Consider the following 53879-nt stretch of genomic DNA (forward strand, 5'->3'; position numbering starts at 1 on the left):
CGACCTGTCCATGTGCTTCTGGCCCACCGTTTTCAAGCGCGGGGGGCTGAAGTTCTGGGTGACCTATGTGGAAAAGTATGGCACTCCATGGCTGGTGGCCAAGACGCCGCGCGGCACGCCCCAACACCAGAACGATGCACTGCTAGATCAGATGGAGTCCATGATCGCTGATGCCGTGGCGGTGATTCCCGATGATTCGTCCATCGATATCCTGGACGCCGATGGCAAGGGCGTCAATACCGACCTGTTCGAGCAACTGCTGATGTTCTGCCGCTCCGAGGTGGCAATCGCACTGCTCGGCCAGAACCAGAGCACCGAGGCGAGCAGCACCCACGCCAGCGCGGCGGCTGGTCTGGAAGTGGCCAGGGAAATCCGAGACGGAGACGCTCGCCTGGTGGAGGCCACTCTGAACCAGTTGTTGCGCTGGGTGGTGGATGTGAATGAGGGCACTGAAGCGCCGGCGCCCAAGGTGGAGCTGTACGAGGAGGAGCAGGTCAACAAGGACCAGGCCGACCGGGACGAATCGCTTACACGCTCGGGCGTCCGGCTCACGCGGCGCTACTGGAGGCGCACCTACAAGTTGGAGGAAGGCGACATCGAGGCGGCGCCTCAGCCTCCCGCGCCCACCGCGGTCGAATTTGCCGAGGCACCGCAAGCCGCCCAGGCGGCGGGCGTGCAGCAACTGGGCGACGGCTCCGCGCCCGTGATGACAGGCTGGCTGGCGCAAGTGCGCAACCTGGTGCAGGCGCACGACGATCCGCAGGCCCTGCAGGATGCGCTGCTGGATGCTTACAGCGATCTGCCCACCGCTGACCTGACCGAGCTGATGGCCCTGGCCTTCGAGCTTGCCCACCTGCAGGGCCGCGATCAGGTCGAACGGGAGGGCGGCCGTGCCTGATGCCAGCACGATAGACGGCGCGCGCCAGCAGTTTGCAGAGCAGATCGACTTCTTCCGGCGCAAGCTGAATCTGCCCAGCGAGACCTGGCGCGACATTCAGCGCGCGGCGCACGACCGGGCCTTCATGGTGGCGGGCGCGATGAAGGCCGACCTGCTGGCCGACCTGCGCAAAGCCGTTGACCAGGCGGTACAGGGCAGCTCCATCGGCGAGTTTCGCAAGCAGTTCTCGGAGATCGTGGCCAAGCACGGTTGGACCGGATGGACCGGCGAGGGCAGCGCCGCCGGAGAGGCCTGGCGCACGCGGGTGATCTACCAGACCAACATCGCCACGGCCTATGCGGCCGGCCGGCGCGCGCAGCTGCTGGACCCAGGCTTATTGCGGCGGCGCCCGTACTGGCGCTACGTGCACAACGATAGCGTGACGCACCCCCGCCCGCACCACAAGCGCTGGGGCGACATGCGGCTGACGCTGCGCCACGATCATCCGTTCTGGGAAACACACTTTCCGCCGAATGGCTGGGGGTGCAAATGCCGCGTGGTGGCCGTAGCCGCACCTAGCGAGGGGGACGCGAGCGCGCCGCCGGATGGGTGGAACGACACCGATCTGCGCACGGGTGTCGCCGTGGGACTCGATGAGGGCTGGGACTATGCGCCCGGTGCCAGGGCCGATGACGATTTGCGTTCCTTTGTGCAGGAGAAGTTGATCGAGTATCCGCCGGCGATCAGCACCGCGCTGTCGCGCGACGTGAATCGGTACATCAATGCCGAGCAGCGGGCGCCGGACTTCGTGCGTGGGGTGCTGGCCGATCGCCAGCGCAGCGACCCGCTGTGGCTGGGCTTTGTGGAGCGGCCGGACTGGATTTCCGAGGCCATCGGCGTGGACACCAAGGGCTATACGGTGCTCCTGCCTGCGGAGGCTCCGCGCCACGTGCGGACATCGCATGGCTTTGACGGTGCGGGTCAGCGGCCAGCGAACCCTGAGGACTTTGCAAAACTTGAAGCGGTGCTCAACGATCCAGATGCCCTACGTGCGGGCGGCAAATCGCGCACCGGCAACGCCACGCTGGTGGCCACCAAGGCGATCGACGGGGAGGTGTTTCGTGCGGTGTGGGAGGTGCTGCCAGGTAAGCGCAATCGTGCGCTTTCGCTCACCAGCCTGGTGATCAAGACCGCCAAATGAAAAAGCCTTGCACCCCCCAACCTAGAACGTCTGCAGACGGGACCGGGTTTGAACACCCGGGGGTTGATGCTGTGCAAGGCGGTTTGATTCTAGCTGGGGGGCCTGCATGCCGCAAATCATCGAGCTGACCGACCGCCGCGGCTTGGACTACCTGCATGGCCTGGTCAAGCGCGGCCAGAACCTGCGGCCCGTGCTCGCCGAGATCGGCGAAGATCAGGCCGAGGCGACGAAACAGCGGTTTGCCACAGCCACGGCACCCGATGGAACGGCCTGGGCGCCCAACAGCGCCGTGACGCTGGCGAATTACGGTGCGCTGTTCGCCCGCAAGAAGGATGGCACGCTGACCAAGCGCAGCGAGCAAAAGCTGGCAAGCAAGAAGCCAGGCACCGGCGAGACCCGGATGCTGGCCACCACGATCAACTACCAGGTGAACGGCGACGACGCCGTGGGCATCGGCAGCCCGATGGTCTACGCCAGCACCTTCCACTACGGCGCCAAGTCGGGGGAGTTCGGCTTTGGCGTGTATGCCACCAGGAACGGCAGCTTCCCGATTCCCTGGGGAGATATTCCGGCGCGGCCTTTCCTGGGAGTGTCGGCGGCCGACCAGGTCAACATCGCAGACCTGATCAGGTCATACTTGATGGAAGACTGAGAGCCCCGTGGTTTTCGCCACAAGAAAGTGATTTTTCTACGGCCATCCCGACTGTTCCCGGTACAGCCCCGAAAAACCCGATTTATCGCGCCTCTCATTCTTCCTTTATCTCACTCCCGTTCACCCTGAACCCGCCCGCCCCATGACCCTGCTCCCGCCCCTGCCCCAGCTGTCCCCCCTCCAGATCCGCCAGGCGCTGCTCGACGGCCGCGAGATCGCCCTGCTCGACGTGCGCGAGGAAGCGCCCTTTGCCCAGGGCCACCCGCTGTTTGCCGCCAACCTGCCCGCGGGCCGCATCGAGATCGAGGCCTGGCAGCGCATCCCGCGCCGCGACACGCTTGTGGCGGTGTACGACGACGGCGAGGGCCTGGCCGACGGCGCCGCGCGCACGCTGATCGCGCTGGGCTACTCGCAGGTCCACCTGCTCGCCGGCGGCCTGCGGGGCTGGCGCGAGGCGGGCTACGAGCTGTTCATCGACGTGAACGTGCCCAGCAAGGCCTTCGGAGAGTGGCTGGAGGCCGAGCGCCACACGCCCTCCCTGCCCGCCACCGAGGTCCAGGCCCTGCTCGACCAGGGCGCCGATGTGGTGGTGCTGGACGCGCGCCGCTGGGAGGAATACCGGACGATGAGCATTCCCACCGGCATCAACGTGCCCGGCGCCGAGCTGGTCCTGCGCGCCCAGGCGCTGGCGCCCGACCCGGCCACGCAAATCATCGTCAACTGCGCCGGCCGCACGCGCAGCCTCATCGGCGCCCAGTCGCTGGTGAACGCCGGCCTGCCCAACCGCGTGGCGGCGCTGCGCAACGGCACCATCGGCTGGCTGCTGGCGGGCCAGCGCCTCGACCATGGCGCCCACCTGCGCTTCACCCCGGTGGACGCGGCGCAGCGCGCGCAGGCCGCCGCCCGCGCCCGCGGCGTGGCCGACCGCGCCGGCGTGCGCCGCGCGGACGCCGGCGACCTGGCCCGCTTTGCCGCCGAGCCGCAGCGCACCACCTACCGCATCGACGTGCGCACGCCCGAGGAATACGCGGCCGGCCACCTGCCCGGCTTTCGCCACTACGCCGGCGGCCAGCTGGTGCAGGAGACCGACCACGCCGCCCCGGTGCGCGGCGCGCGCATCGTGCTGGCCGATGACGAGGACGGCGTGCGCGCCAACATGACGGCGTCGTGGCTCGCCCAGATGGGCTGGGAGGCCTGGGTGCTCGACGGCGGCACGGCGGCCGAGCGCACCGAGACCGGCGAGCCCGCCCTGGCCTACCCGCCCCCGCCGGGGCCGGCCACGGCGGTCACCGCACAGCAGCTGGCCCAGTGGCTGCAGCAGGACGCGCCCGGCGACACCGCCGTGCTGGACTTCACCAGCAGCGCCAGCCATGTGCAGCGCCACATCCCCGGCGCCTGGTGGCTGACGCGGCCGCTGCTCGCGCAGGCGCTGCAGCACATCCCGCCCGCCCGGCGCTACGTACTGACCTGCGGCAGCGGCCTGCTGGCGCGCTATGCGGCGCAGGAGGTGGCGCACCGCACCGGCGCGCCCGTGTTCGTGCTCGAAGGCGGCACCCAGGCCTGGGCCGACGCCGGGCTGCCGCTGGCCAGCGGCGAGGCGCACCTGGCCGCGCCGCGCACCGACCGCTACCGCCGCCCCTACGAGGGCACGGACGCCCCGCGCGCGGCCATGCAGGCCTATCTGGACTGGGAGTTCGGCCTGGTCGAGCAGCTGCGGCGCGACGGCACGCACGGCTTTCGGGTGCTGTAGCCGCAGCGCCGCGGCGGCGCGCGCCTAGGCGCCGCCGCCCGCGATGGCATGCGGCGTGCGCAGCGCCTCGCGCACCACCTCGGCCGTGAGCGTGGGCACGAAGCTCTCGATGAAGCGGTAGGCATAGCCGCGCAGCCAGGCCCCGCGCCGCAGCGCCAGGCGCGTGAGGTTGACCTCGAACAGGTGCCGCGCGTCGATGGCGTGCAGGTGCCGGTCGCGCTCGGCGTCGAAGGCGATGGAGGCGACGATGCCCACGCCCATGCCCAGCTCCACATAGGTCTTGATCACGTCCGCATCCATGGCAGTGAGCACGATGTCGGGCACCAGGCCCTCGCGCGCGAAGGCCTCGTCGATATGGGCGCGGCCGGTGTAGCCCTGCTCGTAGGTGATGACGGGGTGGCTCGCCAGGGCCTCCAGCGTCACCGGCTGGCCCGTGTCGAGCAGCGCATGCCCCGGCGGCACCACGATGCTGTGCGACCAGCGGTAGCACGGCAGGGTGGCCAGTTGGTCGTAGCCGGCCAGCGCCTCGGTGGCCACGCCGATGTCGGCCTCGCCCGACAGCAGCATCTCGGCCACCTGGCGCGGCGAGCCCTGGTGCAGGTGCAGCGAGACCTGCGGGTACAGCGCCCGGAAGTCGCGCACCACCTGCGGCAGGGCGTAGCGCGCCTGCGAATGCGTGGCCGCCACAGTAAGGCCGCCGCGCTCGCTGCCGGCGAAGTCCTGCCCCGCGCGCCGCAGGTTCTCCACATCGAGCAGCAGGCGTTCGACGATGGGCAACAGCGCCTCGCCCGGCGGCGTCAGGCCGGTCAGGCGCTTGCCCGCGCGCGCGAAGATCTCCACGCCCAGCTCCTCCTCCAGCTCGCGGATCTGCCGGCTCACCCCGGGCTGGGAGGTGTAGAGCGTGGCCGCGACCTCGGTCAGGTTGAAGCCGCGCCGGGCCGCCTCGCGCACGGAGCGCAGTTGCTGAAAATTCATGGGCCCTGGATTGCTATTGTTTTAATAGCTGTTTGCGCTTTATACATGGGCGCAACAGCCTGTTTCCATCATATTTTTTGCCGCAAAGTGCGCATCACAGCTTGGCGATGGACACCTCCGTGGACTTGACCAGCGCCACCACGTCGGAGCCGATGGCCAGGCCCAGATCGTCCACCGAGCGGGTGGTGATGACCGAGGTGACGATGCCCCAGGGCGTCTCGACGTCGACCTCGGAGACGACGTCGCCGCGGATGATCTCGCGCACCTTGCCCTTGAACTGGTTGCGCACGTTGATGGCTTGGATGGACATGGTTTTCTCCTGTGAAAAGTCCGGTGGATAAAGAAATCAGATGGCCCAGCGCAGCGCCAGGGCCGGCAGGCCGCGCCAGCTGGCGTCGTCCTGCGCCTCCTCGGTGCCGGGCTTTTGCAGCACGCGGTCGAGGATGCGTTTTTCGATGGCGGCGAACGCCGCGTCGCCCTGCGAGCGCGGGCGCGCGAGGGCGATGCGCTCGTCCAGCGCGATGCGCCCGTCCTCGATGAGCACCACGCGGTCGGCCAGGGCCACGGCCTCCTGCACGTCGTGCGTGACCAGCAGCGCCGTGAAGCGGTGCTGCTGCCACAGCCCCTCGATGAGGCGGTGCATCTCGATGCGCGTGAGGGCGTCCAGCGCGCCCAGCGGCTCGTCGAGCAGCAGCAGGCGCGGCCGGTGCACCAGCGCGCGCGCCAGGGCCACGCGCTGGCGCTGCCCGCCCGACAGGCGCGCGGGCCATTCCTGCGCCCGGTCGGCCAGGCCCACCTGGGCCAGCACCTCGCGCCCGCGCTCGCGCTGCGCCGGGGGCAGGCCCAGCAGCACGTTGTCGAGCACCCGGCGCCAGGGCAGCAGGCGCGCGTCCTGGAACATGATGCGCACGTCCGGGTTGGGGCCGTGGGGCTGCGGCGCGGCGTGACCGTCCACGGCCAGGCGGCCCTCGGTGGCGCTCTCCAGGCCCGCGACCAGGCGCAGCAAGGTGCTCTTGCCGCAGCCGCTGCGGCCCACGATGGCGATGAACTCGCCGGGCTCGACGGTGAGCTGCACGCGGTGCAGCACCTCGCGCGCGCCATAGCGCTTGGTCAGTTGGCGGACTTCGAGCCGCACGCCGCCGGCGGCGGAAGATGCGTCGGCCATGTCACACCCCCGGCTTGAAGAGCGCCGCGTCCAGCGCATCGACCCTGCGCGGCAGCAGCTTCTCGGACAGGAAGGCGTCGGCGATCTTTTGCTGCTCGGCCAGGCCGTCGGGCACCACGGCGCGCACGGCGTAGCTGCGCCGCCCGTTGGCCTGCTCGATGGTGGCCGCGTCCAGCCCCCAGACGGGCGCCAGCAGCTGCGCCGCCTCGCGCGGGTGCTGCTTGACCCATTGGCCGGCCTGCTGCAGTTCGGCATAGATCACGCGCAGCACGTCGGGCCGCGCCTGGGCATAGCGCGTGGCGGCCAGGTAGTAGCGCTGGTACGAGGCGATGCCCGTGCCGTCGGCCAGCACGCGGGCGCCGGCCTGGCGCTGCGCGGCGGACAGGAACGGGTCCCACACCACCCAGGCGTCGATGGCGCCGCGCTCGAAGGCCGCGCGGCCGTCGGCGGGCGTGAGGTAGGCGGGCTGGATGTCGGCGAACGACAGGCCCGCCCTGTCCAGCGCGGCGATCAGCAGGTAGTGGGCCCCGGCGGCCTTGGCGAAGCCCACCTTCTTGCCCTTCAGGTCGGCCACGCGGGTGAGCGGCGAGTCCGCGCGCACCAGAATGGCCTGCGCGGTGGGCGAAGGCGCCTCCTGCGCCACGAAGGTCAGCCGCGCGCCCGCCGCCTGCGCGAACACGGGGACGGTGTCGGCCACGTCGGCGCTGAAGTCCAGGTTGTCGAGGTTCAGCGCCTCCAGCAGCGGCAGGCCGCTGGTGAACTCATGCCAGCTGGGCTTGACGCCCAGGGGCGCGAGCTGGCGCTCCAGCGTGCCCTGCGCCTTGAGCACGGCGATCAGGGTGGAAGACTTCTGGTAGCCGATGCGCACGGTGGCGGCAGCGCCCTGCTGGGCACGGGCGAGGCCTGCGGCGGTCAGTGCCAGCGCGGCGAGTGCGGCGCGGCGGTTCAAGGTGTCGGTCATGGCGAATGTCCTGGGGGTCATTTGGGGTGGTATCCGGGGTGCCAGCGCAGCCACCACTGTTCGAGCGCGCGGGCGAACACGTCGGCCAGCTTGCCCAGCAGGGCGTAGAGCAAGATGCCCACGAGCACGATGTCGGTCTGCAGGAACTCGCGCGCGTTCATGGTCAGGTAGCCGATGCCGGCCTGCGCGGAGATGGTCTCGGCCACGATCAGGATCACCCACATCAGACCCAGCGAGAAGCGCAGCCCCACGAGGATGGACGAGAGCGCGCCGGGCAAGACCACATCGCGGTAGAGCTGCCAGCGCGTCAGGCCGTAGGTGCGGCCCATCTCGATCAGGCCCGGATCGACGTTGCGAATGCCGTGGAAGGTGTTGAGGTAGATCGGGAAGAACACCGACACGGCGATGAGGAACAGCTTGGCCGACTCGTCGATGCCGAACCACAGGATGACGAGCGGAATGAGCGCCAGCGCCGGGATGTTGCGCACCATCTGGATGGTGGAGTCCAGCAGCGTCTCGGCCCAGCGCAGCGAGCCGGTGAGCAGGCCCAGCGCGAGCCCCAGGCCCCCACCGATGGCCAGCCCCAGCAGCGCCCGCCCCGCGCTGACCTGCACATGGGTCCACAGCTCTCCCGACGCGGTCAGCGTCCATGCGGCCCGGACCACCTCGATGGGCGCGGGCAGCACCCGGGTGGACAGCCACCCCAGCGACGAGGCCGCCTGCCACGCGGCGATGAGCGCCAGCGGCACGATCCAGGGCACCAGGCGGCGCCCCACGCCGGCGGCCAGCCGGCCCGCCAGGGCGGCCCAGCCGCCCGGCTCCCGCGGCGCACCGTCGAGCATGGCGGAGGTACTGAGTTCGCGAACGGCGTCGGTCATGGCGCGGCCCCCTGGTCAAGATGAATGAACTCGGCGTCGGGCTCCAGGAACTCGAGCTGGTTGCCCGCCGGGTCCTTCACGTAGAAGCGCAGATAGCCCGGCAGCGCGCTGTTCTCGACCAGCGGCAGCTCGGCCGCCAGCAGCCGGCTGCGCAGGGCGGGCAGGTCGTCCACCTCGAACGCCAGGTGCGACACGGCCGGCTGCGGCTGCCAGTGCTCCGCGGGCACCAGGTCGATGCGCTGGCGCCCGGCCGCGAAATGCAGGGCGCCCCGGTGCGGCGGACGCACCTCGCTCAGGCCCAGCAGGGCGCCGTAGAAATGCCGGATCGGCGCCTCGGCCCCCACGGGGAACGCGAGCTGCACATGGTTGATGGCATGAATGCCGGAATGCGTGCCCATGCGGGTCCCTTTCAGCCGTGCGCCGCGGTGCGCGGCACGTAGAGATTGGCCACGGCCTCGCCGGCCGGTGCGCCGAAGGGGCCGAGTGGCGCGCCGCCCGCCAGCTTTTCTCGCGTGCGCAGCGGCAGCAGCGGGAACACCAGTTCGGCGAAGCGGTAGGCCTCCTCCAGATGCGGGTAGCCCGAGAGCACGAACGTGTCGATGCCCAGCGCGGCGTATTCCTCGATGCGTGCCGCCACGGCCTGCGGGTCGCCCACCAGGGCCGTCCCCGCGCCGCCGCGCACCAGGCCCACGCCGGCCCAGAGGTTGGGGCTGATCTCCAGATCGGCGCGCGAGCGCCGGGTACCGCCCGCGTGCAGCGCGGCCATGCGGCGCTGTCCCTCCGAGTCCATGCGCGCAAACGCGGCCTGCGCCTGCGCCACGGTGTCCTGGTCCGCGTGGCTGATGAGCTCCTCGGCGGCCTGCCACGCCTGGGCGTCGGTTTCGCGCACGATGACATGCAGGCGGATGCCGAAGCGCACGCTGCGCCCATGCCTGGCCGCGCGCTCGCGCACGTCGGCGATCTTTCGGGCCACCTCGGCGGGTGGCTCGCCCCAGGTCAGGTAGGCGTCAACCTGCTCGGCGGCGAGGGCGTGCGCGGCCTCGGAGGAGCCGCCGAAATACACCGGCGGATAGGGTTTCTGCACCGGCGGGAACAGCAGCCGGGCCCCCTTCACGCGCAGGTAGTCGCCCTCGAAGTCGAGGCCTTCGCCCGCATGGCTGCGGGCCAGGATGTCGCGCCAGATGCGGATGAACTCGGCCGACTGGGCGTAGCGCTCGGCATGGTCCAGGAACACGCCATCGCCCTCCAGCTCGCCCTGGTCGCCCCCCGTGACCAGGTTGATGAGCAGGCGCCCCTCCGAGAGCCGGTCGAAGGTGGCGGCCAGGCGTGCGGCCAGGCTGGGCTGGTGCAGGCCGGGCCGCACCGCCACCAGGAACTTCAGCCGCTTGGTGCAGGCGATGAGGCTGGAGGCCACCACCCACGGGTCTTCGCAGGAGCGGCCGGTGGGAATGAGCACGCCTTCGTAGCCCAGGCTGTCGGCGGCGATGGCCACCTGCTTGACGTAGTCGTGGTTGACCTGCCGCCCGCCCCGTGCCGTTCCCAGGTAGCGGCTGTCGCCATGGGTGGGGATGAACCAGAAAATTTGCATGGATGTCGCTCCGTCGGAAAGGTGGCTGTGGGTCATGGCGCGGCCCTGACTCACGGCTGGGCGATGACAGCGGCGTCACTCACCCGGATGGGCCTGGGAATGAGCCGGAGTTCGTGGAAGGTGTCGGCGATCTTTTGCTGGTCGGCCACCACCTCGCGGGTGAGGGGCTGAACATTGAATTGGTAGCGGCGCAGCGCCAGCTCGACCACCTCCACCGGCAGGCCCTGCAGCGGAGCGATCAGTTCGGCCGCCTGGCGCAGGTTCTTCTTCAGCCAGATGCCGCGGTCGACCGAGTCCTCGAACAGCGCATCGATGACCTTCGGGTTGCGCAGCACGAAGCCGCGCTCGCCCAGGTAGTACTGGTAGTTGTTCACCACGCCCGGGGTGCCATCGGCCAGCACGCGGGCCCCCGTGGCCTTCTCGGCAGCCGCCTGGAAGGGGTCCCAGATCACCCAGGCATCGACGCTCTTGCTCTCGAAGGCGGCGCGGCCGTCGGCCGGCGCCAGGTACACGGGCTGGATGTCGGACAACCGCAGTCCATGCTTTTCCAGCTGCTTGACCAGCAGGTAATGGACATTGCTGCCCTTGTTGAGCGCGACCTTCTTGCCCCGCAGCTCCGCCACCGACCGTATGGGGGAATCCTGGGTCACCAGGATGGCCTCGGCGCGCGGCGCGGCCGGGTCGTACCCGAAGTAGACGAACTTGGCACCGGCCGCCTGCGCGAAGATGGGGGGCGCCTCGCCCACGTAGCCCACATCCACCGCACCGACGTTCAGCCCTTCGAGCAGTTGCGGCCCTGCGGGAAACTCCACCCACTTGACGCCAAAGCCCAGTGGCTGCAGCTTCTTCTCCAATGTCCCCTGGGCCTTTTGCAGCACGAACAGGCTGGCGGACTTCTGGTAGCCGATGCGCAGCAGCTTGCCGGAGCCCTGCGCCAGGACTGCGCCCGACGCGCCCAGGCCAATCAACAACGCCAACGCGGCACGGCGCGCGTAAGAAAACCCGTTCAACATGATGTGAATCCTTGTGTGCCAAACACCTGGAAAAGCCAGGCGACAGCCACCCCGCCTGCAGCCAGGCGCAGGGTGGCATTTCCGATCAAGACAGGGGCTGGCGGGACGCAGTACCGCCGCAAGACACGGCGGTGCTACCGCCTCAAACGCTACATCGCACCTGCGAGAAGTGCACGGGCACGAACTGGGTTGCCGGCACAGGCGCGGCGGGCCGCAAGGCCTCGTTGATGAGCAGGCTCACCGCATCGTCAATGCGGCCCGGCACGTCGCCGCCGACCTCATGGGCACCTTCCGGGGTCAGCACCACTTGCGCGTCGGTGGCATAGATGCCGGGCAGCACATGCTTCGCGCCCAGCGACTGCAGCACGGGACGCAGCGCGTAGTCGAGTGCCAGCATGTGATGCGGGCTGCCGCCGGTCGCCAAGGGCAGCACCGTCTTGCCCTTGAACGCGGTCTGCGGCAGCAGGTCCAGAAAGACCTTGAGCACGCCGCTATAGGCCGCCTTGTACACCGGGGTGGCGATGACTAGCACACGCGCTCTGTCCACCATGTCTGCCGCCTGCGCCACCGTGCGGTGCCCGGTGTCGGCCAGCAGCAAGGCCTGCGGATTCAGGTCGCGGATGTGCAGACGCTCGACCTGCGCGCCTTTGCCGGCCAAGCGGCGCCCCACGAACTCGAGCAACGCCGCGGAGCGCGAACGTTCGGAGGGGCTGCCGGCAATCAGAAGTGTGGACATGGGCGCTATTGCTTTCCAGAGACAGGGGAACCTATGGAACAGATTCTGGGATGCCGTCGATAAAACAACAAACAATAAGAATTCAGTTCCAAATACCCAAAACATCTGAATAGCAAGATGCCCAGTGCCTGCAGCAGCCCCGCATGCATGGCGCCCCGCGCAGAAGGCGTCAGCGGCGCTTGCGCATCAGCAGTTCCGCCAGGGCCTCGAATGCAGGCAAGGTGATGGGGTCGTTGGCGGAATTGCTCGCCACGGGATGCGAAGCGTAGCGGGCAATGACCATCTCGGCCGCCGGATCCACATAGATCCGCTGGCCATGGACGCCGCGGGCCATGAAGGCGCCATGGGCGTTGTGCGTGACCCACCACATGTTGCGGTAGCTCCAGCCCGGCAGCAGCTGGTAGCCCGCCTTGGCGAAGGCAGCCGTGTCACCGCCTCGGCGAATGTCATCCACGACCGCCTTCGGCACGATCTGCTGGCCACCGAAGCGCCCGTTCTGGCGCAGCATCTCGCCAAAGCGGGCCAGGTCGCGCAGCCCGGTGTTCAAGCCACCGCCGGCAAAAGGCGTGCCGCTGGAGTCCACCGTGAAGTAGGCGTCCTGCTCGGCGCCTATGCGGCTCCAGATGCGCTCCGACAACAGCTGCGCCACATGGCGGCCCGTGGCGCGCGCGATCACCCAGCCGAGGACATCGGAATTGACGGTTTTGTACGCAAATGCGTCGCCATGCACGCCTTCCGGCTGCACGGTTTGCAGATATTCGTAGTAGCTGCGCGGGCCGGTGTAGTCCGCAGGCTTGGGCAAGGGGCTGCCGGCCTGCGAATAGGCCCAGACCTCGGCCTTCGGATCGGCATAGTCCTCGCTGTACTTCAACCCCGTCGTCATGTCCAGGACCTGCCGCACGGTGGCATTGCCGAAAGCGGAGGCCGCCAGCTCTGGAACGTAGTCCGACACACGCTTGCGCGCATCCAGGCGACCCTCGGCCACCAGCATGGCGCCCAGCGTTCCCGTCACCGACTTTGTCACCGACATGGCCGCGTGCTGGCCGTCCGCCTGCAAGACACCGAAGTAGCGCTCATAGACGATGCGTCCACGGTGCAGCACCACGATGCCGTCGGTGTAGGTGGCCGCCAGCGATGATTGCCAGGTCATGGGTGCCTCTGCCCCCAGGGGCACGAAGCGCAGCGCATCAATGTCCGAACGCAATGCCCGTGGCAGCGGCACGGGCGCCGCAAGCCCGCGCGAGACATTGACCGTCGGCATGAGCTGCCGGAAGTTCGACACGCTCCAGCGCATCGCGGGAAACCGGAAATAGCTCCCGTCGTCGAAGCGCAGCCTGCGATCCGGCGGCGGTGGCGCGCCCACCATCCACCCCAGGCGGGCCGGATCGCTGGCCTCTGCATCCAGCGGCGCAGCGGCAGCGGACGCGGCGCCCCGGCTGGCCGGGCAAGCGCCTGCGGAGGCGCCCGCTCCTTCCCGCTCGCAACTGCCGTCGCTCGCCTGTGCGTAGGCATGCGCCCCCCAGCACAGCAGCCCGGGCAAGATGAGCCGCCATGTGACAAGGCCGCGCTGACGTGAACGTGGAGAACGAAAGAGGCGCATGGTCTTACTCACTGCAAACAGGAAGAAAGCGGCCGGGCCATATGTACCCGCCGTGCCCGGGTCGCTTGCGCATGGGGAGTGCCGCGCCCCAACGGAGGCTGTCACGATGCCATGCCGCGACTCGGAGAACGATACCGCCGGATGAAGACCGAGGGCAAGGCACGCGCGCGCCTCAGAAACGAAAAAGCCCGTGATCCTGAAAATCACGGGCTTCACGCAAGACTGGCGCGGCTGGCGGGGATCGAACCCACGACCCTTGGCTTCGGAGGCCAATACTCTATCCACTGAGCTACAGCCGCTTGGGAGGTCTGCGCTACGCACCAGGGGTATGGCGGGTGGCGCACAAAAGAAGGGCATTATCGCATGGCGGTTACGCGCGAAAGCCGAGTCCCTGCAGATAGGCATTCACCGTGGTGCGCCCCACCGCCACCAGATCGAAACGCTCACTGCCCAGGATCCATGCGTGCAAGAGCCCGCTGAACAGCGCGTGCAAACCGGTGGCCGCTGTCGCGGCGTCCATGGGCAGCGTGATGCCCTCCTCCGCGGCCGCCAGTCGCATGTCGCGCACCAGCAATTCCTGAAAGCGCGCCTGGGAGGCCAAATGCCGCTCGCGCACACCGATGAGCTCATCCACGTATTCCACGCGGTACATGGCGATCTCGAAGACGCGCCGCGTTTGTTCGTCGTTGACCACGCTGCACAGAACTCGCTCGACCACAGCAAGCAGCCGGTACAGCGGCGCAGCGTGGTTGGCGGCCTCGCCCGCGGCGCAGGCCTCTTCCAAGGGCAGGGTGATGCGGTCCAACATGGCGTTGAACAGATCCACCTTGTCCTTGAAGTGCCAGTAGATGGCTCCGCGGGTGGCTCCCGCGGCCAGCGCGATCTCGTTCAAGGACGAGCGCGCAACGCCTTTTGCATAGAACACACGCTCGGCAGCATCCAACAGGCTGTTGCGCGTAGCATCTGCATCTTCCTTGGTACGTCGTGCCACGGGTGATTGATCTCCGGAAAAAAGTAGCGTGGCAACCCGCCACAACATACGGCCAATTATACATTCATGTATGTATGTATGTACAATGCCGTCCACTTGAGCATTTGTCATTCGTCAATGCCAACATTCCCTGCTTGCCTGCACAGCACTTCATGCACCTTGCGTACCAAAGGAATCCCATGCCCCGTCTGAACAACGAGAACGCCCTCCATGCCCGCCAACCCCGGCGCCCTCCGACAGCGATCCTGTCGATCGCCCTGGCCGCCGCATTGGCCTTGAGCGCTTGTGGCAAGAAGGGGGACGCCCCCGCCGGTGCCGGCGCCCCCCCGCCGCCCGAAGTGGGCGTGGTCACGGTGCAGCCAGGCGACATTGGACTGGTCACCGAGCTGCCAGGCCGCCTGGAAGCCTCGCGCGTGGCCCAGGTGCGCGCTCGGGCCGCGGGCATTTTGCAAAAGCGTCTGTTCAGCGAAGGCAGCGACGTGAAGGCCGGCCAACAGCTGTTCCTCATCGACAGTGCGCCCTACCAGGCCAATCTGGCCAGCGCCGAGGCCAGCGTGGCACAGGCCGAGGCCAGCCTGGCCCAAAGCCGCGCGCTGGCCGAGCGCTACCGCCCCCTGGTGGCGGTCAATGCCATCAGCAAGCAGGAATACGACAACGCCGTTGCCGCGCAGAAGACGGCCGAGGCCAACCTTGCCGCAGCCAAGGCTGCCGTGACCACGGCCCGCATCAACCTGGGCTACGCCACGGTCACCGCTCCGATTTCCGGTCGCATCGGCCGCGCGCTCGTGACCGAAGGCGCACTGGTCGGCCAGGGTACGCCCACCGAGCTGGCCGTGATCCAGCAGATCAACCCGCTGTACATCAACTTCACACAGTCGGCGTCCGACGCCCTCAAGCTGCGGACCGCCATGGCCAGCGGCAAGTACAAGCAGGCGGGCGCCAATGCCGCCAATGTGCGCCTGGTGCTGGAAGATGGCAGCACCCACCCGCAAGCGGGCCGTCTTCTGTTCACCGATCTCACGGTGGACTCCACCAGCGGCCAGGTGACCATGCGCGCCGAAGTGCCCAACCCCGACCGCTCGCTGCTGCCAGGCCTGTACGTACGAGTGCAACTGGAGCAGGCGCAGGTGGACAACGGCATCTTGCTGCCCCAGCAGGCCGTCACCCGCACCGGCAAGGCCGACACCGTGATGGTGGTGGGCACCGACAACCATGTCGCACCGCGCCCGATCAAGCTTGGGCCGGCGCAGGGCTCCAACTGGGTGGTGCTCGACGGCCTGAAGTCGGGTGAGCAGGTCATGGTGGATGGTTTCCAGAAACTGCCCCGCGGCAAGCCCGGCGCCCCCGTCGTCGTCAAGCCCGTGCCTTGGCAACCGCAGGGCGCGCCCAAGGCTCCCGCCCCTGCGGCTCCGGCGGCGAGCCAGCCCGCTGCCACACCGGCCCAACAATAAGAATCAGGAGCGCGGCACATGGCCAAATTCTTTATCGAGCGCCCCATCTTCGCGTGGGTGATCGCCATCTTCATCATGGTGCTAGGCGCCGTGTCCATCACCCAACTGCCCGTGGCGCAGTATCCGGCGGTGGCCCCTCCCACCATCCAGGTGTCGGTGGCCTACCCCGGCGCCACGGCCCAAACCCTGGAGGACACCGTTCTCGCCGTCATTGAGCGCGAGATGAATGGCGCCACGGGTCTGGCCTACATGGAAACCACCAGCCAGGCCAATGGCACGGGCTCCATCGTGCTGAGCTTCGAGCCCGGCACCAATGACGACCTGGCACAGGTGGACGTGCAAAACCGCCTGTCGCGCGCGACCCCGCGCCTGCCGGCAGCCGTGACGCAGCAGGGCGTGCGCGTGGAGAAGTCGCGCGCGAACTTCCTGCTGTTCTCCATCCTCACCTCCGACAGCCCCAATGTGAGCATCGAGGCACTCAACGACTACGCTGCGCGCAACGTGGTGCCCGAGCTGCAGCGTATCCCCGGCGTGGGCGGTGTGACGCAATTCGGTGCCGAGCGTGCCATGCGCATCTGGGTCGACCCAGTCAAGCTCAAGGGATTCAATCTGCCCCTCAGCCAGGTCAACGCCGCGATCCGCGCCCAGAACGTGCAGGTGTCGGCGGGCAATCTGGGCGACCTGCCCAGCATGCAAGGGCAAACGACATCGGCCACGATCGTCGTGAAGGGGCAGCTGTCCACCGTCGAACAGTTTGGCGACATCGTCCTGCGCGCCAACACCGACGGCTCCACCGTGCGCCTGAAGGACGTGGCGCGCATCGAGCTGGGAGCACAAAGCTACAGCACCAGCGCGCGCCTCAACGGCTCTCCCGCTGTGGGCATGGGCGTGCAGCTCACCCCCACCGCCAATGCACTGGCCACGGCCGAGGCTGTGAAGGCCAAGCTGGCCGAACTGCAGAAGTACTTTCCCGAGGGCGTGGATTACGCCATCCCCTACGACACGTCCACCTTCATCTCGGTCTCCATCGAAAAGGTGGTCCACACGCTGCTGGAAGCCGTGGCGCTGGTGTTCCTGGTGATGTTCCTGTTCCTGCAGAACTTCCGCTACACCATCATCCCGACCATCGTGGTGCCGGTGGCGCTGCTGGGTACGTTCGGCGCCTTGCTGGCCATGGGTTTTTCGATCAACGTGCTGACGATGTTCGGCATGGTGCTGGTGATCGGCATCGTGGTGGACGACGCCATCGTGGTGGTGGAGAACGTGGAGCGCATCATGGCCGAGGAGGGTCTGCCGCCGTTGCAGGCCACTCGCAAGGCCATGGGCCAGATCTCGGGCGCCATCGTGGGCGTGACCGTGGTGCTGGTGTCGGTGTTCGTTCCGCTGGCGTTCTTCGCGGGCTCCACGGGCAATATCTACCGACAGTTCGCGGCCACCATGGGCACGGCTATCGCCTTCTCGGCCTTCCTGGCCCTGTCCCTCACGCCGGCCCTGTGCGGCACACTGCTCAAGCCCGTGTCGGAAGACCACCACGAGAAGAAAGGCTTCTTCGGCTGGTTCAACCGCGTGTTCAAGAGCACCACGCACAGCTACGAGTCGGGCCTGTCCCGCCTGGTGCGGCGCGGCGGTCGCATGATGATCATCTACGCGGCACTGATTGGCGCAGTGGGCATCGTGTACATGCGCCTGCCCACCTCGTTCCTGCCCAATGAGGACCAGGGCTACCTGATCACCAATGTGCAGTTGCCCTCGGGTGCCGCACTGGAACGTACGCAAGCCGCGCTGAGCGCCGTGGAAGACTTCGCGCTGAACCAGCCGGAAGTGAAGGACATCGTCACCGTGGCCGGCTTCTCCTTCTCGGGCCAGGGCCAGAACGCAGGCTTGGCGTTCGTCACGCTCAAGGATTGGAGCGAGCGCCCGGGCCCCGAGCACTCGGCCGACGCGATCGCGGGCCGCGCCATGGGTGCGCTCTCGCAGTTCCGCGATGCCTTCATCTTCGCGCTCAGCCCGCCCCCCATCCCGGAACTGGGCACCGCATCGGGCTTCACCTTCCGCCTGCAAGACCGCGGCTCCAAGGGCCACGATGCGCTGGTCGGCGCACGCAACCAGTTGCTGGGCATGGCCGCGCAGAGCAAGGTGCTCGCCGGCGTGCGTCCGGACGGCATGGAAGACGCGCCCCAGATGCAGATCAATATTGATCGCGACAAGGCCAATGCGCTGGGCGTCTCGTTCGACAACATCAGCAGCACCCTGGCCACGGCCCTGGGCTCTGCCTACATCAACGACTTCCCCAACCAGGGCCGCCTGCAGCGCGTGGTGGTGCAGGCCGACGCGTCGGCCCGCATGCAGCCCGAGTCGGTGCTGGATCTGCCGGTGCTCAACGACAAGGGGCAGGTCATCCCGCTGTCCACCTTTGCCTCCACGCAATGGATCACGGGTGCCATGCAAACCGTGCGCTACAACGGCTATCCGTCGATGAAGATCGCAGGCAATGCGGCCCCGGGCTTCAGTACCGGCGACGCCATGCAGGAAATGGAGCGCCTGGCGGCTCAGCTGCCCGAGGGCTTCGGTTTCGAGTGGACGGGACAGTCGCGCGAGGAAAAGCTCGCCGGATCACAGGCCATGGTGCTGTATGCGTTCTCGCTGCTGGCCGTGTTCCTGTGCCTGGCCGCGCTCTATGAGAGCTGGTCCATCCCGTTCTCGGTACTGCTCGTGGTGCCGCTGGGCGTGCTGGGCGTCGTGCTGGCCACGCTGCTGCGCGGCATGGCGAACGACGTGTACTTCCAGATCGGCCTGGTGACCATCATCGGCCTGTCGGCAAAGAACGCCATTCTGATCATCGAGTTCGCGAAGGACCTGCAGGCCTCGGGCAAGAATGTCATCGAGGCAGCACTGGAGGCCGCCCACCTGCGCTTCCGTCCCATCATCATGACCTCACTGGCCTTCACGCTAGGCGTGGTGCCGCTGTTCCTGGCTTCGGGCGCAAGCTCGGCCAGCCAGCGCGCCATCGGTACCGGCGTGATCGGCGGAATGATCACCGGCACCCTCCTGGCCGTGATCTTTGTTCCCGTGTTCTTCGTGGTGGTGCGCAGCTTCTTCAAGGGCAGCCAGCGCCAGCACGACCACGACTCCAAGCAGGCCCTGCAGCACCGCAGCGAGGCGTGAGCACGCAGTCCGGAGAACCACACATGCACAAAAAGCACCCATCGCCCAGCGCGCGCCCGGCGCGCGCCCTCTCTCCCCTGCTGGCTGCGGCACTGCTGGCAGGCTGCAGCTTCATCCCGAAGTACGAGCGCCCGGCCGCACCGGTGCCGCAGGCCTTCGCCCTGACGGGCGCCGACACGCCGGCCGCGGCCAAGACGGCCGCCGACCTGGACTGGAAGGAATATTTCAGCGACCCGCGCCTGCAGACGCTGATCGGCATCGCGCTGGGCAACAACCGCGACCTGCGCGTGGCCATGCTCAACATCGAGCAGGCACGTGCGCAGTTCCAGATCCAGCGCGCCAACCAGTACCCCACGGTGAGCGGCCTCGCCAGCGGCACGCGCCAGCCCAGCACCTCCAACGGCGAATACAACAACCTGTTCCAGGTGGGCCTGGGCGTTTCCGCCTGGGAGATTGACTTCTTCGGCCGCGTGGCCGCCCTCAAGGAGCAGGCCCTGGCCCAGTACCTGGCCACCGAGGAGGCCCGCAAGTCGGCGCAGATCAGCCTGGTGGCCGCGGTGGCGTCCGGCTGGCTCACGCTGATGGCCGACGAAGAGCTGCTGAACATCTCCCGCCGCACGCTGGAAACGCGCGAGGAATCCGTCAAGCTCACGCGTCTGCGCCTGGAGCACGGCGTAAGCTCCGAGCTCGACAACCGCCAGGCCGAAAGCCTGGCCCAGGCGGCCCGCGCCACCTATGCGCAGCAGCAGCGCCAGCGCATGCTCGACGAAAACGCCCTCGCCTTGCTGCTGGGCCAGCCGCTACCCGACGACATCCGGGCCAGCCTGCCCTCGTCGCGCCTGGCCAATGCGGCGCCCATGCAGCCGCTGCCGGCGGGCCTGCCCTCGGACCTGCTGGAGCGTCGCCCCGACATCCGCCAGGCCGAGCAGTTGCTGATCGGCGCCAATGCCAACATCGGCGCAGCGCGCGCGGCCTTCTTCCCGCGCATCTCGCTCACGGCATCGGTGGGCACGGTCAGCAATGAGCTGTCGGGACTGTTCAAGAGCGGCTCCTGGGCCTTCTCGCTGGCGCCCCAGCTGACGCTGCCCATCTTCGACGCGGGACGGAATCAGGCGGGCCTGGAGTCCGCGCGTGCGGGCCGCGAGATTGCCGTGGCGCAGTACGAAAAGTCCATCCAGACCGCCTTCCGCGAAGTGTCCGACGCGCTGGCCGGCCAAAGCACGCTGCAGGAGCAGTTCGACGCCCAGCGCGCCCAGGTGCAGGCCGACACCAAGCGCATGGAGCTGTCCGACCTGCGCTACCGCAACGGCGTCGCGAGCTACCTGGACCTGCTGGACGCGCAGCGCTCGCTCTTCGCCACCGAGCAGGCCCTGGTACTGACGCGCCTGCAGCAGCTGCAGAATCAGGTCACGCTCTACAAGGTGCTGGGCGGCGGCTGGACAGCCGGCAACGAAACACCGCGTTCCTGACATAGCTCAAGATCACGCGCCTGCCTGTTTTCCCCAACCGGCGGGCGCGGAGGCGGCTTCTATAATCAAACGTTCATTTCCCTTCTGCCCCCAGTACAACAGAATCACCAGAGGATCCCATGAGCGACACCCACGACGAAGCGCATACCGGGCCGATCAAGAACCCGAAGCAGCTCCTGGTCACCGTCATCTTTGCCTTCGTGCTCCCGGTGTTCGCCATCATTGGGCTGGTGTACTTCGTGATCATGGGCAACAAGCCCGCCGCCGGTGTTGCCAACCCCGAACTGGCGATTGCCCAGCGCATCCAGAAGGTCGGCAGCGTGGAAGTGCGTGACGCCAACCGCCCGCTGCGCGCCGGCGAAGAGGTCTACAAGAACCAGTGCGCCGCCTGCCACGCCACCGGCGCCGCCGGAGCCCCCAAGCTGGCCGATGCCGCCGCCTGGGGCGCGCGCATCCAGACCGGCTTCGACGCACTGGTGCAATCCGCGCTCAAGGGCAAGGGCGCCATGGCCCCGCAGGGTGGCGGCGATTTCAACGACACCGAGATCGCCCGCGGCGTAGCCTATCTGGCCAATGCGGCCGGCGCCAAGTTCGCCGAACCCAACCGCCCCGGTGCCGAAGGCGCCGCCCCGGCGGCCGAGGGCGCCGCGGCCCCGGCTGCCACCGCATCCGGCGGCTGAGCGCTTCCCGCCCTCCCCCTGCAAGCCGGCCATGCGCCGGCTTGTTTGTTTGTGGCGCCCCGTTGCCAGCGGCTATGGGCCGGGCTGGGCGCAGCCCGCCTGCGCGGCGGGGCTGTGCACAAAGCCATAGGCAGCGGGCAGATCGCGGGCGAACACTTCGCGCGGCAGCCAGCGGCCCTGCTCGATCTGGCGGGCCACGGCCTCCACATCCAGGCTGTGGACCAGCCCCAGCCCTGGGGCGCCTGCCAGGTACACGCGCCCGCACTCATCCACCAGGCATTCCTCCACCGGGCCGGCGGGCTGGCCGGTGTGCGCCATGGGCTCGCCATCGGTGCCCAGGCGCCAGATCAGCGGCGCCGCCTCCAGCTCCACATACACGCGCTGCGGCCCGTTCTGGAAGAACCAGCAGCCCCGCGCGTCGGCCTCGTAGTTGCGATGGATGAAGTCGATGAGCTTGCCATGCTCCAGCCGAGTGCCGCGCGCCGCGCGAAAGTCTCCGCATGCCTGCGTGGCCTCGTCGCGCAGATACCAGTGGCCGCGCGCATCCAGCCCCAGCCAGCCATAGCAGTCCGGCACGTTGGGCCATCGGGCGATGGCCTGCTTGACGATGTCATCCATGGCGCGATTGTGCCGCCTTCGCGCCGCCGGGCGGTTCGGCCGAGGGCGGCTAACGGTGCTGCTCCAGCCAGGCCGCCACGGTATCGGGGAAGCCGCGCACATGGCCGGGCCAGCCGCCCTGCGCGAAGCCCACATGCCCGCCCTGCATCGGCTGCCAAAGCGTGACCAGCGGCCCCACCTGCGCTGGCCGCGGCAGGCTGGAGGCGGGAACGAAGGGGTCGTTGATCGCATTCACCACCAGCGCCGGCACGCGCACCCGCGGCAGCAGGGGCAGCGCGGAGGCCCGCCGCCAGTAGTCGTCGGCATCGCGGAAGCCATGCAGCGGCGCGGTGAAGACGTTGTCGAAGTCGTGCAGGTCCCGCGCCGCCAGCAGCGCCGCGCGGTCGAACAGGCCCGGGTACTGCGCGAGCTTGGCCAGCGCCTTGGGGACCATGGTGCGCAGGAACATGCGCGTGTACACCTGCCGGTTGAAGCCCTGTCCTATGGCATGGCCCCCGGCCGCCAGGTCCAGCGGCGCACAGACGCTGGCCACCGCATCCACGCAGGCCGCCGCGCCGGCACCGCACTCCGCGGCCCAGCGCAGCAAGGCATTGCCACCCAGAGACACCCCCACGGCCCACAGCGGCGCCCGGCCGCCCGCGGGCGCCATCTGCGCCTGCGCGAAGCGGCCCAGCAGCCAGGCGATCTCCTCATGGTCGCCAGAGTGGTAGGCTCGCGGCGCGCGGTTGATCTCGCCGCTGCAGCCGCGGAAATGCGGCACGGCGAAGCCCCAGCCCCGCTCCCGCGCGGCTTCGGCGAACGCCTCGGCGTAGTGGCTGCGCGACGAGCCCTCCAGCCCGTGGAACAGCACCAGCAGGGGTTGCGGCTCCCGCCCCTCGGCATCGGCCGCCTCGGGGGCGAGGAAATCCACGTCCACGAAGTCGCCGTCGGGTGCCGTCCAGCGCTCGCGCCGGTACTGCGGCCGCGGCCCGCGCGTGCGCCGCGCGAACAGCGCCGGCCAGATGGTCTGGGCATGGCCTCCGGGCAGCCAGGACGGTGCTTCATATTTCATAGCTGTCAGCGCCTGTATTTACTTGCCCCAAGGCCAATTTCATCTAAAACCGGATAGGCATCTCCGTGGAGTGGCTTGGCACGCGGATACGCTCAGTGCAGCACATGGTGGGCCGGCTCGGGCATGGCGGCCTCGCGCAGGGTGCCCGAGCTGGCATGGTGTGCCACCAGCCGCCAACCCTGCGGGGTCTTGTGATAGACGTTGGTGGCGTGGACCACGGCCTCGCGCGGGCCGTCGGGCAGCATGACGCTCACGTGTTCCAGCACGCTGTGCACGGTGCTCGCCAGCGCCTGCATGCGCACCACCTGCGCCGGGCGCACGTTGAGCCCGCCATGCTCCAGCATGGCCGCGAACCCCGCGCGGATGGCCGCCGGCCCGAGCAGGCGGGCGCTGCCGGGATGCACGCAAACGATCTCGTCCTCATCGGCCCAGCAGGCCATCACGCGTTCGATGTCGCCGGCCTGCAGTGCGTCGTAGAACGATGCTTCGATGTCGTCGGGAGTGCCGGCCAGGGCGGCTGCACGCAGGGAGGGTCGGGTCATGGCGATGCCGTGCGGTCAGGGAAGCCCCATTGTCTGCGCCGCGGCGCGGCTTGTCACGGCCCCGGCCAATGCATGCACAATGCCAGCATCGTGCGCGGCGCGTCCGGTGCCGCCGCCCATCCCCGGAGTTGCAAAGGCCTGTGCACACCATGAAACGACTCATCGCCACCCTTGCCGCCGTGCTGGCCCTGTCGGGCTGCGGCTACAACGACTTCCAGCGCCTGGACGAGCAGTCCAAGGCCGCGTGGAGCGAGGTGCTCAACCAGTACCAGCGCCGCGCCGACCTGGTGCCCAACATCGTCGCCACGGTCAAGGGCGAGGCCGCGTTCGAGCAGGAGACGCTCACCCGGGTGATCGAGGCGCGCGCCAAGGCCACCTCCATCCAGGTCACGCCCGAGACGCTGAACAACCCCGAGGCCTTCAACAAGTTCCAGCAGGCACAGGGCGAGCTGTCCGGCGCGCTGTCGCGCCTGATGGTGGTGGCCGAGCGCTACCCGCAACTGCAGGCCAACCAGGCCTTCCGCGACCTGCGCGTGACGCTGGAGGGCACGGAAAACCGCATCACCGTGGCGCGCAACCGCTACATCCAGACCGTGCAGGAGTACAACGTGCTCGCCCGCAGCTTTCCCACCAACCTCACGGCCATGGCCTTCAGCTACGCCCCCAAGCCCAGCTTCACGGTGCAAAACGAGGCGCAGATCAGCACGCCACCCACGGTGGACTTCTCGCGCCCCGCGCCGGCCAGCAAGCCCTGACCACCCGGATTTGAACGAAATATGCCTCTAGCGCTTGTCCTTCAAGCGCTGATAGCTCTCTTTTTAGGAGCTATCGGAGCCCCCCAGGCAGCCGCCCAGCCGCTGCGTGCCGTGCCCGCGCTCACGGCGCGCGTGATCGACGAGACCGCCACGCTGAACGAGGCCCAGCGCCAGGCGCTGGAGGCGCGGCTGCTGGCCATCGAGCAGCAGCACGGCTCGCAGGTGGTGGTGCTGATGGTGACAACCACCGCCCCGGAGGACATTGCCGCCTTCGCCAATCGCGTGGGCAACGCCTGGAAGATAGGCCGCAAAGAGGTAGGCGACGGCGTGCTGGTGCTGGTGGCCAAGGACGACCGCCGCATGCGCATCGAGGTCGCCAAGGCGCTGGAGGGTGCGATTCCCGACATCGCCGCCGCGCGCATCATCGACGGCGCCATGAAGCCGCGCTTTCGCGAGGGCGACTTCGCGGGCGGACTGGACGCCGCCGTGCAGCAGATCGGCGCACGCATCGCCGGCGAGGCCCTGCCCCCGCCCCAGGGCGAATGGCAGGGGCGCGCAGGGGCGCAGCAGGACGGCTTCGACTGGACCGATCTCGCCATCTTCCTGTTCTTCGGCGTGATGGCGGCCGGCCCGCTGGCGCGCCGCCTGTTCGGGCAGCGGCTGGGCGGCCTGGTCATGGGCGGCGGCGCGGGTCTGCTGGCCTTCATCGTCACGTCCAGCCTGCTGCTGGCCGCAGGCGCGGGGCTGATGGCGCTGCTCTACACCTGGATCTTTGCCGGCCGCGGCGGCCCCGTGGTGTGGCATGGCGGCGGCGGAGGCTGGGGTGGCGGGGGATTCGGCGGAGGCGGCGGGGGCGGATTCAGCTCCGGTGGCGGCGGGGACTTTGGCGGCGGCGGCGCCTCCGGCGACTGGTAGGCTCAGGCAAGGCACAAGCAACATGGTCACACCCCCTCCACAACCGCCGCACGGCATGCTGCGCCGCCTGACCCGCCTGCTGCGACACCGCTGGGCCGACGGCGGCCTGCACCAGGCCCTGCCCCCCGACATGCTGGAACGCCTGGCCCAGCGCGTGGCGGCCAGCGAACGCCGCCATACCGGCCAGATCCGCATCTGCGTGGAGGGCGGCCTGCCCCTGTCCTACCTGTGGCGCGGCGCCAGCGTCCGGGAGCGGGCGATCACGCAGTTCGGCAAGCTGCGCGTGTGGGACACGGAGCTCAACAACGGCGTGCTGATCTATCTGCTGCTGGCCGAGCATGCCATCGAGATCGTGGCCGACCGGGGCCTTACGCACCGCGTGGCACCGGAAACCTGGCGCGCGACGCTGGCCCATATGGGCGAGGCGTTCCGGGCGGAACGCTACGAGGACGGGCTGACGCAGGCACTCGCGGAAGTGTCGGCACTGCTGGTCACGCACTTTCCGCGTGGCCCATCGGAAGAAGTCCTCGGCACCGGAGGCAACGAGCTGCCGGATGCACCGGTGATCGCCCCCTGAACGGGAGCCCCGGGGCGAGGCGCAGTGCCCCGGAAATAAAAAAGGGAACGTTCACACGTTCCCTTTCAGCGAATCGATCGTGGTGCTCTGTGTCAGCGCTTTTGACGGAACTTGCGCAGCGCAGCGATCTGCGCCGCCATGACGGCCAGCTCGGACTGGGCACGCGCCAGGTCGATCTCGCTCTTGGCGTTCTTCAGGGCCTCTTCCGCTGCGGACTTGGCCTCCTGCGCCTTCTGGTCATCCAGATCCTTGCCACGGATAGCCGTGTCGGACAGGACGGTCACGCAGTTGGGCTGCACTTCCAGAATGCCACCGGCCACGAAAACGAACTCTTCGTTGCCATTGGGCAATTCGATGCGCACCGAACCCGGCTTGATGCGGGTGATGAGCGGCGTGTGGCGCGGATAGATGCCCAGTTCGCCCGCTTCGCCGGGCAGCGCGACAAAGCGCGCCTCGCCGGAGAAGATGGACTCCTCGGCACTGACCACATCAACGTGGATGGTGTTCATCTTTGCTCCTAGAAAAAGGGAGGGTCTGGCCTGTCAAGGGCCGATGGGCTTGGCCCACCGGCCACCTGGCATCAGCCGACCTTCTTCGCCTTTTCGAAGGCCTCGTCGATCGTGCCCACCATGTAGAAGGCCTGCTCGGGCAGGTGATCGCACTCACCGGAGGCAATCATCTTGAAGCCACGGATGGTTTCGGACAGAGGCACGTACTTGCCGGGCGAGCCCGTGAACACTTCGGCCACGTGGAACGGCTGCGACAGGAAACGCTGGATCTTGCGGGCGCGGGCCACGGTCAGCTTGTCTTCGGGAGCCAGCTCGTCCATGCCCAGAATGGCGATGATGTCGCGCAGTTCCTTGTAACGCTGCAGCGTGCCCTGCACTTCGCGGGCCACCTTGTAGTGCTCTTCGCCCACAACTTGCGGGTCCAGCTGGCGGCTGGTCGAGTCCAGGGGGTCCACGGCGGGATAGATACCCAGGGCGGCGATGTCACGCGACAGCACCACGGTGGAGTCCAGGTGGGCGAAGGTCGTGGCGGGCGAAGGGTCGGTCAAGTCGTCGGCAGGCACGTACACGGCCTGGATCGAAGTGATCGAACCCACCTTGGTGGACGTAATACGCTCTTGCAGGCGGCCCATTTCCTCGGCCAGCGTGGGCTGGTAGCCCACGGCGGAGGGCATGCGGCCCAGCAGGGCGGACACTTCGGTACCGGCCAGCGTGTAGCGGTAGATGTTGTCCACGAAGAACAACACGTCGCGGCCTTCGTCACGGAACGACTCGGCGATCGTCAGGCCGGTCAGGGCCACGCGCAGACGGTTGCCCGGGGGCTCGTTCATCTGGCCGTAGACCATGGCCACCTTGGACTCGCCCAGGTTCTCCAGGTTCACGACGCCGGAGTCGGCCATCTCGTGATAGAAGTCGTTGCCCTCGCGGGTACGCTCACCCACACCAGCGAACACCGACAGGCCCGAGTGTGCCTTGGCGATGTTGTTGATGAGTTCCATCATGTTCACGGTCTTGCCCACGCCAGCGCCACCGAACAGACCCACCTTGCCGCCCTTGGCGAACGGGCAGACCAAATCGATCACCTTGATGCCGGTTTCGAGCAGTTCCTGCGAAGGGCTCAGCTCGTCATAAGCGGGCGCCTTGCGGTGGATGGAGGCAGTGAGCTCCTGGCTCACGGGGCCGCGCTCGTCGATGGGGTTGCCCAGCACGTCCATGATGCGACCCAGGGTCGCCTTGCCCACGGGCACGGTGATGGCGTTGCCGGTGTTGGTCACCATCAGGCCACGCTTGAGGCCGTCGGACGAACCCAGGGCAATGGTACGCACCACGCCGTCGCCCAGCTGCTGCTGCACTTCCAGCGTCAGGGCCGAGCCTTCGAGCTTCAGGGCGTCGTACACCTTGGGCATCTGGTCACGCGGGAACTCCACGTCCACCACGGCGCCGATACATTGAACAATCTTGCCTTGCACTTGAGCCATTTTTTTGCTCCAGAAATTTAAACTGCCGCAGCACCTGCGACGATCTCCGAAAGTTCCTTCGTGATCGCGGCTTGGCGCGTCTTGTTGTAGACCAGCTTGAGCTCGTTGATGACGTTGCCGGCGTTGTCGGTGGCGGCCTTCATGGCCACCATCCGCGCCGACTGCTCGGACGCCATGTTCTCCGCCACTGCCTGATAGATCAGCGACTCGACATAGCGCACCAGCAGTTCGTCAATCACGCTCTGCGCATCGGGCTCATAGATGTAGTCCCAACCGTGCCCGGTCTTCTCGGCCTGCATCTTTTCGGAAGACAGTGGCAGCAGTTGCTCCACCACCGACTCCTGCTTCATGGTGTTGATGAACTTGGTGTAGCTCAGGTACACCGCGTTGACCTTGCCTTCCGCATAAGCGTCCAGCAGCACCTTCACCGGCCCGATCAGCTTGTCCAGGTGCGGCGTATCGCCCAACCCCGTGGCATGCGCAACCACCTTGGCGCCCACGCGGTTGAGAAAACCCAGGCCCTTGTTGCCAATGGCAACGGCCTGCGTTTGCACACCAGCGGACTGCAGGTCGCGCAGCTTGGTGGTCACTGCACGCAACACGTTGGTGTTCATGCCTCCGCACAGGCCCTTGTCGGTCGTCACGACAATGATGCCGGCCGCCTTCGCATCGTTCACCTTCATGAAGGGGTGAACGTACTCGGGGTTGGCCTCGCCGAGGTGGGCCGCAATATTGCGAACCTTCTCGGCATAGGGACGGGCGGCGCGCATGCGGTCCTGCGCCTTGCGCATCTTGGACGCGGCCACCATTTCCATGGCTTTGGTGATCTTCTTGGTGTTCTCCACCGATTTGATCTTGCCGCGTATTTCCTTGCCTGCTGCCATGATGGGTCCTCGTCCGGTTTAAACGAACGACTTCTTGAACGCCGTGATGGCTTGCGTCAGTTCGGCTTCGTCCTTGCCTTCCTTGTCGAACGCGCGGTTCTGCTCCAGGCGCCCCAGCAGAGCGGCATGGCTCGTCTTGAGGAACTGGTGCAGACCGGATTCGAAGGCCAGAACCTTCTTCACATCCACATCGTCCAGGAAGCCCTTGTTCACCGCGAACAGCGTGGCGCCCATCAGGCTGACGGGCAGCGGGCTGTACTGCGGCTGCTTCAGCAGTTCGGTCACGCGCGCGCCGCGGTCCAGCTGCTTGCGGGTGGCTTCGTCCAGGTCGGAGGCGAACTGCGCAAAGGCAGCCAGCTCACGGTACTGCGCCAGGTCGGTACGGATACCGCCGGACAGGCCCTTGACCAGCTTGGTCTGTGCAGCACCACCCACGCGCGACACCGAGATACCGGCGTTGATGGCGGGACGGATACCAGCGTTGAACAGGCTGGTTTCCAGGAAGATCTGGCCGTCGGTGATCGAAATCACGTTGGTCGGCACGAATGCGGACACGTCGCCGGCCTGCGTTTCGATCACGGGCAGCGCCGTCAGCGAACCCGTCTTGCCCTTGACCTCACCCTTGGTGAAGGCTTCGACGTAGTCGGCGTTCACGCGAGCGGCACGCTCCAGCAGGCGGCTGTGGAGATAGAACACGTCGCCGGGGAAGGCTTCGCGGCCCGGCGGACGACGCAGCAGCAGCGACACCTGGCGGTAGGCCACGGCCTGCTTGGACAGATCGTCATACACGATCAGCGCGTCTTCGCCGCGGTCGCGGAAATACTCGCCCATCGTGCAGCCGGAGTAGGCCGACACGTACTGCATGGCGGCGGATTCGGAGGCCGATGCCGCCACGACGATGGTGTACTCCATCGCGCCTGCCTGCTCCAGAGCCCGCACCACGTTCTTGATCGACGAAGCCTTCTGGCCGATGGCGACGTAGATACACGTCACGCCCTGGCCCTTCTGGTTGATGATGGCGTCGATGGCCACGGCCGTCTTACCCGTCTGGCGGTCACCGATGATCAGCTCGCGCTGGCCACGGCCGATCGGCACCATGGAGTCGATGGACTTCAGGCCGGTCTGCAGCGGCTGATCCACGGACTGACGCGCGATCACACCGGGAGCGACCTTCTCGATCACGTCCGTCATCTTGGCGTTGATCGGGCCCTTGCCGTCAATGGGTTGGCCCAGGGCGTTCACCACGCGGCCCACCAGCTCGGGGCCCACGGGCACTTCCAGAATACGGCCCGTGCACTTCACGGTGTCGCCTTCGGAGATGTGCTCGTACTCGCCCAGAATCACGGCGCCGACGGAGTCGCGCTCAAGGTTCAGCGCCAGACCGAAGGAGGGCTGACCGTCCTTGGAGGCTGGGAATTCGAGCATTTCGCCCTGCATCACATCCGACAGACCGTGGACGCGCACGATACCGTCCGTCACGGACACCACGGTGCCCTGATTACGGATGTCGCTGCTGGCTGCCAGACCTTCGATGCGGCTCTTGATCAGTTCAGAAATTTCTGCGGGATTGAGTTGCATGACTCTTTCCTTCTTTCTTTGGGTATAGCCGAAACCTCAAGCCGCTCAGGCCGTGAGGGCCGCTTTCATTTGTTCCAGACGGGCCTTGACGGAGGTGTCCAGCACCTCGTCCCCCACCACCACGCGCACGCCACCGATCAACGTCTCGTCCTGTTGCACGGAGAGATTCAGCTTGCGGCCAAAGCGCTTCTCGAGCGTGGCGCCCAAGCTGGTCAGGGCAGCTGCATCCAGCGGAAAGGCGCTGTACACCACTGCATCCGAGGATCCGTGACTGCGATTGACCAGCGCGCGGAATTGGGCCGCGATCTCAGGCAAGGCCTGCACCCGACCGTTGTCGATCACGGTACGCAGGAAGTTCTTGGCCAGGTCGGGCAGTGCCGAACGAGCGACACCCGAGATGACGCCGAACACCTGCTCGCCCGTCACCTTCGGGTTGTCCGCCAGTTGGCGCAATTGGGGATTGGCGGCAATCGCCGCCAGCTCGTCCACCCAAGCGGTGGCGCCATTCAGATCCGCACCGGTTTTATCAGTGCAGGCCTTGTACAGCGCCTCGGCGTAAGGGCGGGCAATGGTGGCGAGTTCAGCCATTGAATTGCTCCCTTACAGCTCGGTCTTCAGACGGTTCAGCAGATCGGCATGAACGCCGGCGTTGACTTCCTTGCGGAGAATCTGCTCAGCCCCCTTGACGGCCAGGGCCGCCACCTGCTCACGCAGGGCTTCGCGGGCGGCAATCGCCTGCTGCTCAGCCTCGGTGCGCGCGGCAGCGACGATCTTGTTGCCTTCCTCGGTGGCGCGCGCCTTGGCTTCTTCGATGATGGCCTGGGCGCGGCGCTCGGCGTCAGCCAAGCGTGTCGCGGTTTCGTTGCTGGCGGCAGCCAGTTCCTGCTTCACGCGCTGGTCGGCAGCGGCGAGCTCGGTCTTGGCACGATCGGCAGCTGCGAGACCATCGGCGATTTTCTGGGCTCGCTCATCCAGAGCCTTCGCAATCGGGGGCCACACGAACTTCATCGTGAACAGCACCAGGATCAGGAAGACTATGGCCTGAACGAACAGGGTCGCGTTGATACTCACGGCAACACCTTTCTATTTAGGGCGTTGACGAGGGCTTAGGCCAGGACGAAGGGGTTGGCGAAAGCGAACAGCAGAGCGATGGCCACACCGATCAGGAAGGCAGCGTCGATCAGACCGGCCAAGATGAACATCTTGGTTTGCAGTTCGTTGATCAGCTCAGGCTGACGTGCGGAGGATTCCAGGAACTTGCCACCCATCAGGGCGATACCGATCGAAGCGCCGATAGCGCCCAGACCAACGATCAGACCACAAGCCAGAGCGACGAGACCGAGAATGTTTTCCATGATGACTCCTGAGATTAAAGAAAGGGAAAGGTTGAGAGGAAAGGGAAATGGTCAGTGGGCTTCATGCGCCTGGCCGAGGTAAATCAGCGTCAGCATCATGAAAATGAAGGCTTGCAGGGTGATGATCAGAATGTGGAAGACCGCCCAGATCGAGCCCGCAATGATGTGCCCCACGGGGAGCAACACACCGGAAAGCGACATGGCAGCCGCACCGCCCATCAGAGCGATCAGACAGAACACCAACTCACCAGCGTACATGTTGCCGAACAGTCGCATGCCATGCGAAACCGTCTTGGCGACATATTCAATGATTTGCATGGCCAGGTTCACGACACCCAGGACCACGGCAAACAACGGATTCTTGCTGGTACCGAACGGAGCGGTCACCAGTTCGTGGGCCCAGCCGCCCATGCCCTTGATCTTGATGCTGTAGAAGAAGCACAGGATCAGCACGGCGGAGGACAGACCCAGCGTGGTCGAGAGGTCGGCTGTAGGCACGACGCGCAGATAGGCATGCGAGTCGCCTTGGACGCCTTGCCACAGCACGGGCAGCAGGTCGACCGGCAGCAGGTCCATGGCGTTCATCATGAAGATCCAGACGAACACCGTGAGCGCCAGGGGGGCGATGAACTTGCGACTCTGGGCATTGTGGATGTTGGCCTTGGCCTGGTTGTCCACCATCTCCACCAGCATTTCGACGGCGGCCTGGAAGCGACCTGGCGTTCCCGAGGTCGCCTTGCGCGCGGCCAGCCACATGATGAACAGGCTCAGCACGCCAAGGGTCACGCTGACCACGATGGAGTCAAGATTGACCACCGAGAAGTCGATGATGGACTTCTGCTTGATGTTCTGGAGATGCTGCAGGTGGTGAACGATGTATTCACTTGCAGTCGGGGCGTTCGCATCTGCGGCCATCGGACAACTCTTCTCTCAAATATCAATCGGTTCGTCGAACACCGGGCCGCGCCAGGAGCGCAATCCAGTACGTTTTCATCGTTACCACCATGCCGACCAGCAATGCTAGCCAACTCAGTCCCGGCATCAGCCGGGGCGCCGCCGCCAACATGGCGACGGTCAAAGCAATCTTGACCAACTCCCAGCCGAAGAGCCCAGCCATCGCCGCCCCCGGCGATGAATGCCTGCGCGCCATGCCGCGCGCAAACAACGCCGCTGGCAGCACAACCGACAACGCACCGTACCCCGCAGACCAGGCTGCCTGCGAACCTGCCAGCAGCCAAGCCAGCAGCGCGACCAGCACGCCCACCAGGGCTTGGCTCCAGACGATCCGCCAGACCGACTGAGCCGGATGGCGCTTGCGCCATTCTTCGGCCTCTTGCGAGGTCAGGGGCTTGAAGTCGGGATCTTCAACCTCAGATTCAGTCTCCGGGACGGTTGTTTTCATGATGGAAGACACCTGCGCCACAGACCGGAACTTTCACAAAGCCCTTGATTATAAGTAAAAACCCCGCTTAATCCACAATGGCCGTGGGACCAGGGACGAAACCGGGGTGCGGCGGCGCCAATGTGCCAACGATTGTGGTCGGCAGGAGCATCATTGCGACTCTTGCGGCCCTCACCGGCAAGCGGCGCGCCCGCAGCATAGCAACTTCACTGCGGCCTGCGTATGACAAGCCCTGCCGCCACCCGGTTCGCGGCGCCGCATGAACGAGAAACATCCGATATGACAACGTCCACCACTTCGCCTGCCGCAGACCCTCGCAAGGACTCTCTGATCGAATACCCGTCACGCTTTCCCATCAAGGTGATGGGCGCGAAGGTGGACGGTTTCGTGCATGCTGTGACCGAGGTCGCGCACCGTTTCGACCCCACCTTTGACGCCGCCACCATCGAGCTGCGCGACAGCCGCGCCGGCAACTACCTGGGCGTGACCATCACCATCATGGCCACCAGCCGCGAGCAGTTGGACGACCTGTACCGCGCCCTGTCCTCGCACCCCATGGTCAAGGTCGTACTGTGAGCCAGCCGGCCATGGAGCTGCGCATTCTGGGCCGCGCGGATTACCGCGACACTGTGGTCGCCATGCAACGCTTCACGGAGGAGCGCACCGAGTACACACCCGACTCACTATGGATATGTGAGCACTCAGCGCTTTACACACAAGGCATAGCAGGCAAGAACGATCACATTCTGGCGCCCGGCGACATTCCCGTATTCCCCACCAACCGGGGCGGCCAGGTCACGTACCACGGCCCCGGGCAGGTCGTGGCCTACCCGCTCATCGACCTGCGCCGCGCGGGCTACTACGTCAAGGAATATGTCTTCCGCATCGAAGAGGCCGTGATCCGCACGCTGGCCCACTACGGCGTCACGGGCCACCGGCTGGCCGGCGCGCCGGGCATCTACGTGCGCCTGGACGACCCGCGCGGCCACGGCATGCTGACGCAGCGCCCCCAACTGCGCGTCCCGGGATCGGCGGCGCCGCAGCCGGATTTCAGCGGCCTGGGCAAGATCGCCGCCCTGGGCATCAAGGTCACGCGCCACTGCACCCACCACGGCGTGGCGCTGAATGTCGCCATGGACCTGGAGCCCTTTTCCCGCATCAACCCTTGCGGCTACGCGGGTCTGCAAACGGTGGACCTTTCTACAATCGGCGTCCACACCACATGGGATGACGCCGCGGCGGTGCTGAGCCAACATCTCGCCACCCGCCTCGCCCCCTGACCACCTTCAGCAGCAGCCATGAGCACTCCAGAAGTCGTGCGCGAAGCGCAATCCACCGAAGCCTACAACCCGCTGGCCAAGCAAAAGGCCGCTGCCAAGCTGGCGCGCATCCCCATCAAGGTCGAGCAGGGCGAGATCCTCAAGAAGCCTGACTGGATCCGCGTGAAGGCCGGCAGCCCCACCACGCGTTTCTACGAGATCAAGGACATCCTGCGCCAGAACAAGCTGCACACGGTCTGCGAGGAGGCCTCCTGCCCCAACATCGGCGAATGCTTCGGCAAGGGCACGGCCACGTTCATGATCATGGGCGACAAGTGCACGCGCCGCTGCCCGTTCTGCGACGTGGGCCACGGCCGCCCCGACCCGCTGGACAAGGACGAGCCGCTGAACCTCGCCAAGACCATCGCCCAACTGCGTCTGAAATACGTGGTGATCACCAGCGTGGACCGCGACGACCTGCGCGACGGCGGCTCGGGCCATTTCGTCGAGTGCATCAAGCACACCCGCGAACTCTCACCCCTCACGCAGATCGAGATCCTCGTACCCGACTTCCGCGGCCGCGACGACCGCGCGCTCGAAATCCTCAAGGCCGCGCCGCCGGACGTGATGAACCACAACCTCGAGACCATTCCGCGCCTGTACAAGGAGGCGCGTCCGGGCTCGGACTACCAGTTCTCGCTGAACCTGCTCAAGAAGTTCAAGGCGCTGCACCCAAACGTGCCGACCAAGAGCGGCCTGATGGTGGGCCTGGGCGAGACCGACGAGGAAATCCTGCAGGTCATGCGCGACATGCGCGCGCACGACATCGACATGCTGACTATCGGCCAGTACCTGGCACCCAGCAACAGCCACCTGCCGGTGCGCCGCTACGTGCACCCGGACACCTTCAAGATGTTCGAGCAAGAGGCCTACAAGATGGGCTTTTCCCACGCGGCCGTGGGCGCGATGGTGCGATCGAGCTACCACGCGGACCAGCAGGCGCACGCCGCCGGCGTCTGAGTCGATGACTCGAAGTAGATGAGCAATTCAGAGTAAATAGGAAAATTTCGGAGTGATGCGAAAAGGACTGCTGCTCTCGCTCCGGCCTGGACAGGTGCCTGCGCCGACATAGGCGCAGGCAACCTCAACGACCTCAAGCCCTGTGAGCCTGCCATGGCCCACAAGGCCTTCAAGAGCTACGAGCCAGGCTATGTGCACGTGGACGCGAAGTACCTGCCCCAGATGCAGGACGAGAGCAGCCAGTGCTACCTGTTTGTGGTCATCGGCCGGACCACACGCTGGGTTCGTGCAGTTCAAAACCAACAAGACAGCGGCCAATGCAAAGGCCTTTCTGAACGCACTGCACAAAGCCTATCCAATCAAGATCAACAAGCTGCTGACCATACAACGGCAAGGAGTTCATGGATCGGCTGTTTACCAGCAGGGAATGCGAACACAGCGGTTTCTGCGTCGGTCAGGCTGCTAAAGCACAAGCCTCAGCGGGGGTCTTCATACCCAGGCAGATCAGAGACTTCCGTAGGAGTGCAGTCCAGAGAGAAACATGTTCACTCCCAAAAACGCAAAGCTGGTCACCACCACGCCGACGATTGCCCAGTACGCGGCGACCCTGCCCTTCAGGCCCTTGACCAGCCGCATGTGCAGCCATGCTGCGTAGTTCAGCCAAACGATCAGTGCCCAGGTTTCCTTGGGGTCCCATTGCCAATACGCGCCCCAGGCATCTGCTGCCCACAGAGCCCCGAGTACCGTTGCCACGGTGAAGAACGCAAAGCCAAGCGAAATCGACCGATACATGATGGTCTCAAGCACATCCAGCGACCGCAGTTGGCGTGCGATGGGGCGGCGCAAGGCCAGAATCGTTCCTACGGTCAAAGCTCCAATCCCGAAGTAGAGCATCCATATTGCTGAGAATTGGCGAGACTGGAAGATCAAAGGCTCGGCGCAGAGAGCGGCTCCGATGATGAACACCGGCAGCAGCGGCCTCCATGATCGCGTGTCGCCGTACAGCTTGACCAAGTAGGCAAACCCGACCATGCCTGCCAAGTAAAAAGCCGCATAACCAACAAAGTTTGCTGGTACATGCAGCTTCATCCACCAGCTGTTCAGTGCGGGAACTAAGGGCTGTATCTGGTGCCCTTCTCGAGAGAGTGAGTACCAGAACAAAAAAACCACCATTGACACGACCAATGGCATCACAAAGCCACCAAGGGTCCGCGTTTGGTACCGCGACTCGCAATAAAGGTAGAGGACAGCAGTCATCAGTGCCAAGAGCACGAAGACCTCGTACAGGTTGCTGACAGGAATGTGACCGATGTCTGCCCCCATTAGATGCCCCTCACGCCACCGAACTAATAGCCCGGTCAAACCGATCCATACGCCGATCCAGGTGAACGCCGTACCCAGCCAGGCGACGGCGGGCTTGACCAGCCCTATCCAATAGGAAACCGTTCCGAGGACAAAAAGGCAGCTCATCCACAGAATTGCGGACTGGGATGAAAGCAAGTATTTCAATAGGAAGACGGATTCGGCACGGCTGATATCACTCAGCGAGAGTGCGCCGTCAGTGGCATAGAGTCCCACGCCAAGGAGCGCGGACGCACTGGTACAAGCGATGAGAAGCTTGAGCGGCCGCCAAAGCCAGCCAAGCCATGCGAGAGCGGGAACGGCAGCGATCAGCATCGCCTTCTCGTAGCCGTCCATGGAAACTGCATGGAACAGAAGTGCGTACGCGCATCCGAGTGAGAGAAAAGCCCCAAGTGCAAGGTCGCCTGGGGTCACCCTCGCGGGCTTCATATCAAGCCTGTGGGATATGGCGTGCCAAAGCGCGTAGCGGGCATAGATGGTGGTGGCTGTGCTGGGCCTGGTAGCGGTATCGAATGAGTTCATGGGGTATGTGGTCAGCGGTCAGAGATCCAAGCGAAATGCCAGAAATGCAGTCGCAGGGGCGAAGACGAGAGATGTGTCAACTGGCTACCACCGGACTTTGCGCATCTGAATGCCTCAGTGGGGCTCGCTGAGCGTCCCTATGAACTGCGCCCAGAAGAGACATCGCACGCGCAATCTCGTCCCGAGTCAACGAGGCGTAGCCAAAGAGCAGGTGACGCGAACCATGGTCGTCCTCCCCTATGGAGGCAGCATGGGAAAGCGGGTAGAGCCGGAGACCGTGGCCGAGCGCCGCGGCAGCAATACTGTGAGCGCAGGGGCCGCGGGCAGGTAACTCGAATGCCACATGCATCCCGGCGTTATGACCGCTGACAGTGCCTTCCCCTCGCCAGACGGCCTTCAGCCCCTGCAGCAGCTCATCGCGCCGCCCTCGGTATTGACGACGCAGGAACTGCAGGTGGTGTGCAAAGCTATTTCCGTCTAGGTAGCGGGCCATGAACGCCTGGCTTAACCAAGGCGTTCCGTTGTTAAGGAGTGCCTTGCGCGCCGCGAAGTCATTCGTCAGTGACGGAGGGCAAACCATATACCCCAGACGAAGCGCAGGGCCAAGGGTTTTCGAAAAGGTGCCCACGTAGATAACCTGGTGCGGACTGATTGCAGCCAATGGCCGCGGCAGCACGGTGTCGTAGCAGAAATCTCCGTCGTAGTCGTCCTCGACAACGAGGGCACCGGCTCGCGCAGCCCACCCGAGTAGCTCCACCCGCCTAGAATGGCTGAGTGTGTGACCAAGGGGATACTGGTGCGAGGGGGTGACATAGACAAGCTTCGCAGGCCCTTTGGGGAGCTCTTGGGTACGGATGCCATCCGAATCAATGCGGACCGGAACCGGACGTGCCCCGTGTCGTTGAACCAGATTACGAAACCCGGCGTAGCAAGGCGACTCGAAAACCGCGGTGGCGTGGGCGTCGAGGAAGTGAGAGCAGATCAAGCTCAGCGCTTCTTGGCTTCCGGCTGTGATGAGCACCTGGTCTGGCTCGACCTTCAGTGCCTTCGCTGACGCAAGGTAATCCGCAACCTGAACTCGCAACCCCCACAGACCGGCCGCTGGTACGTACTCCGCCATTGCTCCTCCGCTATCTCTGAGCAACTGGTTCGAAAGTCTGATGAACTGTTTTTGCGGAAAGGCATCTACGGACGGCCTTCCCACTCGGAAGTCAAATCTCAGTGGTTCCCGAAGCACATCGGCGCAAACGCCGCTGGACCTAGCCACACTGACGGCACCCCCGAAAGCCGGTGCGTTCGGGAAAAGGCTTTCTGCAAGCCCATCGTCCACCAAGCGCGAGCGATGGTGCGTGACGAAATGGCCCCGGTTCGGTTGGCTCTCGACGAGGCGCAGGTCCGCAAGGCACTCGTAGGCACCCAAGATGGTGTTTTTGGAGACACCGAGGAGAGTCGCCATGCGGGCCACTGCCGGCAGCTGTCCGCCCTCAGATAGTCGGCCAGTACGAATGAGCATCCCAATTTGTTCCGCAATCTGATGCTTTAAGGGCCGTCCATCGACCTTTGACAATGTGAGTGGAAGCGAGAACATCAGCAGTTGCCACAGATTGGAAGTTCAGTTGCTTTACGAGCGCCGCGCGTGAACCTTGCGACACATGCGCAAACACTAACGGCATGGATCAATTATTTTTTTGTCCTGTGTCAAAAAAGGCAGGTTGCCCGTACCCATCAAGCGCTCGCCTCCCGTCACTTGGACTTGCTCACTCCTGCTGACAAAGTGCGAATGCCAGAGAACGGCATGAATCAATCGGGAGAACCAATATGCAATACAGACTACTGAGTGTGGCCATGCTCCTCATACCGGCGGCGACCGCTTGGGGCGTGACCAACGATGCGTATCTCAAGGCCGACGAGCTATTTCAGCAAAACTGTGCCGTTTGCCATGGCGCTGATCGTGGGGGGTACATCGCACCAGCACTCACCAAAGACCGTCTGGTACAGAGTGAAGTTGCTTTGCGGGGCACCATCATGACGGGGATACCAGACACATTGATGCCTCCTTTCGTCGGGAGGCTTTCTGACGAAGAAATAAGGGAGCTATCGCGCCTGATCAAAAGGAACTCCGCGTCCGACCTGAAGTGGGGTCTGGAGCAAATCCGGGCCAGTGTTGAGGTCCTGGTCGACGAGTCGAAGTTGCCAAGCAAGCCCGATTACGAAATCGATACCGTCTACGACCTGATGGCGGTGATGGCTCGCGGACGATATGGCAGAGGTGATGGCGACAACAATGCTCGCACTGTCTTCCTGGATGGGAAACGAAACAAAGTGGTAGGAGAAATCGCCACGCCGGTGGCTCCTCACATCATGGATTTCAGCCCGGTTGCCGAACGGTGGGCTTGGCTCAAGAGTGACGATGGGATGGTCTACAAGATCGACCTGTATACGCTGCAGATTGTGCGCAAGGCCAAGGCAGGGTTGACTGGCCCAGGCATCGCTGTGTCTAACGACGGGAAATGGCTCGCCATTAGCTCTTTTGTTCCAAAGGCTGTTGCTATCTTGAATGCGGAAACGCTCGAGCCAGCAAAGTACTTGGAACTCGAAGGAGAGGACCCCGATGGGAAGTTTGTCAAATCCGCCGGAGGCCCAGTGATTGGGAGCAGGATAAACAATAAGTTCGCTCTCACGCTTCGACAAGCGGGGCAGATCTGGATCATCGACCCGGATAAGCCCGGTATGCCGGTCACGAAGCTCACAAAAGTGGGGCGAATGCTGCACGACACCTTTCTGGCTCCAGATGGTCGGCACTCCATGGTGGCCTCATACGACGACAACAAGATCATCGCCATCGACCTGAAGGAAGACAAGGTTGTGCGCGACATCCCAGCTGGCTGCCAACCTCATCTGGGCGCAGGTTCAGTCACAGAGATAAAGGGACGTTTCCTTGCATTTGGCACGAATTCGGGCACATGCAAGAAAGGCTCCGTGGTCACGGTATGGGACACCAAGGACTTTTCGGTGGTGAAGCAGATTGCGGTGGCCGGCGCAACAGAATCTCCCGCGGCACATCCCAATGCGCCCTACGTCGCTGTGGACATCATCGATAAGGACAAGCGCGCAGCGTGGATTCAGTTCATCGACAAGGAAACCCTCGAGGTCGTCAAGACGCTGGATGTGGGCGGGCATTCGTTCTTCCCCAACTACAACCGCACAGGTGACTACTTGTACGTCAGCTCCGGGTACTGGGGCGACCGTCTAAAGATATACGACAGCAAGACGCTCAAGTTGGTGGCAGAGCACAAGATGGAAAGTCCATCAGGCATCTTCTCGCGTGCTCGCACGCGCTGGCTATCCATTGGTCTACCGGAAACGCGCAAGTTCTGAAAGGAGAAGATATCTATGAAAACATCTATTCAGACCATTCTCGGCATGGCGCTCTCGGTGACTCTGACGTGCGCCTATGCGAGTGGAGGTGCGCATCAGCTTGTTGATGGTGGCAACCCCGACAAGTTGTCACCTGCCGTTTCTGCAGTGCTGCCGCTTTGTGCGTCGTGTCATGGTATTGACGGCATCAGTGCCGTTGGTCTCTATCCCAACCTCGCTGGGCAAAAGGTTGAGTACCTTGTGAAGCAGCTTCAGGCCTTCAAAAGCAAAGAACGGAATGACACAGTGATGAATGCCATGGCCGAACCTTTAAGCCAGGATGCGATGCGAGAGCTCGCTAACTACTTTGCTGGCCGAAAAGAGCGGACACCGACAAACTGAACGCGGTGATGAGTGGAAACTCGGTTCATTGATCGGCCCCGAAGCCCGCTGTATGAGTCGCCCCGGGGGCGAGGACTGCCTATCGGACCAGGTGCGCAGTCCACTCGTCCAATTTGCCGCGCTCAGCGCGGCGGCTCCAGCCCCAGCCGGCGCGCCAGGCGCTGCAGGTTGGCGCGGTCCATCTGCAGTTCGCGCGCGGCCGCGGCCCAGCGCCAGCCGTGGCGCTGCAGGCATGCGCTGACCAGCCTGCGCTCATAGTCCTGCACGGCAGCCCGCAACTCCCAACCATCCGCATCCGGCGCGGCGGGCAGCGCCACTGCCGGGGGCGCCATGGAATGCGCAGCACGCCCTTCGGGCATGCCCTCCCACAGATCCGCAACGCCCAGCGTCACCATGCGCGGGCGGACGTTGCTGCGGCCCGGCAGGGCCTGCGGCGCGCGGCTCAGGGCGCGCAGCACGCCACGGCTGAGCAGGTGCTCCAGCTCGCGCACATTGCCGCGCCAGGGCTGGGCCAGCAACGCCGACTGGGCCGCGGCATCCAGGCGCAGGGCGCCCAGGTCCAGGCGCGAGCGGTTTTCCTCCAGGAAGAAGCCGGCCAACAGCAGCACGTCGCTGTCGCGCTCGCGCAGCGGCGGCACTTGCAGCGGGTACACGCTCAGGCGGTGAAAGAAGTCGGCGCGCATGCGGCCCGCGTCCACCTCGGCCGCCAGGTCGCGGTTGGTGGCGGCGATCACGCGCACGTTCACGCGGTGCTCGCGGTCCGAGCCCAGGCGCTGCAGCTGCCCGCTTTGCAGCACGCGCAGCAGCTTGGCCTGCACGGGCAGCGACAGCTCCCCCACCTCGTCCAGGAACAGCGTCCCCAGGTGCGCCTGCTCGAACTTGCCACGCCGGTCGGCCACCGCGCCGGTGAAGGCGCCGCGCACATGGCCGAACAGCTCGCTTTCCACCAGGTTGTCGGGCAGCGCGGCGCAGTTGATGCTGACCAGCGGCCGGCCGGCGCGCGCCGAGCGCGCATGCACGGCCTGGGCCACCAGCTCCTTGCCCACGCCGGTCTCGCCCGTGATGAGCACGCTGAGATCGCTGGCGGCGACCAGGGCGATGTCGGCCTGCAGCCGGCGCATGGCCGGGCTGTGGCCCAGCAGCGGGCGCGGCGCCTCCGTGCCCGCCGCCTGCGCCACGCCCGGCGGCATCGGCTGCGGTGCGCGGGCCAGCTGGCGCAGCCGCTCGGCCGTGGTGACCGTGGCTGCGGCGAGATTGCTGAAGGCCTGCAGCGCCGCCAGCGATGCGGCGTCGGCAAAACGCCCGGCGTCCAGCGCATCCAGCGTCAGCAGGCCCCAGGGCACGCCGCCCACCTGTAGCACGCAGCCCATGCAGTCATGGACCTCCAGCGGCCCATGGGGCTCGGCGATCAGGCCGTCGTAGGGGTCGGGCAGCGGGCTGTCGGGCGCAAAGCGCATGGCCTGGCCGGCGGCCAGGAGTTGGGCGAAGCGCGGATGCTCGGCGATACGAAAGCGCCGCCCCAGCGCGTCGGGCACCAGGCCGTCGATGGCCAGGGGGCGCAGCCACTCCCCGTCCTCCAGCCGCAGCAGCGCCGCCGCATCGGCCGGCAGCACGGCGCGCAACGCGGCCAGCAGGCGGCGCAGGCGCTCGCGCTCGGGCAGTTCCTGGGCCAGGTCGGCCACCAGGGGGGTCAGGGCATGCAATACGGCGGACGTTGTCATTGGGACTGCAAAAGCCGTCCATTCGACGCGAATTGACGGAAGTCATATTGACGCATGGATCGCCAAACCCTTGTCGCACAAGGGCATCGCGGCTGGCACGGCGCTTGCGCCAAGCCGTGCAGGCCGGCCATTGCCGCCGCCTGATCCCTTTGTTCGTCGTCCCAGGAGTTGCCCACGTGCTGACCGATCGCCAACGCGCCCTTGTCCAATCCACCGTCCCCCTGCTGGAGGCCGGCGGTGAAGCGCTGATCAACCATTTCTACCAAACCATGCTGGGCGAGCACCCCGAGGTGCGCCCCCTGTTCAACTCCGCCCACCAGCACAGCGGCGCCCAGCCGCGCGCGCTGGCCCATAGCGTGCTGATGTACGCCAGGCACATCGACCGCCTGGAGAACCTGGGCCACCTGCCCGCTCAGATCGTCAACAAGCATGTGGCGCTGCAGGTGCAGCCCGAGCACTACCCCATCGTCGGCAGCTGCCTGCTGCGCGCCATTCGCGAGGTGCTGGGCGCCGAGACCGCCACCGACGAGGTGCTGGCCGCCTGGGGCGCGGCCTACCAGCAGCTGGCCGACATCCTGATCACAGCCGAGGCCCAGGCCTACGACGCCAATGCCGCTGCCGAGGGCGGCTGGCGCGGCGAGCGCGCCTTCGTGGTCGAGAAGAAGGTGGCCGAGAGCGCCGAGATCACCTCGTTCTACCTGGTGCCGGCCGACGGCGGCGCCGTGGTCGCGCACCAGCCGGGCCAGTACATCGGCCTGCGGCTGGGCATCGACGGCGAGGAGCAGCGGCGCAACTATTCGCTGTCGGCGCCGGCCAACGGCCGCAGCCTGCGCATCAGCGTCAAGCGCGAGCCCGGCGGCAAGGCCTCGAACTTCCTGCACGACCGGGTCCAGGCGGGCGACCGGCTCCAGGTCTTTCCGCCGGCCGGCCATTTCACGCTCCAGGACGGCGACCGGCCGCTGGTGCTGATCAGCGGCGGCGTGGGCATCACCCCCACGCTGCCCATGCTGGCCGCGGCCCTGCCCACGCAGCGCCCCGTGGTGTTCATCCACTGCGCGCGCGAACGCGCCGTGCACGCCTTCCGCGAGCGCATCGACCAGCTGGCCGAGCAGCACCCGCAGCTCACGCGCTACTACTGCTACGACCGCGCCGAGGCCGGCGACGCCGTGGATGCCGAGGGCCACCTGACGGCGCAGCGCCTGGGCGAATGGCTGCCCGCGTCGCGCGATGCCGACGTGTACTTTCTGGGGCCGCGCCCCTTCATGCGCACGGTCAAGCAGTCGCTGAAGGCCCTGGGCGTGCCCGACAGCCAGGTGCACTACGAGTTCTTCGGCCCGGCCGAGGCCCTGGCCTGAACGGCGGGCGCCGGGGTACGAGGCCGGCGGTTCAATGCCAAATCGGCCTCCGGCGCCCTACCATCAAGCGCAAACAGCTATATATTTAATAGCAAACAACGGTATCAGGGCGCGGCCAGGCAGGTGCCCGGGTCGTCCGCGGCCAGCACCTGCTGCGCCCAGTCGGCCAGCTTGCGCACGTCCGCGCGCAGCACCTCCTGCTTCACGGCCAGGATCTGCGCCGGCTGCATGGAGAAGCTGCGCAGGCCCAGGCCCAGCAGCAGCCGGGTCACGGTCACGTCGCCGGCCATCTCGCCGCACACGCTCACGCTCTTGCCCTGGCGGGCGCCTTCGGCGATCACGTCGGCCACGAGCTGCAGCACCGCCGGGTGCAGCGGGTCGTACAGGTGGGCCACGGCCTCGTCGGCGCGGTCGATGGCCAGCGCGTACTGGATCAGGTCGTTGGTGCCGATCGACAGGAAGTCGAAGTAGCGCAGGAACAGGCGCACGGTGAGCGCCGCGGCCGGTACCTCGATCATGGCGCCCAGCTGCACCGGGCCGTAGGCCGCGCCGCGCGCGTCGAGCTCGGCGCGCGCCAGGTCCACCTGGGCCAGCGTCTGGCGGATCTCGCTCGCGTGGGCCAGCATGGGAAACAGCAGCCGCACCGGCCCGTGCGCAGCCGCGCGCAGCACGGCGCGCAGCTGGGTGCGGAACATGGCCGGGTCGGCCAGGCTCCAACGGATGGCCCGCAGGCCCAGGGCGGGGTTGAGCGAGCTGTCCTTGTGGGCCTTGTCCAGCGGCTTGTCGGCGCCCACGTCCACCGTGCGGATGGTCACGGGCAGGCCCTGCATGCCCTCCACGGCCGCGCGGTAGGCGCCGTACTGCTCCTCCTCGTCGGGCAGCCGGCCGCCGCGCCCCATGAACAGGAATTCGCTGCGGAACAGGCCCACGCCCGCCGCGCCCGCGCGCAGGGCCGCGGCGGCGTCGCCGGGCTGTTCGATGTTGGCCAGCAGCTCGATGGCCTGGGCGTCCAGCGTGACGGCCGGCGTGTGGCGCAGCCGCGTGAGGCGCTCGCGCTCCAGCGCGATCTGGCGCTGGCGAAAGCCGTATTCGGCCAGGATGATGGGCGAGGGGTCGACGATGACCACGCCCGCGTCGCCGTCGATGATGACCCAGTCGTCCTGGCGCACGAGCTGGCTGGCACCGCGCGCGCCGACGACGGCGGGGATGTCCATGCTGCGCGCCACGATGGCCGTGTGGCTGGTCTTGCCGCCCACGCCGGTCACGAAGCCGGCGAACACGCTTTGCTTGAACTGCAGCATGTCGGCCGGCGACAGGTCGTGCGCCACCAGCACCAGCGGCACGTCGGCGCCGTCGCCCAGCAGGAACTCGGCCTCCGCGCCGGCCTCGGCCTGGCGCCGCGGGCCGCAGGGCGGAGGCGCCACGGGACCGGCCACGCCCTTCATGTGGCGCAGGATGCGCTCCACCACCTGCTCGAGGTCGGCCTTGCGCTCGCGCAGGTAGTCGTCCTCCATCTCGTCGAACTGGCGGCTGATGATCTCCAGCTGCGTGGTCAGCGCCCACTCGGCGTTGTAGAGGCGGTCGGTGATCCAGTGCTTGACGCCGTTGACCAGCATCTCGTCCTGCAGCAGCATGATGTGCACGTCCAGCAGCGCCGCCAGCTCGTGCGGCGCATCCGCCGGCATGTCGGCCTGCAGGCGCTGCAGCTCCTCGGTCACGGCATTGCGGCCCCTGCGCACGCGCAGGATCTCGGCCTCGACCTGGTCGGGCTCGATGAAATAATGCACCACCTCCATGCGGCTGGACGCCGCGAGCACCGCCCGCCCGATGGCAATGCCGCGTGCGACTGCCAGACCGTGGATGGAGAAGGTCATGCGCGCCTCAACCGGTTGTCACTCGCCCTCGCCGAACTTGCCATCGATGAGCGCCAGCAGCGCATCCATGGCCTCCTGCTCCTGCGTGCCCGCGGTCTCGATCTCGACCTCCGAGCCCAGGCCCGCGGCCAGCATCATCACGCCCATGATGCTCTTGGCGTTGATGCGGCGCTCGCCCTTGCTCATCCAGACATCGCACGGAAAACTGCCCGCGAGCTTGGTGAGCTTGGCCGAGGCGCGGGCATGCAGGCCCAGCTTATTGCTGATGGTGATGGTGTTCTTGATCATGGGAGGCACGTCGGATCTGGTTCTGCGGCGCGGTCACGGCAACCGGCATCACGCCCTGCGTGCCCCCCGCCAGGGCGCGCGCGGCCAGGGCGTCGAGCGGCTCGCCGCGGTAGCTCACCGCCCGCAGCAGCATGGGCAGGTTCACACCGGCGATGAGGCGGGACTGCACGCCGTCCACCAGGCGCTGCGCCACGTTGCACGGCGTGGCGCCGAACACGTCGGTCAGCACCAGCACGGGCGCCGCGTCCTGCTGCGCGAGCAGCGCGCGGGCGACGGCCAGGGTGTCCTCGGGCGGCTCGGCGGGGTGCACGTCCAGGGTCAGCACGTCATCCGCGCAGTCGGGAAATACGTGCAGCGCGCAGGCGCGCAGCGCGTGGGCCAGGGGGGCGTGGGCAATGATGAGAAGGCGCGTATTCATGGCTCGCTGGAATGCTCTGCATTATGGCCCTGCCCGCGCCGCGCCATGAACCAGGCATAGGCGCCGACGGTGCATGCCAGATGCAGGCCCAGCGCCGCCCGGTAGGCCGCCACCATGCCCAGGCCGGCCGCGGTGAACGCGTCCACCGCCAGGCCTATGCCCCATTGCACGGCGAACACGCCGGCGAAGATCACCAGGTTGTAGGCCGACAGCGCGCGCCCGGCCAGCGCCTGCGGAAAGGCCAGCGCCACGGCCGGCTGCGACAGCGCCACGCAGGTGCAGGACACGCAGTACAGCGCCCAGGCCGCGCCCCCCGCGCGCTCGCCCGCCAGCACGATGGCCGTCAGCACCACCAGCGACAGCGGCATGCCCGCCGCGATGACCGGGTTGGCCCCGCCAGTGCGGCGCAGCAGCCAGGGGCTGACCATGCCCCAGGCCCAGAACGTGCAGAGCATGCTCACGTTGATCCAGAACAGGCCCGTGGCCGCCTGCAGGGGCGTGTAGCCGGCCACATGCTGCATCCACGGCGCGGCCCACAGCGTCTGCACCGCCACCATGCCGCCGTAGCAAAAGAAGCCCAGCGGCGCCATGCGCTGGAAGTATGGGTGGCGCCACACCTGGCCATAGCCCGCGTCGCCGCGCCCGCCCGCAGCGCCACCGGAATGCGCCCAGGCCGGCACGCGCAGCGCTAGCACCGCCATGGCCAGCACGATGAGCACGGCCAGACCCCAGAACAGCGGGCGCCAGCCGGCCACCGGCAGCAGCCACTGCACGGGCAGGGTGGAGGCCACCATGCCCAGCGAGCCGGTCATCAGCATCCACGAGTTGGCGCGCAGTTGCGCACCGGGCTCCAGCCAGCGCCGAAAGCCGGTGAGCGGCGCCATCAGGCAGGCGCTCACGCCCGCGCCGCACAGCATGCGTCCCAGCAGCAGGCCCGTGAAGCCCGTGGCCAGCGAGAACACCAGGCAGCCGGCCACGGCCACGCCCAGAAAGCCCAGCAGCACGGCGCGCGGGCCGTAACGGTCCAGCCATTGGCCCAGGGGCAGCTGGGTCAGCGAAAAGCCCAGGAAGTATCCGCCGGCGAGCAGGCCCAGGTCGCGCGCCTGCAGGCTGAACTCCACCTCCAGCGTGGGCGCCAGCGTCGCGGTGATGGCACGCAGCAGCGCCGAGATGAAGTAGGTGAAGGCAAAGGCCAGGAAGACGGCCACGGCCGTGCGCCGGGACAGCACGCTCATGGCTGCAGCGCCAGGCCGGCGAAGAAGGCGTCGGCCGCGTCCGTGCGCTCCTGGGGCGCGTAGACCACGGCGTGGTACAGCCGCGCCTGCGCGCCCTCCAGGCGTGCGAACCACACGGCATGGGCCACCACCGCCGCACCGTCCGGGCCGCGCCCGCGCGCCACCACGCGCAGCGACTGCGGCAGGGCCAGGGCACGCGCGGGAACGAAGGCCGCGCCGCCCATGGCGTCTGCCCCCTGCGACTCGGCCTGCATGCTGGCCTGCATGCCGGCCAGCACGGCGCCGCGCCAGCGGGCCAGCGTGGCGCCGGCCTGGGCCGGCTCGGCCAGCAGCATGTGCGAGACGGCGAAGGTCGCGCCATCCGCCGTGCAGCCCACCATGGCCAGATCCACCCTGCCCGCCCCCAGGTCCACGGGGCGGGCGGCGTGTTCGGGCTTGCAGGGCAGGGTCAGCGTCAGGCCCGCGTCGGGCAGGGAGACGCTGCGCCAGTTCAGCGCCGGGGCGCAGGCGGCCAGCATCAGCGCGCTGGCGGCCAGGACGGTGCGTGCGGCCCGCTGCGGGCCGGTGGATGGGCGTGACATGGCGGCGATTATTCCAAGCACCGCCGCGCCGCGCTGCTGGCGCATTCCCTCAGCCCGGCCACGGCCGATTCGCCGCGATCTGCGCTATATCAATCCCCGGGCCGCGATGCACGGCGCCGGCGAACTTTCCGGGCGGCCGCGCAATCCCATGCAGACGGGGGCCCCATGCCCCTGCGGCACAATCGGACGCGAACGGGGCGCGAGCGCGCCATGACGAGGAATCTGGGTATGCGAATCAAGAACTGGCTGATAGCGGGCGCGGTGGCGGTAGGTGCCGCCGTGGCCGCGGTGGTGGTGCTGGAATCGGGCACCTCGGCGGCGCCGCAGTCCACCTTCGTGCTGCTCGACGGCTCGCAGCAGACCACGGCGGATCTCAAGGGCAAAGTGACGCTGGTGAACTTCTGGGCCACGAGCTGCACCACCTGCGTGGCCGAGATGCCCGAGATCGTCGCCACCTACAACAAGTACAAGGGCCAGGGCTTCGAGACGCTGGCCGTGGCCATGAGCTACGACCCGCCCAGCTACGTGGTGAACTTCACCGAGACGCGCCAGCTGCCGTTCAAGGTGGCCATCGACAACACCGGCGCCGTGGCCAAGGCCTGGGGCGACGTGAAGCTCACGCCCTCGACCTTCATCGTCAACAAGCGCGGCGAGATCGTGAAGAGCTACGTGGGTGCCCCCGACTTCGGCGAGCTGCACAAGCTCATCGAGCGGCTGCTGGCCGAGGCCTGAGCAAGCACCCTCCCCCACCTTCCCCACACGCAAAAAAGGCCGATTTCTTGAATGAAATCGGCCTTTTGCGCTTATCCATCAAGCGCCAATAGCTATTAAATTAATAGCCGATCAGCGGGCACGGTAGGCGTCGTGGCAGGCCTTGCAGGAATTGGCCGCGGGGCCGAAGGCGGCCTTCAGGTTGTCCAGGTTGCCGGTCTTGGCGGCGGCGGCCAGCTTGACGGCCTCGGCCTGGAACTTCTCGGCATGCTCGGTGAACTTGGCATGCTCGCTCCACACGCCGGGCTTGGCCTTGTGGGGCGCGCCCTTGTCGGTGCCCGGGCCAAAGCCGGCCCAGGGCAGTGCCGCGAGGGAGGCCACCACGTCGGCGTTGTCCTGCGCGGCCTTGGCGTCGAACTGCACGCGGCCGTTGGCCATGGCACCCAGGCGCGAGAAATGCTGGCCGATCACGAACAGCGCGCCCTGGCGGTATTCGATGGCGTCTTCGGACTTGGCGAACTGGGCCGCTGCGGGCAACGACAGCAGCGTGGCCGCCGAGGCGGCCGCAACGAGAGCGATGGCTTTGAATCGCATGAAATGCACCTTGTTGTGGGAAGAAAGAGTGGGGTAGCGGCCCTGCCAGGTAGCAGGCCGGCGGGTAGTATCGTGCCACAGGGTGACGGGGCTGCGGCAAGCGCCAGGCCTTTGCTCGGAATTGCCACGCCGCGCGCGGCGTGCCATCTGTGCACAATAAGCCCGTCCTTCCCTCCCCCTTCGGCACACGATGCAGCACACGGTACGCGTTTGGGATCTCCCCACCCGCCTGTTTCACTGGTCACTCGCGGCGACCACCCTGGCCCTGGTGGTCACCGCCAAGCTGGGCGGCAACGCCATGGAATGGCATCTGCGCCTGGGCTATGCCATGCTGGCGCTGCTGGCGTTCCGCCTGGTGTGGGGTCTGGTGGGCGGGCACTGGTCGCGTTTTGCCAGCTTCCTGTATTCGCCCGGGCGCCTGTGGCGCTACCTGCGCGGGCGCGGCGACGAGGCCCGCGACGGCGTGGGCCACTCGCCGCTCGGCGCGCTGTCGGTGTTCGCCCTGCTGGCCACCCTGCTGGCCCAGGTGGGTAGCGGCCTGATGAGCGACGACGAGATCGCCTTCTTCGGGCCGCTCACGCGCTTCGTTCCCGGCGACTGGGTCGGCCTGGCCACCTGGTACCACAAGGACGTGGGGCAGTACCTGCTCTATGGGCTCGTGGCCCTGCACCTGCTGGCCATTCTGTTCTATGTGCTGGTGCGCCGGCGCGCCCTGGTGCGCGCCATGCTGCACGGCGACAAGCAACTGCCCCGCCACACGCCCGCATCCCGCGACGATGGCGCCAGCCGCACCCGCGCCGCCGTGGTGGCGGCCCTGAGCGCCGCACTCGCCTGGTGGGTCTCCCGCCTGGGGGCTTTCTGAGCCCGCGCGGTCCAGCGGCTACACTGGCCCGCACGTTTCACTGCCTGAGCGCTCTTTCCCAGTGGACCATCCCCCACCCATTACGCTGCTGAGTCCCGCCCTGCCCCACGAGATGGACGTGGTGCGCGACATCTTCCAGGAATACGCCGACAGCCTGGATGTGGATCTGTCATTCCAGAACTTCTCCACCGAACTGGCGTCCCTGCCGGGCGAATACGCGCCGCCGCGCGGCCATATCCTGCTGGCCGAGGTGGCGGGCAGCATCGCCGGCTGCTGCGCCATGCGGCCGTTGGACACGACGGACTACCCCAACGCCTGCGAGATGAAGCGGCTGTACGTGCGCAAGGCCTTCCGCGGCTTCGGCCTGGGCCGCCAGTTGGCCGAGGCCATGCTCGACGCGGCCCGCCAGGCCGGCTACGACTGCGTGCTGCTGGACACGCTGGACGGCATGGAGTCCGCCCGCGCCCTGTATTCCGAACTGGGCTTCGAGGAAATCCCGCCCTACTACCACAACCCCATTCCGGGCTCGCACTACCTGAAGGCCGACATCTTCTAGTGCGCTTGGGGTGTTTCAGGCCGCAAGGGCCCATCCAGAAAGCGCGAACAGCTATTAATTGGATAGCAAAAACGCCGCACGGGCCTTGAGGCCGTGCGGCGTTGTGTCATGCCGAGCGCGCCAGGATGCCCGGGGCACCCTGGGCGTCAGCCGATTCAGGCGGCGGCCTGCGCCAGCATCGTGGCGGCGTCGCTGACCTCGAACTTGCCCGGTGCCTCCACGTTCAGCGTGGCGACCTTGCCGTCCTTGACCAGCATGGAGTAGCGGTTGCTGCGCAGGCCCAGTCCCTTGCCGTTCAGGTCCAGCGTCAGGCCCGTGGCCTTGGCGAAGGCGGCGTCGCCGTCGGCCAGCATGCGCACCTTGGTGCCCGTCTTCTGGTCACGCGCCCAGGCGCCCATCACGAAGGCGTCGTTCACCGACAGGCACCAGATCTCTTCCACGCCGGCGGCCTTGAGCGCGTCGGCCTGCTCCACGTAGCCCGGCACATGCTTGGCCGAGCAGGTGGGCGTGAAGGCGCCGGGAACGGCGAACAGCGCGATGGTCTTGCCCGCGGCGGCCTTTTGCACCTCCACCGGATTGGGGCCGATGCTGCAGCCATTGCCTTCGACTTCCGAGTATTCCATCAGGGTGATGGCGGGCAGTTGGTCGCCGACTTGGATCATGAGAATCTCCTTGCTTGAGAGGTGGTCACACGGGGCCGCCGCAAACGGCGCCCCAAAAGAAAAACGACCCACATTGTGGGTCGTTTCTCAATGCCATGCAGACAGCAGGTCTGCGAAGGCTTAGACCAGTGCGGCCTTTTGCACCAGGCGCGTAGCGACCCAGTTCTTGGTCTTGGAAAGCGGACGGCTTTCCGTGATCTCGATGGTGTCGCCCATCTTGTACTCGCCCTTTTCGTCGTGGGCGTGGTACTTGCTCGACTTGATCATGATCTTGTCGTAGATGGGGTGCTTCACGCGACGCTCGACCAGCACGGTCACGGTCTTGGTACGCTTGTCGCTGACCACCTTGCCAATCAAGGTGCGCTTGAGGGATGTTTTAGCTTCCGTCATGTCGGCTCCTTACTTGGCGGCTTGCTTTTCAGCAAGGATGGTCTTGGCACGTGCGATGTCGCGGCGCGTGGCCTTGATCGTCGCGGTGTTGCCCAGTTGTTGCGTGGCTTTCTGCATGCGCAGGCCGAAATGGGCCTTTTGCAGCGACTTGATTTCGGCTTCCAGGCCGGCCACGTCCTTTTGGCGGAGTTCAGCAGCTTTCGTCATGTTGATTTCTCCTTAGGCGCCAATCTGACGGGCAACGAACGTGGTGCGCAGCGGCAGCTTGGCGGCAGCCAGGCGAAACGCTTCGCGGGCCAGTTCTTCGGGCACGCCAACGATCTCGAACACCACCTTGCCGGGCTGGATCTCGGCCACGTAGTACTCGGGGTTGCCCTTGCCGTTACCCATACGCACTTCGGCGGGCTTGGTGGAGATCGGCTTGTCGGGGAACACGCGGATCCAGATGCGGCCGCCACGCTTGACGTGACGGGAGATCGCACGACGTGCGGCCTCGATCTGGCGGGCCGTCAGACGGCCACGGTCCGTGCACTTCAGACCGAAGTCACCGAAAGCCACCGAGTTGCCACGCGTGGCAATGCCGGTGTTGCGGCCTTTTTGCTCCTTACGGAACTTGCGGCGAGCAGGTTGCAGCATGTTTATTCTCCTTTGCCGTCCGCTGCTGTAGCGGGCGCGTCAGTCTTGCGAACGCGCTTAACGGCGGTTGCGTCGGTGCCACCGGCACCAGCGGGCTTGTCGCTGCCATCGGCGGGAGCGGCATTGCCACCCATCGGGCGGCGGCCGCCACGGCCTGCACCGGCGCGGTCGCCAGGACGGCCATCGCGACGGGGACCACGGGGACGGCGCTCTTCGTCGGGACGCGGCGTCTCGACGGCAGGCAGGTCGTTGCGGCCCAGCGTGTCACCCTTGTAGACCCATACCTTCACGCCGATCACACCGTAGGTGGTCTTGGCTTCGGAGGTGCCGTAGTCGATGTCGGCGCGCAGCGTGTGCAGTGGCACACGGCCTTCGCGGTACCACTCGGTACGGGCGATTTCGATGCCGTTCAGACGGCCCGAGGACATGATCTTGATGCCCTGGGCACCCAGACGCATGGCGTTCTGCATCGCGCGCTTCATGGCGCGACGGAACATGATGCGCTTTTCGAGCTGCTGGGTGATCGAGTCAGCGATCAGCTTGGCATCGATTTCGGGCTTGCGCACTTCTTCGATGTTCACAGCGACCGGCACGCCCAGGCGGGTAGCGAGTTCCTTCTTCAGGTTCTCGATGTCCTCGCCCTTCTTGCCGATCACCACGCCCGGACGTGCCGAGTAGATCGTGATGCGGGCGTTCTTGGCAGGACGCTCGATCAGGATGCGCGACACGGCGGCGTTCTTGAGCTTGGCCTTCAGGTACTCGCGCACCTTGATGTCTTCGGCCAGCATGCCGGCGAAGTCACGGTTGCTTGCGTACCAGCGGCTGGCCCAGTTGCGGCTCACAGCAAGGCGGAAGCCGGTAGGATGGATTTTCTGTCCCATATTCTTCCTTTAGGCCTCAGTTACCCACGGTCACGTAGATGTGGCAGGTGGGCTTGCTGATGCGGTTGCCGCGGCCCTTGGCGCGCGCGGTGAAACGCTTGAGCGTGGTGCCTTGCTCGACGAAGATGGTCTTGACCTTCAGGTCGTCGATATCGGCGCCGTCGTTGTGCTCGGCATTGGCAATGGCAGACTCCAGAACCTTCTTGACGATCACGGCAGCTTTTTTCTGCGTGAAGGCCAGGATGTTCAGGGCCTGATCCACTTTCTTGCCACGGATCAAGTCAGCGACCAGGCGACCCTTGTCGACCGACAGACGGACGCCCCGGAGGACTGCACGTGTTTCAGACATGGTCGTTCCTTACTTCTTCTGGACTTTT

General features: G+C 66.5%; 59 protein-coding genes, 1 tRNA gene and 1 pseudogene (2 of these 61 running past the window's edge). 21 read left to right on the forward strand and 40 right to left on the reverse strand.

Annotation, left to right across the window (positions count from 1 at the left end):
- The 4 genes from BP68_RS16735 to BP68_RS16750 all read left to right on the forward strand — a co-directional run.
- Nucleotides 1-898: the 3' portion of a DUF935 domain-containing protein gene (locus BP68_RS16735; RefSeq protein ID WP_496373849.1), read on the forward strand. Its footprint begins 587 nt before the window's first position; only the last 898 of its 1485 coding nucleotides appear in the window; its start codon lies beyond the left edge, outside the window; the stop codon is at nt 896-898.
- Nucleotides 891-2078 carry a phage minor head protein gene (locus BP68_RS16740; RefSeq protein ID WP_496373851.1) on the forward strand — a complete coding sequence of 396 codons (1188 nt, stop codon included), beginning with the start codon at nt 891-893 and terminating at the stop codon, nt 2076-2078. Before BP68_RS16735 ends, BP68_RS16740 begins: the two co-directional genes overlap by 8 nt.
- A gap of 106 nt (nt 2079-2184) precedes the next feature.
- Complete coding sequence (locus tag BP68_RS16745; protein ID WP_496373853.1) at nt 2185-2730, forward strand: phage virion morphogenesis protein; 546 nt, start codon at nt 2185-2187, stop codon at nt 2728-2730.
- Nucleotides 2731-2872: 142 nt separating this feature from the next.
- Complete coding sequence (locus BP68_RS16750; RefSeq protein ID WP_496373855.1) at nt 2873-4480, forward strand: rhodanese homology domain-containing protein; 1608 nt, start codon at nt 2873-2875, stop codon at nt 4478-4480.
- Nucleotides 4481-4504: 24 nt separating this feature from the next.
- On the opposite strand, the gene BP68_RS16755 is transcribed toward BP68_RS16750, so the two are convergent.
- From BP68_RS16755 to BP68_RS16810, 12 genes are all read right to left on the reverse strand, one after another.
- On the reverse strand, nt 4505-5455 hold the full coding sequence (locus tag BP68_RS16755; protein ID WP_496373857.1) for a CysB family HTH-type transcriptional regulator: 951 nt from the start codon (nt 5453-5455) through the stop codon (nt 4505-4507).
- A gap of 94 nt (nt 5456-5549) precedes the next feature.
- Nucleotides 5550-5765, reverse strand: coding sequence for a TOBE domain-containing protein (locus tag BP68_RS16760; protein ID WP_496373859.1), 216 nt, complete (start codon nt 5763-5765; stop codon nt 5550-5552).
- Between the two features lie 36 nt (nt 5766-5801).
- A complete protein-coding gene (locus BP68_RS16765) occupies nt 5802-6620 on the reverse strand; it encodes an ATP-binding cassette domain-containing protein (protein ID WP_496373861.1) in 819 nt (272 codons plus the stop codon).
- A 1-nt stretch (nt 6621) separates the two neighbouring features.
- A complete protein-coding gene (locus BP68_RS16770) occupies nt 6622-7581 on the reverse strand; it encodes an aliphatic sulfonate ABC transporter substrate-binding protein (RefSeq protein WP_496373863.1) in 960 nt (319 codons plus the stop codon).
- Between the two features lie 17 nt (nt 7582-7598).
- Nucleotides 7599-8459, reverse strand: coding sequence for an aliphatic sulfonate ABC transporter permease SsuC (gene ssuC / locus BP68_RS16775; protein ID WP_496373865.1), 861 nt, complete (start codon nt 8457-8459; stop codon nt 7599-7601).
- Nucleotides 8456-8857 (reverse strand): VOC family protein, encoded by a 402-nt coding sequence (locus BP68_RS16780; protein WP_496373867.1) that lies wholly within the window; start codon nt 8855-8857, stop codon nt 8456-8458. The genes ssuC and BP68_RS16780 overlap by 4 nt, the downstream gene beginning before the upstream one ends.
- Before the next feature lie 11 nt (nt 8858-8868).
- Nucleotides 8869-10047: an FMNH2-dependent alkanesulfonate monooxygenase gene (gene ssuD / locus BP68_RS16785; protein WP_496373869.1), complete on the reverse strand. Its 1179-nt coding sequence runs from the start codon at nt 10045-10047 to the stop codon at nt 8869-8871.
- 50 nt (nt 10048-10097) lie between these two features.
- Nucleotides 10098-11060, reverse strand: coding sequence for a sulfonate ABC transporter substrate-binding protein (locus BP68_RS16790; protein WP_496373871.1), 963 nt, complete (start codon nt 11058-11060; stop codon nt 10098-10100).
- A gap of 142 nt (nt 11061-11202) precedes the next feature.
- Complete coding sequence (gene ssuE / locus BP68_RS16795) at nt 11203-11796, reverse strand: NADPH-dependent FMN reductase (protein ID WP_496373873.1); 594 nt, start codon at nt 11794-11796, stop codon at nt 11203-11205.
- Between the two features lie 169 nt (nt 11797-11965).
- On the reverse strand, nt 11966-13336 hold the full coding sequence (locus BP68_RS16800) for a serine hydrolase domain-containing protein (protein WP_496373875.1): 1371 nt from the start codon (nt 13334-13336) through the stop codon (nt 11966-11968).
- 283 nt (nt 13337-13619) lie between these two features.
- A tRNA-Arg gene (locus BP68_RS16805) sits at nt 13620-13695 on the reverse strand.
- A 71-nt stretch (nt 13696-13766) separates the two neighbouring features.
- Complete coding sequence (locus tag BP68_RS16810; RefSeq protein WP_496373877.1) at nt 13767-14387, reverse strand: TetR family transcriptional regulator; 621 nt, start codon at nt 14385-14387, stop codon at nt 13767-13769.
- 179 nt (nt 14388-14566) lie between these two features.
- Here BP68_RS16810 and BP68_RS16815 point away from each other — a divergent pair, with 179 nt between their 5' ends.
- The 4 genes from BP68_RS16815 to BP68_RS16830 all read left to right on the forward strand — a co-directional run bounded on the left by BP68_RS16815 (nt 14567) and on the right by BP68_RS16830 (nt 21152).
- The gene (locus BP68_RS16815; protein WP_496373879.1) at nt 14567-15838 is read left to right on the forward strand and encodes an efflux RND transporter periplasmic adaptor subunit; all 1272 of its coding nucleotides are present in this window, start codon (nt 14567-14569) and stop codon (nt 15836-15838) included.
- Between the two features lie 18 nt (nt 15839-15856).
- Nucleotides 15857-19003: an efflux RND transporter permease subunit gene (locus tag BP68_RS16820; protein ID WP_496373881.1), complete on the forward strand. Its 3147-nt coding sequence runs from the start codon at nt 15857-15859 to the stop codon at nt 19001-19003.
- Between the two features lie 23 nt (nt 19004-19026).
- Entirely contained in the window at nt 19027-20472 is a 1446-nt protein-coding gene (locus BP68_RS16825; RefSeq protein ID WP_496373883.1) for an efflux transporter outer membrane subunit, read from the forward strand.
- A 119-nt stretch (nt 20473-20591) separates the two neighbouring features.
- Complete coding sequence (locus tag BP68_RS16830) at nt 20592-21152, forward strand: c-type cytochrome (protein WP_496373885.1); 561 nt, start codon at nt 20592-20594, stop codon at nt 21150-21152.
- 72 nt (nt 21153-21224) lie between these two features.
- Here the strand turns inward: BP68_RS16830 and BP68_RS16835 are convergent, their stop codons facing one another.
- From BP68_RS16835 to BP68_RS16845, 3 genes are all read right to left on the reverse strand, one after another.
- Nucleotides 21225-21770 carry a DUF2946 family protein gene (locus BP68_RS16835; RefSeq protein ID WP_496373887.1) on the reverse strand — a complete coding sequence of 182 codons (546 nt, stop codon included), beginning with the start codon at nt 21768-21770 and terminating at the stop codon, nt 21225-21227.
- A gap of 49 nt (nt 21771-21819) precedes the next feature.
- Entirely contained in the window at nt 21820-22821 is a 1002-nt protein-coding gene (locus BP68_RS16840) for a YheT family hydrolase (RefSeq protein WP_496373889.1), read from the reverse strand.
- A gap of 92 nt (nt 22822-22913) precedes the next feature.
- Nucleotides 22914-23363: a YybH family protein gene (locus BP68_RS16845; RefSeq protein ID WP_496373891.1), complete on the reverse strand. Its 450-nt coding sequence runs from the start codon at nt 23361-23363 to the stop codon at nt 22914-22916.
- Between the two features lie 149 nt (nt 23364-23512).
- Between BP68_RS16845 and BP68_RS16850 the strand changes: the two genes are divergently transcribed.
- Genes BP68_RS16850 through BP68_RS16860 form a run of 3 tightly spaced genes read left to right on the forward strand, consistent with a single transcriptional unit; the run spans nt 23513 to nt 25610 of the window.
- Nucleotides 23513-24118, forward strand: a complete 606-nt coding sequence (locus BP68_RS16850; RefSeq protein ID WP_496373893.1) for a LemA family protein — start codon at nt 23513-23515, stop codon at nt 24116-24118.
- A gap of 21 nt (nt 24119-24139) precedes the next feature.
- A complete protein-coding gene (locus tag BP68_RS16855; RefSeq protein ID WP_496373895.1) occupies nt 24140-25033 on the forward strand; it encodes a TPM domain-containing protein in 894 nt (297 codons plus the stop codon).
- A 22-nt stretch (nt 25034-25055) separates the two neighbouring features.
- Nucleotides 25056-25610, forward strand: a complete 555-nt coding sequence (locus BP68_RS16860; RefSeq protein ID WP_496373897.1) for a TPM domain-containing protein — start codon at nt 25056-25058, stop codon at nt 25608-25610.
- Between the two features lie 92 nt (nt 25611-25702).
- On the opposite strand, the gene BP68_RS16865 is transcribed toward BP68_RS16860, so the two are convergent.
- The 9 genes from BP68_RS16865 to BP68_RS16905 all read right to left on the reverse strand — a co-directional run bounded on the left by BP68_RS16865 (nt 25703) and on the right by BP68_RS16905 (nt 32816).
- Nucleotides 25703-26119 carry a F0F1 ATP synthase subunit epsilon gene (locus BP68_RS16865; protein WP_496373899.1) on the reverse strand — a complete coding sequence of 139 codons (417 nt, stop codon included), beginning with the start codon at nt 26117-26119 and terminating at the stop codon, nt 25703-25705.
- Between the two features lie 71 nt (nt 26120-26190).
- The gene (gene atpD, locus BP68_RS16870) at nt 26191-27597 is read right to left on the reverse strand and encodes a F0F1 ATP synthase subunit beta (RefSeq protein ID WP_496373901.1); all 1407 of its coding nucleotides are present in this window, start codon (nt 27595-27597) and stop codon (nt 26191-26193) included.
- A 17-nt stretch (nt 27598-27614) separates the two neighbouring features.
- Nucleotides 27615-28481: a F0F1 ATP synthase subunit gamma gene (atpG, locus tag BP68_RS16875; RefSeq protein WP_496373903.1), complete on the reverse strand. Its 867-nt coding sequence runs from the start codon at nt 28479-28481 to the stop codon at nt 27615-27617.
- A gap of 18 nt (nt 28482-28499) precedes the next feature.
- On the reverse strand, nt 28500-30059 hold the full coding sequence (atpA, locus tag BP68_RS16880) for a F0F1 ATP synthase subunit alpha (RefSeq protein WP_496373905.1): 1560 nt from the start codon (nt 30057-30059) through the stop codon (nt 28500-28502).
- Between the two features lie 45 nt (nt 30060-30104).
- Nucleotides 30105-30647 (reverse strand): F0F1 ATP synthase subunit delta, encoded by a 543-nt coding sequence (locus BP68_RS16885; RefSeq protein ID WP_496373907.1) that lies wholly within the window; start codon nt 30645-30647, stop codon nt 30105-30107.
- Nucleotides 30648-30659: 12 nt separating this feature from the next.
- Nucleotides 30660-31130, reverse strand: coding sequence for a F0F1 ATP synthase subunit B (locus tag BP68_RS16890; RefSeq protein WP_496373909.1), 471 nt, complete (start codon nt 31128-31130; stop codon nt 30660-30662).
- 35 nt (nt 31131-31165) lie between these two features.
- Nucleotides 31166-31414, reverse strand: a complete 249-nt coding sequence (gene atpE / locus BP68_RS16895) for a F0F1 ATP synthase subunit C (RefSeq protein WP_011803767.1) — start codon at nt 31412-31414, stop codon at nt 31166-31168.
- Between the two features lie 51 nt (nt 31415-31465).
- Nucleotides 31466-32329, reverse strand: a complete 864-nt coding sequence (atpB, locus tag BP68_RS16900) for a F0F1 ATP synthase subunit A (RefSeq protein WP_496373911.1) — start codon at nt 32327-32329, stop codon at nt 31466-31468.
- Between the two features lie 22 nt (nt 32330-32351).
- The gene (locus BP68_RS16905) at nt 32352-32816 is read right to left on the reverse strand and encodes an ATP synthase subunit I (RefSeq protein WP_496373913.1); all 465 of its coding nucleotides are present in this window, start codon (nt 32814-32816) and stop codon (nt 32352-32354) included.
- Between the two features lie 279 nt (nt 32817-33095).
- Here BP68_RS16905 and BP68_RS16910 point away from each other — a divergent pair, with 279 nt between their 5' ends.
- The 4 genes and pseudogenes from BP68_RS16910 to BP68_RS16925 form a co-directional block, all read left to right on the forward strand.
- On the forward strand, nt 33096-33392 hold the full coding sequence (locus BP68_RS16910) for a YbeD family protein (protein WP_496373915.1): 297 nt from the start codon (nt 33096-33098) through the stop codon (nt 33390-33392).
- An 11-nt stretch (nt 33393-33403) separates the two neighbouring features.
- A complete protein-coding gene (gene lipB / locus BP68_RS16915; RefSeq protein ID WP_496373917.1) occupies nt 33404-34096 on the forward strand; it encodes a lipoyl(octanoyl) transferase LipB in 693 nt (230 codons plus the stop codon).
- Between the two features lie 18 nt (nt 34097-34114).
- Entirely contained in the window at nt 34115-35095 is a 981-nt protein-coding gene (gene lipA / locus BP68_RS16920) for a lipoyl synthase (protein WP_496373919.1), read from the forward strand.
- A gap of 74 nt (nt 35096-35169) precedes the next feature.
- Nucleotides 35170-35538 (forward strand): annotated as a pseudogene (locus tag BP68_RS16925) (transposase family protein); the annotation flags it as partial.
- Between the two features lie 61 nt (nt 35539-35599).
- Here the strand turns inward: BP68_RS16925 and ccsB are convergent.
- Both ccsB and pdxR read right to left on the reverse strand, forming a co-directional pair.
- Nucleotides 35600-36886 (reverse strand): c-type cytochrome biogenesis protein CcsB, encoded by a 1287-nt coding sequence (ccsB, locus tag BP68_RS16930; RefSeq protein WP_496373963.1) that lies wholly within the window; start codon nt 36884-36886, stop codon nt 35600-35602.
- Between the two features lie 169 nt (nt 36887-37055).
- On the reverse strand, nt 37056-38567 hold the full coding sequence (gene pdxR / locus BP68_RS16935) for a MocR-like pyridoxine biosynthesis transcription factor PdxR (protein ID WP_496373921.1): 1512 nt from the start codon (nt 38565-38567) through the stop codon (nt 37056-37058).
- A 257-nt stretch (nt 38568-38824) separates the two neighbouring features.
- Between pdxR and BP68_RS16940 the strand changes: the two genes are divergently transcribed.
- Nucleotides 38825-40357, forward strand: coding sequence for a cytochrome D1 domain-containing protein (locus BP68_RS16940; protein WP_496373923.1), 1533 nt, complete (start codon nt 38825-38827; stop codon nt 40355-40357).
- Between the two features lie 15 nt (nt 40358-40372).
- On the forward strand, nt 40373-40738 hold the full coding sequence (locus BP68_RS16945) for a c-type cytochrome (protein ID WP_496373925.1): 366 nt from the start codon (nt 40373-40375) through the stop codon (nt 40736-40738).
- A gap of 122 nt (nt 40739-40860) precedes the next feature.
- Here BP68_RS16945 and norR read toward each other — a convergent pair whose 3' ends face one another.
- Entirely contained in the window at nt 40861-42459 is a 1599-nt protein-coding gene (norR, locus tag BP68_RS16950) for a nitric oxide reductase transcriptional regulator NorR (RefSeq protein WP_496373927.1), read from the reverse strand.
- Between the two features lie 176 nt (nt 42460-42635).
- On the opposite strand from norR, the gene hmpA reads away from it, so the two are divergent.
- Entirely contained in the window at nt 42636-43814 is a 1179-nt protein-coding gene (gene hmpA, locus BP68_RS16955) for an NO-inducible flavohemoprotein (protein WP_496373929.1), read from the forward strand.
- A 104-nt stretch (nt 43815-43918) separates the two neighbouring features.
- Here the strand turns inward: hmpA and ptsP are convergent, their stop codons facing one another.
- The 5 genes from ptsP to BP68_RS16980 are packed head-to-tail and all read right to left on the reverse strand — an operon-like array spanning nt 43919 to nt 48210.
- Nucleotides 43919-45688 (reverse strand): phosphoenolpyruvate--protein phosphotransferase, encoded by a 1770-nt coding sequence (gene ptsP / locus BP68_RS16960; protein WP_496373930.1) that lies wholly within the window; start codon nt 45686-45688, stop codon nt 43919-43921.
- 18 nt (nt 45689-45706) lie between these two features.
- Entirely contained in the window at nt 45707-45976 is a 270-nt protein-coding gene (locus BP68_RS16965; protein WP_496373931.1) for an HPr family phosphocarrier protein, read from the reverse strand.
- A complete protein-coding gene (locus BP68_RS16970) occupies nt 45945-46394 on the reverse strand; it encodes a PTS sugar transporter subunit IIA (RefSeq protein ID WP_496373932.1) in 450 nt (149 codons plus the stop codon). Before BP68_RS16970 ends, BP68_RS16965 begins: the two co-directional genes overlap by 32 nt.
- Nucleotides 46391-47629, reverse strand: a complete 1239-nt coding sequence (locus tag BP68_RS16975) for an MFS transporter (RefSeq protein WP_496373934.1) — start codon at nt 47627-47629, stop codon at nt 46391-46393. Before BP68_RS16975 ends, BP68_RS16970 begins: the two co-directional genes overlap by 4 nt.
- The gene (locus BP68_RS16980) at nt 47626-48210 is read right to left on the reverse strand and encodes a hypothetical protein (RefSeq protein ID WP_496373936.1); all 585 of its coding nucleotides are present in this window, start codon (nt 48208-48210) and stop codon (nt 47626-47628) included. The genes BP68_RS16975 and BP68_RS16980 overlap by 4 nt, the downstream gene beginning before the upstream one ends.
- A 228-nt stretch (nt 48211-48438) precedes the next feature.
- On the opposite strand from BP68_RS16980, the gene BP68_RS16985 reads away from it, so the two are divergent.
- Nucleotides 48439-48942: a TlpA disulfide reductase family protein gene (locus tag BP68_RS16985; RefSeq protein ID WP_496373938.1), complete on the forward strand. Its 504-nt coding sequence runs from the start codon at nt 48439-48441 to the stop codon at nt 48940-48942.
- A gap of 111 nt (nt 48943-49053) precedes the next feature.
- On the opposite strand, the gene BP68_RS16990 is transcribed toward BP68_RS16985, so the two are convergent.
- On the reverse strand, nt 49054-49515 hold the full coding sequence (locus tag BP68_RS16990; protein ID WP_496373940.1) for a c-type cytochrome: 462 nt from the start codon (nt 49513-49515) through the stop codon (nt 49054-49056).
- 190 nt (nt 49516-49705) lie between these two features.
- On the opposite strand from BP68_RS16990, the gene BP68_RS16995 reads away from it, so the two are divergent.
- Nucleotides 49706-50377: a cytochrome b/b6 domain-containing protein gene (locus tag BP68_RS16995; protein WP_496373942.1), complete on the forward strand. Its 672-nt coding sequence runs from the start codon at nt 49706-49708 to the stop codon at nt 50375-50377.
- 112 nt (nt 50378-50489) lie between these two features.
- Nucleotides 50490-50933 carry a GNAT family N-acetyltransferase gene (locus tag BP68_RS17000; RefSeq protein WP_496373965.1) on the forward strand — a complete coding sequence of 148 codons (444 nt, stop codon included), beginning with the start codon at nt 50490-50492 and terminating at the stop codon, nt 50931-50933.
- A gap of 155 nt (nt 50934-51088) precedes the next feature.
- On the opposite strand, the gene BP68_RS17005 is transcribed toward BP68_RS17000, so the two are convergent.
- The 7 genes from BP68_RS17005 to rpsS all read right to left on the reverse strand — a co-directional run.
- Entirely contained in the window at nt 51089-51595 is a 507-nt protein-coding gene (locus BP68_RS17005; RefSeq protein ID WP_496373944.1) for a peroxiredoxin, read from the reverse strand.
- 120 nt (nt 51596-51715) lie between these two features.
- Nucleotides 51716-51985 (reverse strand): 30S ribosomal protein S17, encoded by a 270-nt coding sequence (gene rpsQ, locus BP68_RS17010; RefSeq protein WP_496373946.1) that lies wholly within the window; start codon nt 51983-51985, stop codon nt 51716-51718.
- Between the two features lie 9 nt (nt 51986-51994).
- Nucleotides 51995-52192, reverse strand: coding sequence for a 50S ribosomal protein L29 (gene rpmC, locus BP68_RS17015; RefSeq protein ID WP_496373948.1), 198 nt, complete (start codon nt 52190-52192; stop codon nt 51995-51997).
- Between the two features lie 12 nt (nt 52193-52204).
- Entirely contained in the window at nt 52205-52621 is a 417-nt protein-coding gene (gene rplP, locus BP68_RS17020) for a 50S ribosomal protein L16 (RefSeq protein ID WP_013517326.1), read from the reverse strand.
- Between the two features lie 2 nt (nt 52622-52623).
- Nucleotides 52624-53502, reverse strand: a complete 879-nt coding sequence (gene rpsC, locus BP68_RS17025; RefSeq protein WP_496373950.1) for a 30S ribosomal protein S3 — start codon at nt 53500-53502, stop codon at nt 52624-52626.
- Nucleotides 53503-53518: 16 nt separating this feature from the next.
- Nucleotides 53519-53851: a 50S ribosomal protein L22 gene (gene rplV, locus BP68_RS17030; protein ID WP_011803747.1), complete on the reverse strand. Its 333-nt coding sequence runs from the start codon at nt 53849-53851 to the stop codon at nt 53519-53521.
- Between the two features lie 9 nt (nt 53852-53860).
- Nucleotides 53861-53879 carry the end of a 30S ribosomal protein S19 gene (gene rpsS / locus BP68_RS17035; protein WP_024813777.1) on the reverse strand. The gene runs 260 nt beyond the window's last position, so 19 of the gene's 279 nt are visible here — the last part of the coding sequence; its start codon lies off the right edge, out of view — the gene reads right to left on this strand; it ends in the stop codon at nt 53861-53863.

It is taken from the genome of Diaphorobacter oryzae DSM 22780, assembly GCF_059568935.1.

Excerpts from the sequence above, each read along its gene's own strand:
- BP68_RS16815 (WP_496373879.1), top strand. The coding sequence starts at position 14,567 with ATGCCCCGTCTGAACAACGAGAACGCCCTCCATGCCCGCCAACCCCGG.
- BP68_RS16755 (WP_496373857.1), bottom strand. The coding sequence starts at position 5,455 with ATGAATTTTCAGCAACTGCGCTCCGTGCGCGAGGCGGCCCGGCGCGGC.
- ptsP (WP_496373930.1), bottom strand. The coding sequence starts at position 45,688 with ATGACCTTCTCCATCCACGGTCTGGCAGTCGCACGCGGCATTGCCATC.
- atpA (WP_496373905.1), bottom strand. The coding sequence starts at position 30,059 with ATGCAACTCAATCCCGCAGAAATTTCTGAACTGATCAAGAGCCGCATC.
- BP68_RS17005 (WP_496373944.1), bottom strand. The coding sequence starts at position 51,595 with ATGATCCAAGTCGGCGACCAACTGCCCGCCATCACCCTGATGGAATAC.
- BP68_RS16825 (WP_496373883.1), top strand. The coding sequence starts at position 19,027 with ATGCACAAAAAGCACCCATCGCCCAGCGCGCGCCCGGCGCGCGCCCTC.
- rpsQ (WP_496373946.1), bottom strand. The coding sequence starts at position 51,985 with ATGACGGAAGCTAAAACATCCCTCAAGCGCACCTTGATTGGCAAGGTG.
- BP68_RS16965 (WP_496373931.1), bottom strand. The coding sequence starts at position 45,976 with ATGATCAAGAACACCATCACCATCAGCAATAAGCTGGGCCTGCATGCC.
- BP68_RS16760 (WP_496373859.1), bottom strand. The coding sequence starts at position 5,765 with ATGTCCATCCAAGCCATCAACGTGCGCAACCAGTTCAAGGGCAAGGTG.
- rplP (WP_013517326.1), bottom strand. The coding sequence starts at position 52,621 with ATGCTGCAACCTGCTCGCCGCAAGTTCCGTAAGGAGCAAAAAGGCCGC.
- BP68_RS16780 (WP_496373867.1), bottom strand. The coding sequence starts at position 8,857 with ATGGGCACGCATTCCGGCATTCATGCCATCAACCATGTGCAGCTCGCG.
- ssuD (WP_496373869.1), bottom strand. The coding sequence starts at position 10,047 with ATGCAAATTTTCTGGTTCATCCCCACCCATGGCGACAGCCGCTACCTG.
- BP68_RS16945 (WP_496373925.1), top strand. The coding sequence starts at position 40,373 with ATGAAAACATCTATTCAGACCATTCTCGGCATGGCGCTCTCGGTGACT.
- atpE (WP_011803767.1), bottom strand. The coding sequence starts at position 31,414 with ATGGAAAACATTCTCGGTCTCGTCGCTCTGGCTTGTGGTCTGATCGTT.
- BP68_RS16885 (WP_496373907.1), bottom strand. The coding sequence starts at position 30,647 with ATGGCTGAACTCGCCACCATTGCCCGCCCTTACGCCGAGGCGCTGTAC.
- BP68_RS16790 (WP_496373871.1), bottom strand. The coding sequence starts at position 11,060 with ATGTTGAACGGGTTTTCTTACGCGCGCCGTGCCGCGTTGGCGTTGTTG.
- BP68_RS16995 (WP_496373942.1), top strand. The coding sequence starts at position 49,706 with ATGCAGCACACGGTACGCGTTTGGGATCTCCCCACCCGCCTGTTTCAC.
- BP68_RS16770 (WP_496373863.1), bottom strand. The coding sequence starts at position 7,581 with ATGACCGACACCTTGAACCGCCGCGCCGCACTCGCCGCGCTGGCACTG.
- BP68_RS16750 (WP_496373855.1), top strand. The coding sequence starts at position 2,873 with ATGACCCTGCTCCCGCCCCTGCCCCAGCTGTCCCCCCTCCAGATCCGC.
- BP68_RS16980 (WP_496373936.1), bottom strand. The coding sequence starts at position 48,210 with ATGTCACGCCCATCCACCGGCCCGCAGCGGGCCGCACGCACCGTCCTG.
- BP68_RS16940 (WP_496373923.1), top strand. The coding sequence starts at position 38,825 with ATGCTCCTCATACCGGCGGCGACCGCTTGGGGCGTGACCAACGATGCG.
- BP68_RS16845 (WP_496373891.1), bottom strand. The coding sequence starts at position 23,363 with ATGACCCGACCCTCCCTGCGTGCAGCCGCCCTGGCCGGCACTCCCGAC.
- atpG (WP_496373903.1), bottom strand. The coding sequence starts at position 28,481 with ATGGCAGCAGGCAAGGAAATACGCGGCAAGATCAAATCGGTGGAGAAC.
- norR (WP_496373927.1), bottom strand. The coding sequence starts at position 42,459 with ATGACAACGTCCGCCGTATTGCATGCCCTGACCCCCCTGGTGGCCGAC.
- BP68_RS17000 (WP_496373965.1), top strand. The coding sequence starts at position 50,490 with ATGGACGTGGTGCGCGACATCTTCCAGGAATACGCCGACAGCCTGGAT.
- pdxR (WP_496373921.1), bottom strand. The coding sequence starts at position 38,567 with ATGTTCTCGCTTCCACTCACATTGTCAAAGGTCGATGGACGGCCCTTA.
- BP68_RS16985 (WP_496373938.1), top strand. The coding sequence starts at position 48,439 with ATGCGAATCAAGAACTGGCTGATAGCGGGCGCGGTGGCGGTAGGTGCC.
- rpsC (WP_496373950.1), bottom strand. The coding sequence starts at position 53,502 with ATGGGACAGAAAATCCATCCTACCGGCTTCCGCCTTGCTGTGAGCCGC.
- BP68_RS16970 (WP_496373932.1), bottom strand. The coding sequence starts at position 46,394 with ATGAATACGCGCCTTCTCATCATTGCCCACGCCCCCCTGGCCCACGCG.
- BP68_RS16850 (WP_496373893.1), top strand. The coding sequence starts at position 23,513 with ATGAAACGACTCATCGCCACCCTTGCCGCCGTGCTGGCCCTGTCGGGC.
- BP68_RS16975 (WP_496373934.1), bottom strand. The coding sequence starts at position 47,629 with ATGAGCGTGCTGTCCCGGCGCACGGCCGTGGCCGTCTTCCTGGCCTTT.
- ssuE (WP_496373873.1), bottom strand. The coding sequence starts at position 11,796 with ATGTCCACACTTCTGATTGCCGGCAGCCCCTCCGAACGTTCGCGCTCC.
- BP68_RS16835 (WP_496373887.1), bottom strand. The coding sequence starts at position 21,770 with ATGGATGACATCGTCAAGCAGGCCATCGCCCGATGGCCCAACGTGCCG.
- ccsB (WP_496373963.1), bottom strand. The coding sequence starts at position 36,886 with ATGAAGCCCGCGAGGGTGACCCCAGGCGACCTTGCACTTGGGGCTTTT.
- atpD (WP_496373901.1), bottom strand. The coding sequence starts at position 27,597 with ATGGCTCAAGTGCAAGGCAAGATTGTTCAATGTATCGGCGCCGTGGTG.
- BP68_RS16855 (WP_496373895.1), top strand. The coding sequence starts at position 24,140 with ATGCCTCTAGCGCTTGTCCTTCAAGCGCTGATAGCTCTCTTTTTAGGA.
- rpmC (WP_496373948.1), bottom strand. The coding sequence starts at position 52,192 with ATGACGAAAGCTGCTGAACTCCGCCAAAAGGACGTGGCCGGCCTGGAA.
- BP68_RS16860 (WP_496373897.1), top strand. The coding sequence starts at position 25,056 with ATGGTCACACCCCCTCCACAACCGCCGCACGGCATGCTGCGCCGCCTG.
- lipB (WP_496373917.1), top strand. The coding sequence starts at position 33,404 with ATGGAGCTGCGCATTCTGGGCCGCGCGGATTACCGCGACACTGTGGTC.
- ssuC (WP_496373865.1), bottom strand. The coding sequence starts at position 8,459 with ATGACCGACGCCGTTCGCGAACTCAGTACCTCCGCCATGCTCGACGGT.
- BP68_RS16910 (WP_496373915.1), top strand. The coding sequence starts at position 33,096 with ATGACAACGTCCACCACTTCGCCTGCCGCAGACCCTCGCAAGGACTCT.
- rplV (WP_011803747.1), bottom strand. The coding sequence starts at position 53,851 with ATGTCTGAAACACGTGCAGTCCTCCGGGGCGTCCGTCTGTCGGTCGAC.
- BP68_RS16830 (WP_496373885.1), top strand. The coding sequence starts at position 20,592 with ATGAGCGACACCCACGACGAAGCGCATACCGGGCCGATCAAGAACCCG.
- atpB (WP_496373911.1), bottom strand. The coding sequence starts at position 32,329 with ATGGCCGCAGATGCGAACGCCCCGACTGCAAGTGAATACATCGTTCAC.
- BP68_RS16745 (WP_496373853.1), top strand. The coding sequence starts at position 2,185 with ATGCCGCAAATCATCGAGCTGACCGACCGCCGCGGCTTGGACTACCTG.
- BP68_RS16990 (WP_496373940.1), bottom strand. The coding sequence starts at position 49,515 with ATGCGATTCAAAGCCATCGCTCTCGTTGCGGCCGCCTCGGCGGCCACG.
- BP68_RS16765 (WP_496373861.1), bottom strand. The coding sequence starts at position 6,620 with ATGGCCGACGCATCTTCCGCCGCCGGCGGCGTGCGGCTCGAAGTCCGC.
- lipA (WP_496373919.1), top strand. The coding sequence starts at position 34,115 with ATGAGCACTCCAGAAGTCGTGCGCGAAGCGCAATCCACCGAAGCCTAC.
- BP68_RS16840 (WP_496373889.1), bottom strand. The coding sequence starts at position 22,821 with ATGAAATATGAAGCACCGTCCTGGCTGCCCGGAGGCCATGCCCAGACC.
- BP68_RS16905 (WP_496373913.1), bottom strand. The coding sequence starts at position 32,816 with ATGAAAACAACCGTCCCGGAGACTGAATCTGAGGTTGAAGATCCCGAC.
- BP68_RS16865 (WP_496373899.1), bottom strand. The coding sequence starts at position 26,119 with ATGAACACCATCCACGTTGATGTGGTCAGTGCCGAGGAGTCCATCTTC.
- BP68_RS16820 (WP_496373881.1), top strand. The coding sequence starts at position 15,857 with ATGGCCAAATTCTTTATCGAGCGCCCCATCTTCGCGTGGGTGATCGCC.